The sequence below is a fragment of the Kiloniella sp. genome, assembly GCF_048259265.1.
In the GTDB taxonomy this organism is placed as follows: Bacteria; Pseudomonadota; Alphaproteobacteria; order Kiloniellales; family Kiloniellaceae; genus Kiloniella.
On record NZ_JBLXHT010000010.1, the window covers coordinates 1 to 57,671 of the forward strand.

The following is a 57,671-nucleotide window of genomic DNA, read 5'->3' on the forward strand; positions in this document are numbered from 1 at the left end:
TCTTTCAAGAGATGCACCACCCTTAATTCACTCTGGTGAAAAGAGGGTGGTGTCAGATTAAGTCGGAACTAATTCACATTATGACTGTTAATAAGCGATAATCGAAGCTTGTTACAATTATTCCAGCTTAACAGGACTAAATTGCAGAGCTGATATGGTTATCCCAGGCAATTTCTGGGTCATGATAGATGGTCTTGTTATCTTGCCAAAGGTTTCCTTGGCCGTCGGAGATTGTGAAACCACGATCATTAGGGGCAACGCCGCCTGCATCTACGTGTGATAATGTTTTTACAAGTTCGCGTGTTTCGCTGTTCCATATGGCCACTTTATTGCCTTTTGGGGCGGTGGTAGCTACGAGGCTGCCGTCAATATTTACGCTGACAGACCCAATATATTGTTTCATCCCAAGGTAGGTTTTCCCGCCAGATACTGGTTTGATTTCTTCACCAATTCGGTGTGTCGCGACAAGACTGACGCTATTGCTCGGATCGCCTTCGTATTGCCCGCCGATCCAAATATGATCTTTGGCAGCACTCATATGCCGTAAAGAGAGCTGATTGTACTCATAGGGTAATTTACTTTGTGCAATCAGCTTTCCATCGCGTCGATCTACATAGCTTATTTGTGGCTCCATAGAGGCAAGATTCAATTTCTGCCGGGGGTAATCCGGATGGGTAATAATGCCACCATTCGAAATCGCAATGGTAATCCCATCAGAAAGCAGGATAGCCTCGTGCGGGCCTATGCCGTAACTTTCATATTGACCGATGCGTGCAAAAGAATTCGTCGTATCGTATATGCCGATAATACCACGTTCATTTTCATAATCATTTTCCGTTGCATAGAGTAATTTTCCGTCAGGAGAAAAAAAACCATGCCCATAAAAGTGATGATCCAGAGGAGGAGAGAAAGCTAAATGGCGCTGGTTATTAAAGAGGTCCAAAACTAATGCAAAGCGCCCCGGACGTCTGGCAAATACAACGGCGAACTTTTTATTGGGTGCGATAGCTGTTGCATGTCCCCGGTCATCAAGATGCTCTTGGAAAATTAAATTACCAGAACGATCAATAACAGCGGCGGCGTATTGACCGTCTACTTTTCTCAGCGTTGAAACATAGGCCGCTTGCAACGAGGAAGCTTCGGCCTGTGCAAACGAAGCAAAAGGAAGTTGCCCTGTCGCCAGAATGCCGCTGGCGGCAATTCTGTTTAAGAATTCTCTCCGGGATAAAGACATTGTTAATCACCATCTAGAGAATTGAAGCCGAGACTTAGACCAAGTTTTTCTGGGATGAGGTCGTTAACAATGTAGTGTGCACCTTCTAACGGAATAAGGGTGAAGGACAAAGTTTCATGGGATTTTGTTTGTTTTACCTGCTTTTCCCAAGCGATGTTCTCTTTTTCAAGTTTCATTAAGAACGTGTTTGTTTGCCCTAGCTCGAAAGAAAGGGATTGCGTGTAACGTGAGGTGAGATTTCCAAGCCCCCCCTGTGTGAAGAGGGTCTCAACAGCTTTGAGATTGCTTTGATACGCGTGGAGGGTTTGGTTGGATCTCCAAAAAGGGGCACGCTTTGGTTTTGATTTCTCAGGGCTTTCCTTGATAGTGTTCAGTATCTTGAGATCCCTTGTGCTTTGAATCATTTCACTGCTGATACGCAAAAGATCCTGCATGACTTCTGTATCTGATCGGTATATTGGGTTCGAGGGGCCTGTATCAAGCATCATCGTCGTATAGCCGGAAGGGGACGCCCAATCGTCAATAATTTCTTGCCCTGTCGTCTGAATTGCTTTGGCGATGTTTACCCCATAATCACAACGGTAAGATCTGGGTTTGGCTGTCGCGAGTGCTTCTGCATTTTTTCCAAAGAGAACATATTCAAGTGCTAGCATTCCCTGAACAGCAACGCTTTTCTTTTGTAGAGTTTCTGTTGCAAGGGCTGTTTCGTCTTGGGTATCAATTAATTTCCGGACTTGGCGTAGTCCGATAGATTTGCGGTCGGGCCAAAAGAACAGCTTTTCTTGTCGGTTATTTTTTATGGCAGGGCCAATGCGATACATCTCGACGCCAGACCATGCGGCAACAAGAGGTCGAAAAGCTTGTTGAGCTTTCGTCAAGTTTTCCTTATTTGGCTGCTCACATAACTTGGTCAAATTGCTTTCCTGCGCCTTGGCGGCACGGGTTAAATTTTTATATCCCGGGAGGATCGCCTTCTCGATAGTCTGTTTGATGATTGGTTTGAAGTTTGTTTCTGGGGGTTGTCCCCATGCGTTTACGGCTGTCCCTATGATTACAATTCCGGCGAGCACAGGACTAACCAGTTTAGAGACACGACGTCTCGTATTCGGCTTGGATTTGAAAGAAAAAGTTATCATTACAGAGATTCCAGAAAAGTAATCAGGGATTTTCGTTCTTCAGGTGTCATTGCGACAACATTGTCTCGGGCTTGTGTCGCTTCACCACCATGCCAGATAATAGCTTCTAACAAGTTACGTGCCCGCCCATCATGTAGAAAGTAAGTGTGCCCATTCACTTTCTCGGTAAGCCCAATCCCCCATAATGGCGGTGTACGCCATTCACGCCCAGATGCATTGCCAACCGGGCGATTATCGGTCAACCCTTCGCCCATATCGTGAAGAAGAAGATCGCTGTAGGGCCATATCAACTGAAAGGCTAATTCTTTTTGTGCTGCATTTCTACGGGTAACAAATTTTGGTTTATGACAAGAAATACATCCATTGGTGTAGAAGAGCTCTTTGCCTTTTAGGACCTTTGGATCGTTGACGTTACGGCGTGCTGGAACAGCTAAATTTTTCGAATAAAAAACAACAAGGTCTAAAACTTTTTTCGGTGCCTCACCCTCGCCAAGATTATTCTGTGATCCGTGAGGTTGGGAAAGGCATGTTGGCTGATTACTTGTACAATCACCCCAATGTGCCGCCATATCTGGTGTTGATAAACCGATATCCCCTGCAAAGGCATGTACAGATTGGGTGTGAACGGTTCTGTTCGATGCTTTCCACCCGAAACGACCAATCTCTTTTTGTCCAGTTTCAGGGTTGAGAACCATGCTGGCTTTTCCCGATATGCCATCACCGTCGCTGTCTTCTGGATCTACGAGATCAAGAAGGTCCTGCTCGTGGATTTCTTCCAAAAGTCCCAAACCTATCATCGGTGAGGCGACCCGAGGCGACAGCATGACGTCAGGATCCATGTCTCCATAGGCGAGCTGGGTAACGCTGTAGCTTGGTTTGCGTAGCGAGACACTCTCGCCTCCGTTCAAGGCTATAACTTCCTCTTCATAGGAAATATGCATCTTACCTTCGGCTGGCAGGCCCGTGACAGCTTGGTCTTGCAATTGTCCGCCATAAGTTGGTTCTGGAATACGAAGTTGGATGCCTGTGTTGATTGCTTGTTTTTCTGCATCTGTTCTGGGCGGAACAGAGAGGCGTAAAAACATAGAGGTTGCCAAGTCGTCGTTGCTTTCGGGGGGGTGTCCTCGGCCGTCTTGTAAATGGCAGCGTTGGCAGGAACGGGCATTGAATAGAGGCCCTAACCCGTCAGAAGCCTTGGTCGATGACGGGGATGAAACCCAGATTTTTTTAAAGAGGCTGTTACCTAGTTTGAAGTCACGCTCTCCCTTGAAGGATAAATTTGCCGAAAAATGGGAGAAGGATTTTGATGTGACTGATTTTTTAGATGTCGGTGCCCCCGCAGATTTGTTTTCATAAGGCTCTGCTTTGGTGAAATCACTTGTTACTTGAGTAATTTTTTCGACACGCAAAAGGTCCTCTGGGGTAAGGTCATCACGGGGCAGTGGTGCCGCTGTTACGGTAGAAGCAAGCGACATTCCAAAGAGAAGAGCGCAATAAAAAGGCAGGCGTTTTCCAAATGACGTGGGCATTTTTTGTTTTAATCAATGTTGAGATAAATGAAATGGGCAGTTCTGAGTTCAGAACTGCCCACAAGCTAGCATAACTAAGTATTTTGAATAAATAGACACGTGGTCGCAGTGATCATGTGTCTAATATTATATCCGTTCTTAGTTGAAAACGGCATTTGGATTATCGAGACTATCTGAGCCTTCAACTTCAATAGCTGAAAGGCCAAGTGACACCACTGCACGTTCGATTGAACGGGTTTGATTGATCAAACCGTCGATTGCTTTTTGCACAACGGCATTACCAACAACATTGCCTTCACCAATCATCTGGTCATAAGCTTCGATGCTTTCTGCGCGTGCTTTCATTACAGCCATGGATGTTACTGTTGCATCCAGTTTCTCTGTAAGCTCGCTATCAATGGCAGCATCTTTGGCTTTTACAAGATCGGAAATGGAGGGACCGCTTACGACAGAGCCGTCTAAACGGCGATAGTGTCCTGTGTACACATTACGAATGCCGATCTGGTCAAAATAGTGTGAGTTATGCGTATTGTCAGAGAAGCAGTCGTGCTCTTCTTCTGGATCGTTCAACAACAGACCTAGTTTCATGCGCTCCCCAGCAAGCTCACCGTATGAAAGAGATCCCATTCCGGTCAGAATTGTGGTCAGACCTGCTGATGTATCTTTGAGAAGGTTTGTTCTGGCTTCACCTTTTTCTTCCCAGTTTGCTTTCATTTCTTCAAGATCAGCAATCAGAAGAGTTGAAGCAGATTGTAGGTATTGAGCGCGTCGGTCACAATTGCCACCGGTGCAATTTTTCACATCAAAATCAGTTGCCGGGCGGCTTCCTGCACCTGCACCGTTCCCGTTTAGATCCTGTCCCCAAAGAAGGAACTCGATCGCGTGGTAACCAGTGGCAACATTTGATTCAACTTCTTCTGCTTCGTGAAGCGTTGCGGAAATCAATTCAGGAGTAATTTTAGAAGCATCAACTTCTTTGCCGTTTACGGATAGTGTGGAATTGGCGATAACGTTCACTGTATAAAGTGCGTTTTCGTCTGATTCATCACCGTATGATGTATCGACATAATCGATAAGGCCTTCATCAAGCGGCCAAGCATTTACACGGCCTTCCCAATCATCAACGATGGCGTTACCAAAACGGTAAACTTCGGTTTGCTGATAAGGAGCACGGGCTGAAACCCAAGCAGCACGAGCTGCGTTCAGCGATGCCGAAGTCGGCGAGGTTATAAGTTGATTAATTGCACTGTCCAAAGCTTTTGCAGATATCAAAGAATCTTCGAATCCTGCCTGAGCAATGTTCGCGTAATTGTTCAAGACACTTTTCGCGTCAACAGTATCTGCAAATGCAGCACCTGTACCGAGAACAGTTAAAACTGTGACTGTGCTTGCTACGCGCGCAGCTTTCTTGAGAGCGTGACTCATTTTCATTCCAGTTTAGTTTGGCCAATTCATTTTTGGCTATTTCGGACTTTAATAGCCAGACGATAAAACGTGTTGCCTTTATAGATAGCAAAAGCAGATGAGTATTATTCGCAAGTAATTAGCACGTTTGAGAATGAGTTGCAATTTCGTATTTTCTTTTTTTGAGAGAAAATAACTCACTGAAATGGTCGGATATGAAGGGGAGATGCTTGTGTATATTGGCTTAGACAGGAAGATATTATTGTAATTTTAATTGGGCGATCTGATCAAATGCAAAAAAGCCAGTGAAAATCACTGGCTTTTCTTGGTTGGCATTGTGAGTGCTTGGCGTCGTCAAAGAAACTTAGTCGCCTTCGACTTTGCACTGTGATTGGATGTAATTCTGAATGCCAATACGTTTGATCAACTCAAACTGAGTTTCGAGATGATCCACATGCTCTTCTTCGTCAACCAGAATTTCGCGAAGCAATTCGCGGCTGCCATAATCTTGTACAGAGTCGCAATAGGCGATTCCTTCTTTATAAACCTCAACGGCTTCTAGTTCACCTGCGAGGTCACACTTAAGAATTTCTTCTACGTCTTCGCCGATTTTAAGTTTATTGAGGTTTTGAAGATTTGGGAAGCCATCAAGAAGTAAAATACGATCCATAAGCTTATCAGCATGTTGCATTTCTTCGATGGATTCTTTGTATTCGTGCTTGGCAAGGCCTTCAACGCCCCAGTCTTGTAGGAGTTTGTAGTGAAGGTAATACTGGTTAATTGCCGTCAACTCGTGCGTTAATGCAGTGTTTAGTAGTTCGATAACTTTTTTGTCGCCTTTCATGGGGTCCTCGCTTTTAATTCGTTCGGGGTGAAATTTATTATCTTATCACAGGTTGTAATCTACTTTAGAATCTTTCCAATAATGTAAATTGTTTATTGAAAGTTTCAAGTATTTTATCAAAAATAATTAAAAGTGATAATGATTATTAATCACCTTTGTTCTTTATTTTGAGTATATTTGTTTGTTTTCGATTTTTATGTGGTGCGATTTTATTTTTTTATTGGCGTCTTGTAGTAAATTTTCCATGATTTATGCTTAATATAAATTATAGCTTTATTTTATATTTAAATTTTTTTTCTTTTACTTTGTTAAAAGAAATCGCATGAGTTTTCATTGGGGTTTGATAAGACTGCTTTGAGTTTTATTAACGCTTTTTCTAGCTTGTGAGTCGTATCGGGTGCCATGATCGAGAGTCTGACGTTATGCTTTCCGGCTGTTGTATTGTTGGCGAAGCGACTGCCGTCAAGGATGTGGACTCCAGCTTCGGCAGCACGCCGTACGAGTTGCGGAACTTGGATGTCTTTGGGAAAACCTATCCATGCATGTGATTGACAAGCTTTTAAATCGGTTGCGTGGGGCGAAAGAAAACGCGTTGTGAGCTCATGGCGTTTTCTTGCTTCGGATCTTATTTGGCGCGTAAAGGAATTGAGATCGTCCCCGCGTCCTGCGATTTCTATTGCTGTGTTGATAAGGATAGGAGAGACCATCCAGGTTTGCGCTGTGATGCCCTGTGCCATAAGCATAGTGATATGGGGTGGGGCAACTGCAAAACCTATCCTCAACGAGGGGGAAATTCTTTTTGCCAAGCCGCTGAGGTAAACGGTTTGGTCGGGAAAAAGATGCGCGTAAGGGGGCGGGGCATCTGGGTATAGAAAGCCATAGATATCATCTTCTATAATGAGAACATCATATTTTTGCGCGATGAGGCCGATCTCTTTACGCCGAGAAAGAGGTGTTGTGATGCAGGTTGGGTTGTGACCTGTGGCTGTTGTTACGAGAATACGAATGCGACCTTTTTTGCATTGCTGCTCAAAAGAAATTGGACAGATGCCCCGTTCATCGGTCTCCACGGTTATGCTGGATAACCCCAATTGGGATATCGCAGCACCGACACCCGGATAGCTCAGGGGTTCAAGACATATTGTATCCCCAGGGGATGCCAGACGCCCAAGGGCCGTATATACACCGTTTTGGGCGCCATGATTTATAAGTATTCTATCTTCGGACACATCCTGTAATAAGGGGGGCAAAAAAGCACGTAATGCTAGTTTTTGCTGGGTATCACCAAAACCGTCTCGATAGGTCATAAGGTTATAGCTGGAGGCTTTTGTCGATGTACGTTGTAGCGCCCAGCGAATTATTTCTTCCCCCCAGTCGTTAGCAATCGCGTTCATTCCCAGATCAATGACCGGGCCAGCGGTTATGGTTTGTTCGCCTTTTCCTTGATGGGATTTAGGCAGAATAACATCTGCCCCGATGTTTGCTGCCTCTTGTACGAAAGTTCCTTGGCCAACCCTAGCATTTACCAATCCCTTGCGTTCTAGGGAACTGTATACACGTGACATCGTACCAAGGCTGCACTTGGCTTCCCACGCGGCAGTTCGCAACGGGGGTAATTTCTCACCTGGTTTCAGAATGCCATCCCGGATGGCACCTTTGAACAGCTGTTCCAGATGGGCGTACTTCTGCCCGGTGTTGGATTGGTTTTCTGCGATGAGCGTTAAAATTGTCATAGGAACAATATAATAATTGTTCAATGAACATTTCAATATAAATATTTGAATTATGAAAAATGAGACTAGACATCTTGTCTGGGGTTAGAGGAAGGGGCATTTGCGATGCCGGTTGAAAATATTATACCTGCTTTGATTTTTGCAGCGGTCATGTCTGGCACACCGGGGCCAGCAAACATGATATTGATGGCGACAGGTGCAAAGCTAGGTTTCCGTGGCGCTTTTCCTTTTACGATGGGGGTGCAGAGTGGCTTCTTCTTGGTTCTTGCTGTTGCAGCTTTTGGGGTGACAACCCTTATGAAGGGGGTGCCCGGACTGGCACCAGTTATAACCGTGGTTAGTAGTGGTTATTTACTGTATCTGGCTTGGAAAATAGCGCGTTCTGACCCGGGAAGCCTATCTGGAGAACGCAGTGTAGATGCTGTTGGGTATTTAAACGGTTTGATTGTGCACCCTATGAATCCTAAGGCTTGGTTGATGGCAACAACGGTGTTTACGCAGTTTACAAATCAATCCAGCCCAGCTTGGGAGCAGTGGGCGGTGATGTGTGTTGTTTTTATAATTGGTGGCTTCCCGACAAACTGTATGTGGTCCTGGGGTGGTGCTAAAATAATATCTGCGATCCAGAGTCGGCAAAAGCGCTTGCTTGTAAATGGTGTACTAGCTGTTTTGACCGTTGCTATTGTGGCCTATATGGGAATTAGCCAAGTCATGACCTGATACTCCCATAACCTGATACAAGTGGTAATCAGATAAAAGATATCATCTTTTGAGCAAAAAAAGACGAGAGGGGCATTGCCTCTCTCGCTCAGTAAGGTCGATAGAGCTTCACTGATTACAAAGTTGGCGGTAATCAGCTTGCCTATATCTCTAAAGTCTTTTTCGATCCGGGCGAAAACACAAAACGCCTGAACAAACCTCAGAGATTAAATCTCTGCCTTAGTCTGCGCTCCATATATTCCATTAAGGAATGAAAGGCATCGCAGGGCAGAAGCACGATGGCTCATGCACAAAAGCCATAACCAACAAAATCAAGCACAGGGACTGACTTGTTCGTGAAAACTAAAATAGAATTCACAGCGAGATCTGGCAATAAAACGTTGTGTTGTTTTGAAAATTTTGTAAAATTATTTAGGAGAATTATCTAAATTTGTGAAAGCTGTAAATGTTATGGCAAGACAAGTCTTTGTAGGGCGAAAAATTCGCCATTTAAGAAGCCAGATTGGCCTTACGCAAATTGCTATGGCAAAGAAAATTGACATTTCAGCCGCCTATTTAAATCTTGTTGAACACAATCAACGCCCTTTATCACGGAAGCTACAAAAAAAACTGGAAGTGGCTTTTAATGTTAAGGAAGGTGAGCTCACCGGGGGAGAGGAAGCAAGATTACTTTCCGCGATGAATGAGCTTTTTGCGGATCCTCTGTTTGAACGGTCCAGGCTTGATAGCACAGTACTTGGTGATTTTGTCGCCATGCACCCTGAAATTAGTCGTGCCCTTTTAAAGCTTTACCGTGCGTTTCGAAATGCACGCGAAGATACCCTCAAAGCACGGGAGTCAATTTCCGCTGATCCCTATTTCACTGAAACAAGCCATCAACTTTTAACGCAGCTAACATCTATTCGGTCGTTTGCCGAGATTTTGCAGGACAATGATGATCTTTCAGAGCATCAGCGCGAACGCTTTACCAATGTTTTGGTCGATGAAAGTCAGAAATTGACCTCAATGGTTGGAGAGCTGTTTGATTTTATTAATGGTGAATCCAAAAAAGGGACTTTGTTGAGCGAGACGCCTACTGATGAAGTGGTGGATATGCTTTCGGCCAACGATCACTACTTTCCTGTTCTTGAAGCCGCAGCCGAAGAGCTCAGAGACAGATTGGGAGAGCCTAAACCCTATGGACTGTTTGATGCCTTGGCAAATTATCTAGATCAGCAACTCGGCATAAAGGTCGAGATTGTTCCTGTATCTTCACAGGGTACTCTGCAGCGTGGTATGTGGGAATTGGAAGGTGAAGACGGTGGAACGCTCAGGCTTATGGAAACACTGGCGACTAGCTCTTTAAACTTCAGGATGGCACGGATAATAGCGGAAGTTGCTTATGCGGATGTGCTGGAAAAGGTTCTTGCTGATGTGCCTCTTGGAAGTGATGAAGCTCAAAACTTATGTTTGAAGGCTCTGGGAAGTTATTTTGCCGGCGCTGTGATGATGCCCTACAGCGTATTTCGGATCGCAGCTTATGATCTTCGTCATGATATTGACCTGCTCCGTCGGCGTTTTCGGGCTGGTTTTGAGCAGGTCTGCCATCGACTGACAACCTTGCAGAAGCCTGAAGAAGAAGGTGTTCCTTTTCACTTTATTCGTGTTGATCTTGCTGGGCAGATATCAAAACGTTTTAGTGCGTCAGGTTTGCGTATTCCGCGCTATGGTGTTTTGTCTCCAGATTGGGGTGTTCAGGATGCATTTCTAAAACCCGGGCGTATTAACCTTCATTCTTTACGCGATGAAGATCAAAGTATCTACTTTTCGATTTCAAAGACAGTGACGAAGCCTGGGGTTATGGTGGGCCAGGCGGGGAATACCTATGCCATTAGTCTGGGGTGTGAGGCGTCATTTGCCCGTCATGTGGTTTATGCTGACGGCGTTGATTTTTCCCATCCGGATAGTGTTTTAATGGGGAACTAAATCCTACAACAAGGGTGACTGAAAAACACAGCTTGGCAAAACACCCGGCCAGACTGTAATGTAGGACCTACAGGGAATAAAAAAGAGAAAACCGGATAACGCGGAGAAAGGCAGAAAATGCCTCAAACGGTTCTCGTGGTCGAGGACGAGCCTCATATTGTCGACTCATTAAGCTTTTTGATGAAGAAAGCTGGCTTTGAAGTCTTTATTGCGCGTGATGGCGATGCAGCATTGCGGATGGTGAAAAGCCGTCCACCAGATCTGATGCTGCTTGATATCATGTTGCCAAGAAAAGACGGTTTTGAAGTCTTGAAATCTGTGCGTTCAAATGATTCGTGGAAAGAAATACGTGTTATTCTGCTTACGGCAAAGGGACGCGATGTTGATCGATTGAAGGGGATGGAACTCGGTGCTGATGACTTTGTGACAAAGCCTTTTTCAACAAAGGATGTTGTTCAACTGGTCAAGCAGCATTTGGGTGTTGAAGATAAATTGGCGTAGATCTTATAGAATCAAACGCTGATTTTGTGATACGAGTTCGCATTCCCCAGAAGGAGTATGAGTGAGCCGTCCAGGTGATAAAGGCGATCGTAGTATTGCGTTTTTTTTATTGGCATTACTGCTTTTTAGCCCCCTTTTTCTATCCATTTTCAGTAGTGAAAAGCTAATATGGGGCTTTCCGCCTTTGTTTTTGTATCTTTTTACAGTATGGGGTGGAATTATTCTTGCCGTTGCGTGGTCTGCATCAAAAGACGCTGATGATGCGACGGGTGCTGTTGATCCCTATTCTTCTCCGGTAATTGATACGCTGGGGGCGGAGACTAGAAGTCTGCCGGATAAAGAACTGGAAAAGCAGCAAGGGAAGGACCCGTTGTCAAAGGATCATGACCATGTTGGTTGACTGGATCATTATCCTTTCTTCTATTGCTTACCTGCTTGTTCTTTTTGCGATTGCCTATGTGGCAGATAAACGTGCTGAAAGAGGGGTGGGCATAACGTCTGATCCCTATGTTTATGCGCTTTCTCTTGGAGTGTATTGTACATCTTGGACGTTCTATGGGTCTGTTGGCCTTGCTGCATCCAGTGGATTGAATTTTTTACCAATTTATCTAGGGCCGACACTTGTTTTTGTGCTTTGGTGGTTGGTTGTTAAAAAGATCATCAGAATTACGAAAGCGCACAGAATAACCTCAATTGCTGATTTTATATCATCACGTTACGGTAAAAGTACGCCTTTGAGTGCATTGGTTACTATTATCGCGGTTGTGGGCATTGTCCCCTATATATCTCTTCAGCTCAAAGCTGTGGCAATTAGCTTTAATGTTTTAAAGCAATACCCCGAAGTCGTCGCGCCGCTTAATTCGCCACCGACTGCCACTGTTGCTGATACTGCATTCTGGGTTGCATTGGTTCTGGCAATTTTTGCGATTTTATTTGGTACTAGGAATATTGATAATAGCGAACATCACGATGGTGTTGTGGTCGCTATTGCCTTTGAATCGGTTGTAAAGCTTCTGGCTTTTCTTGCGGTAGGTATTTTTGTGACCTTTGGGCTTTATGATGGGTTTGGCGACTTATTTAAGCAGGCATCCCAGGTCCCGGAACTTGTTCAATTAATGACATTTGAAAAAGAGGGAGCCTATGTTACTTGGGTAACATTAACAACATTGTCGATGGTTGCCGCAGTTTGTTTGCCCAGACAGTTTCAGGTTATTGCTGTCGAAAATGTTAATGAACCCGGGCTTAGGAAAGGTGTCTGGCTTTTCCCGCTCTATCTGTTGGCAATTAATGTGTTTGTATTGCCGATTGCTTTGGGGGGGATGCTTCAGTTTCCCAAGGGGGGGATGAATGCGGATACTTTTATTCTCACGCTTCCTATGGCTCATGGGCAGGAGATGTTGGCTCTTTTGGTCTTTTTGGGCGGGTTGTCCGCAGCGACATCGATGGTCATTGTTGCAACGATAGCTTTAAGTACGATGGTGTGTAACGATTTGGTAATGCCGATACTTTTACGCTGGAATTGGCTGGGACTAAAGCAGAAGAGTGATTTTACTGGGGTTCTGCTTTTTGTCCGACGTAGCAGTATTATCCTGATTCTTTTGTTCGGATATGCCTATTTCCGCTTTTTGGGTGAAAGCGATGCGTTGGTTACCATTGGCCTGATTTCATTCGCTGCGGTCTTCCAATTCGCACCGGCTATGATCGGGGGAATGTTCTGGAAAGGTGGTAATCGCAAAGGGGCTTTGGTTGGGCTTTCTTGCGGAATTATTGTGTGGGCTTATACGCTTCTTTTGCCTTCGTTTGCCAAGTCAGGTGTGTTGCCAATTACTTTCATTGCGGCTGGCCCTTGGGGGATCGAGTTACTCAGACCCTATGAACTGTTTGGTTTGCAAGGGATTGACCACTTAACTCATTCTCTTTTCTGGACAACGGTTTTTAATGTGGGGGGGTATGTCTTTGTCTCACTCTATACGCGGCATTCTGCTATTGAGAGGGTACAAGGAGCCTTGTTTGTTGATGTTTACCGCTACGCTGATCAGGGGCCACGGTCTCAATTATGGCAAGGGTCTGCATCAGTTGAAGACTTGTTTAATCTTCTGGTCCGTTTTTTGGGGCGCGCAAGGGCAGACAGAGCCTTTAGCGGATATTTCAGGGATAGAGGACTGGAACGCAGACGTGTCATTGCGGCGGATGCGGATCTCGTTCATCTGACGGAGCGATTACTTTCTGGTGCTATTGGTGCGGCTTCGGCCCGTGTGATGATATCTTCTGTTGTGAAGGGAGAAGTTGTTCGGCTCGAAGAGGTGATGACGATTTTAGATGAAACATCGCAAGTCATTGAGTACAGCCAAAATCTGGAGCAAAAATCGAAGGAGTTGGAGAGCACCACATCTCAGTTGCGTGCGGCAAATGAGCGACTTCAGGAGCTTGATCGTCTGAAAGATGAATTTCTGTCTACTGTTAGTCATGAATTGAGAACACCCCTTACCTCTATTCGCTCATTTAGTGAAATTCTGAGTGACCATCCTGATTTGGAAGACGAAGAAAAAAGCAGGTTCCTGGGAATTATTGTAAAGGAAAGCGTTCGCCTAACCCGTCTTATTAATCAGGTGCTTGATCTGGCGAAAATTGAAGCTGGGCAAATGGAATGGATTCTGGAAGATTTAGACATTCCACAGGTTGTTGAAAACGCTATGGATACAATGTCTGCAACATTAAGCGAAAAAGATATTGCGCTTGATGTTGATTTTGAGCCAAGTTTGCCCGAAATCAGGGGGGATAGAGATCGACTGATGCAGGTCTTTGTGAACCTACTTTCCAATGCGGTGAAATTTTGTGACGAAGATCAAGGGTGGGTCAAGGTATCGGTTTTTTTACAGGGGCAAGAAATAGCAGTCACAGTGTCAGATAATGGCCGAGGCGTTTCGTGGCAAGCTCGGGAGTATATTTTTGAGAAATTCCATCAATCCCGGGAAGGTCTTGCAGATAAACCTCATGGAACTGGATTGGGCTTGAGCATTTCTCGTCAGATTGTTGAATATTTCGGGGGACGTCTGGAGCTGGTTCAAACGGGGAGTAAGGGATCTATTTTTGGGGTCTTTTTACCTTTGCCAGCAGCACGGGTAATCGCTAAGGCTGGGCAATAGAACGATAGTTCGTTACAGATTAATCTTTGGGTTGGTGATGATTGCGTCAAGCTGTTCAATAGGGTAAAACCGCATCAACGCAGGCTTACTGCAAAATTACACATACCATTAATTGGAGCGCCGAATGGCATCATATCAGTACATCTATCAAATGGATGGGGTTTCTAAAACCTTTCCTGGTGGAAAACAGGTTCTAAAGAACATTCATTTGAACTTTCTTCCTGGCGCAAAAATCGGCGTTTTGGGGCTGAATGGTTCAGGTAAGTCGACCCTGATGAAAGTCATGGCGGGTCTGGATAACGAAATCAACGGCGAGGCACGTGCTGCCGATGGTGTGAAAGTTGGTTACCTGCCTCAGGAACCGCAGCTTGATCCTGAAAAGGATGTTGCGGGAAATGTTTTCGAAGGCGTAGCAGAAACAAAAGCGCTGTTGGAAAATTTCGAAGCATTGAGTGCCAAGTTTGCCGAAGTTGATCCGGATGAAATGGATGATTTGATCGCGCAACAAGGCGAGCTACAGGAAAAGATTGATGCCTTGGATGCCTGGGACCTTGATCGTCAGGTTGAAATTGCTATGGATGCCCTGCGCTGCCCACCCGGTGATGCCGATGTGACAAAGCTGTCAGGTGGTGAGCGCCGCCGCGTTGCTTTGTGCCAGTTGCTTCTATCCACACCTGATATGCTACTTCTCGATGAGCCGACCAACCACCTTGATGCTGAATCAGTATCATGGCTAGAGCGCTTCTTGGAAGATTATAAAGGGACTGTTGTGTGTGTGACGCACGATAGATACTTCTTGGATAATGTTGCGGGCTGGATTTTGGAACTCGACCGCGGAGAAGGTATTCCCTACGAAGGAAACTATTCAAGCTGGCTGGAGCAAAAGCAGAAGCGTCTTTCTATTGAAGAGAAGCAGGAAAGCGCGAAGCAGAAATTCCTTAAAGACGAATTGCAATGGGTACGTCAGGGGGCGAAAGCGCGTCAGACAAAATCTAAAGCACGTCTACAGGCTTATGAAACATTGGTACAAGAAGAAAGCTCTCGTGCGCCGGACCCGGGCCGTATTGTTATCCCGCCCGCTCCACGTTTGGGAGATCTTGTTATTGAAGCGAATAACCTTTCAAAAGCTTTTGGCGATAAGCTTCTGATCGAAGATCTGAACTTCAAAATTCCGAAAGGTGCCATTGTTGGTATTATCGGTCCTAACGGGGCTGGTAAAACGACATTGTTCAGAATGATCACTGGTCAAGAAGAGCCAAGCGAAGGTTCTATGAGTGTTGGTGAGACTGTCGAAATCGGATACGTAGATCAAAGCCGTGATGCGCTTTCTGCTGAAAAGAATGTTTGGGAAGAAATTTCGGACGGGCTTGATGTCATTGAGATTGGTAAGCACACCTATCAGTCCCGTTCTTATGTGGGCGCGTTTAACTTCAAAGGTGGTGACCAGCAAAAGAAAGTTGGTCAGCTTTCTGGTGGTGAGCGAAATCGTGTGCATCTTGCAAAGATGTTACGTAAAAGCGCGAACGTTATTCTTCTCGATGAGCCGACGAATGATCTGGACGTGGATACACTGCGTTCCCTCGAAGAATCAATTCTTGATTATAGTGGTTGTGTTTTGGTGACATCGCATGATCGCTGGTTCCTTGATCGTATCGCAACCCACATACTTGCTTTTGAGGGCGACAGTCAGGTCGTATGGTTCGAAGGAAACTACGAAGATTATGAAGCTGATCGCAAGCGCCGCTTGGGTGCAGAGGCTGATCAACCACATCGTATCAAATACAAACCTTTGAAGCGGTAGTATTATTTTCTCGTTCTTTAAGGGCGAATGATTACAAGGCGCTGGAACATAAAGTGGTTCCAGCGCTTTTTTTATGGATAAAATCTGTTTATAAAATTTTGCACTGTATTTTTGTGCATAAAAAAAGCCTCGGCTGTTTCAACCGAGGCTCTTTATTTTTTGGTGTTGATTTTGCCTAGCTTTTTTCTTTAGGAGCAAAATCACCTGATTGTACTTTTTCGCGAAGCTTGCTGTTCAGTGCAGAAAGATCACCACCAAGACCTTTCAAAGCCGACGTGTAATCTGATCTGTAGGTGGATCGCAGGCTAATGCCTTCGGCAGCAATATCGGTAATGATATAAGACGAGGATTCGTCTTTCTTTTCTACGCGCCACAAAATCTGTGCGGGTTCCCCGTTTTCTGTTTTCACTGTGCTGAAGACAATGAAAAAAGATTTTTTCGGGACAACCTTGGTAACTTTAAACTCTGAGCCTGCATATTGATTAAAAGTCGGCAAAAAGCGTTGAACCATGACATCTTCAAATATTACCGTGAATTCATCACGATGTCCTGTTTCAGCTTTGCGCCAATACTTGCCAATTACAAAGCGTGCGATACCTTCAACATCGAAATTTTCCTTTAGAAGAATGCGGAATTGTTTTTCTCGATCTTCTAAGGAAACATCTTCGTTTGATAGTTGGGTAATGGCTTTTTCTTGCAGGGCTTTTAGGAAGAGACCTGCGTCATCGTCTGCATGTACCGTGCCATTAAAGGCGGTCAAACAGAAAGCAGCCCCCACAAGGAGGGCTGCGATGTTTTTTATAAAGCAAGTAATGTGCTTCATGGCTTATTCCACAAGAGAAACTTGATCATCATCTTCAGGGAAGATGTCTGTTAATCCTGGCGCTAATGTTGGTTCTACGTCACCATCATTAATTTCGTTTTCGCGTTTCTGATGGTACAGCGAACGAACCCGGGCATAGAAATCAACTGAATCACGCTCTAGTTCATCAAGTGTTTCAATGTTACGTGATCTTTTGTCGATGCCATCTGTTACCTTACGTGCAATCAGAACTTCTGTTTTTGCAACATAAGTCAATGGGTCAAGAAGCGCGTCACCGATTAGGCCAACACCATCACGAACGTTGGATGGACCAAGAATTGGAAGAACCAGATAAGGACCTTCAGGAACACCCCAAGTACCCATGGTCTGACCAAAATCTTCAGAATGATATTCTAGACCGGTTTGACCCGCAACGTCTGCCAAGCCACCGGCACCAGCAATTGTATTCACCAAGAATCTTGCAAAAGTATTTTCTGCCTTCTCGATATCACCTTGAAGAAGATCATTCGCAAGAATTACAGGTGAGTATGTGTTTCTGATGAAGTTTCGAACAGAATCACGAATAGGTGATGGGACAATGAAACGGTAGCCTTCTGCAACTGGGCGGAAGATTAGCGTATCTGCTGCATCGTTAAACGCAAAAATAAAGCGGTTAACCGTTTCAATTGGATCGTTGTCACCTTCTTCAACTGCAGCAGAGCTTTCAGTCTGCGCCCACTGGTCATCAGTGGTGGCATTCGCTTCATCCTGCAGCGTTGAATTTGGCTTGCTTGCACAGCCTGTCACAAAAATAGCAACAGCTGTAAAAGCCACCAAACGTTTAATTAGTCGAGAATTAATCTCGGACAAAATACCTAACCCCACGACATTTCGCCTATCATTTGTTTCTACGGTCATAACACTTGTCCACCAGAGACCCCCCTGACACTCGCTCGATATACGTTGGTATCTCAAAGCAAATGCATATGAACAAAACAAAAATACTTAATGCTCTTAAAAGGTAAAAAACAATACGTTCTTTTAAAGAGTACAAAACTTAGTATGGTTGAGTATCACAGGCTTGATAGCAAAACCAGTCATAAGAGTAATAAAATGCGGGAGAAGAAATGTACTGTTGCATTTTTGCATCATCATCCTTTGATTTGTTTTAAATTTTAGAAAAACAAGGCTTGCGAATCTTTGTTAGCGTAATGTTTTATTAATCTTTTTTCGCAATGTGGTTTTTAATGGATTCGTTACGCATTGTGTTGTTTTCTTATTTATCGATTAGAGGAATATAGGCGTGATTAATTCGAACGAGGTAATGCCCCTGATTACTTTTGAAGGGCGCGTTCCGTCCGAATGGCTTGATTATAACGGGCATATGAATGTTGCTTATTATATGCATGTTTTTTGTGATGCGACGGATGCTTTTCTAGAGTTTTTCGGTGTGACTGAAGGCTATCGACAGGAAAAAAGATATTCGACCTTCGTGGTTGAAAATCATGTGAACTATGTAAAAGAACTACACCATGGTTCGAATATGAGAGTTGAAACAAGGTTGCTGGGGTTTGATCGTAAAAAGATGAGCTACCATCATTCACTTTATAGTGTTGATGCGGGGTATTTAGCCGCGACGTCTGAATGGATCTCTCTTCATGTGGATCTGGAAAAACGGGCCTCTTGTGAAATGCCGGATACATTGGTTTGTAACCTGAGTGATATATACGAAGCTCAAAAGGACATGCCCTTGCCTGTTAATATCGGGCGATCAATAATGTCATGGGATAATAAATCCTGATCCGTTTATCCTAGTCTGTATCTTGCGTCTAAATTGCGAAAGGGGAGCAAGTGAAATTGAATTTACTTGAAGTTAGGCCTTTGATTTCTAACATTAAGGTTATGAAAAAAAGTCTTTGTCTCGCGATTCTCGTTTTTACCTATTTTCAATCTTCCTCTGTTGTTCTCGCAGCCTGTACAGATCCGGCAGGGGCTGATGTGGATTGGCAACGGTGTAATATGGACGGCTTGAACTTGGATAATGTCGATCTTTCCGGTTCTCATTTACGAGGCGCGAGCTTTTTGCGTGGCTCGCTTGATCGCGCTGATCTTAATAATATTTCTGCCTTTAGGGCCAAATTTGTCAGTGCTTCATTGGTTGAGGTCGATTTTTCAAAAGCTTCGTTGCCCGAAGCTGACTTTACCAAAGCAGATCTACAATCTGCTAATTTCACCAAAGCAAATTTGAAACGTGCCCGGCTTTTTAAAACAAATTTAAGAGGTGCCAATCTGACCAAGGCAAAAATAGAGGGTGCCGATTTAACAAAGGCTGATTTGTCCGGTGCAACGTGGGTCGATGGAAAAAGAATTTGCGCTGAGGGATCGATAGGACGCTGTAAATAGTATTTTTGCGAATACATTTAGCCAGTCTGTTTTAATGCTACTCATTTTTTATGCGAGCCAGTTTTAATTAAAGTGTTTCATGTGCTGTTTTAGGTGATTTTATAAAAAAATACATTGTTCTGGTGGAACTATAATTTCCATAGCGTTATAACGGTTATTAGAACGACTAAATACTTTAGCTGTGGTGGCGGTCCTGCTTAACTCAATTTGCACTTCTTTTTTACCTCTGGGGATAGGTAAAGGCATAATCTGTATGATTGGTTTGTGCCCAAACATTATCTTTAGCTTTCTCGCGAAACGGGGCCAGTATGTCCAAAGATAAAGCCCCCCGATTGTCTCCGATACTACAGATCAAGCAATTCATACAAAATGAACAGGTCATTCTATCGTCTTTGGCTGTCATCATTGGTGTGGCTGCCGGGCTTGCTGCAATGGCATTTCGCCATTTTATTGATCTTGTTCAAATGCTTTTTTACGGCTTTCAAGGCGAAAAGGTATCTACTGGGATCGCAGGGTTACCATGGTGGCAGATTGTTCTGGTGCCTGTTATTGGGGGAGGGATAGTTGGGTTATTCATTCGATACTTTTTGCCAGATGGTAAACCGCAAAGTGTCCCCCATGTAATCGAAGCAACTGCGCTTAAGGGGGGACGTATGTCCTTGAGCATAGGTATTCGAGCTGCGATTGCATCTGCCTTTTCAATCGGTGTTGGTGCCTCAGTGGGACGTGAAGGGCCTGTTGTTCATCTTGGTGCATCAATTGGTGCTTGGCTTTCCAAAAGATTACATCTTGGTTATTCCCTTTTTCGCACACTTTTGGGGTGTGGTGTTGCGGCTGCTATCGCGACGTCCTTTAATGCGCCTATTGCGGGGGTGTTTTTTGCTCTTGAAGTTGTCGTTGGTCACTATGCGCTTTCCGCTTTTGCACCAATTGTGATCGCGTCTGTTGTGGGTACGATCATTAGTCGTATTTACTATGGCGATTTTCCCGCCTTCATTTTGCCCAAGGCACTGTCATTGTCGTCGTTTTGGGAATTTCCTGCCTTTGCTCTTTTAGGGATTATTTCGGCGTTAGCAGCGATCGCTTTTATGTGGGCAATTATTTTTGCGGAAGACACATTTAAAAAGTTAAACGTTCCTGTTTGGGTGAGGCCAATGGTCGGGGGACTGGCTTTGGGGGTTCTGGCGCTTGTCTTCCCTCAAGTCCTTGGGGTTGGTTACGAGGCGACAGATGCAGCTTTGTCCGAGCTTTATCCCTTGTGGCTGTTGTTGGCCTTGATTGTGATTAAAACTATAGCCACAGCTATCTCGCTAGGATCTGGGTTTTCTGGTGGGGTCTTTTCGCCATCAATTTTTCTGGGGGCTATGGTCGGTGGCGCATATGGAATTATTGCCACCAGTATTTTCCCTGAACTCTCGTCCGGAACCGGGGCTTATACAGTAATCGGAATGGGTGCGGTTGCCGGGGCGGTTCTTGGTGCGCCGGTTTCGACTATTTTGATGATCTTCGAACTGACAAACGACTATGCCTTAACCATTGCGGTGATGATCGCGACTTCTCTTGCGAGTGTAATTACGCAACAAGTTCATGGGCGTTCATTTTTTATGTGGCAGCTTGAAAGAAGAGGGGTTGAGATTCGTGGAGGACGAGAAGCAAGCCTGATGCGCTCGATAACCATATCGCATATGGTGCATAACGAAGTTTCAACCGTCGAAACGACTGCCAATTTGAATCATGTCAGGGAAAAAATTAGGAAAACAAGGCTTGGGCAGGTCTTTGTCGTGGATGAAGATGCGCACTTCAAGGGATCGATTAGCTTTATTGAATTGGCGGACGGTCTGGATCTTCAAGAGGAAAAAGGCGTTGCCCTAACTGCATTGGATATTGCGAGAACCAAGGCTGTGCAGCTAGAAGAGAATTCGAACATCGAACAGGCACTCCAGGCTCATGGCGCAAGCGGTGAAGTCTATATTCCTGTCATTGATGAAGAGGGTATTCTTAAGGGCGTTCTACACGAACACGACGTTGCGCTTGCTTATAAAAAAGCGATGGAACAGGCGCGCGCAGAAGAGCGTGGTGACATGTAATTGATTCTGCCTAAAAATGATTTTTCTACAAATAAGGGCTGAGAACGATATGTCGTCTCAGTCCTTATTTATTTATCTGAATACTCCCGGAAATTAGTCTTCCAAAAGATATCCTGCTTTGAGAGGTTCTTTGCCGGCAACTTTCCCGACCACAAGACCGGGTTTCACGGCTTTATGCTGGCGGCGCGTAAAGAATATACCGTCGGTTCCTGCATATATTGGAGTACGCGATTGGGTTGGATCTTCTGCGGCAGGATCAATCAAGGTAGCAATTTGATCACCCTTTTTCACAATGTCACCCAATTCGCGACAATAGGTCACAAAGCCTGCGCCCGGAGAGGGAATGATCTCGCATGCGTCTGTACCTGTTGCTTCACACAATGGTGCGAGTATCGGACCTGCGTCGCCTTCGATCAGGCCGCGGCGAATGAAAAACTTAAAGAGAGCCTCAGCATCTTTTGCCCCGATCTCGTCTGATACATCTGGGCGTCCGCGATGTTCGACAGTCATTGACATTGTGGCCTGTGGGATGGCTGCATCCGGGAAGAGGCGGGAAAGTTCAGCCCACGGGCGTGTGTATACTTCATCAAAGCTACCACCGCCGGAATTTTCGGCCATCATGACGGCTGTTGCGCCAAAATCAGCAGCAAAATCCTGACAGTCTGGCCAGTTGAGGTCAGAAATATAAAGATAGGGAAGAGATTCGTCGTCACAGTGCAGGTCAAAGACATAATCAGCGCGAGCGGCTTCTTTCGTCAGTATTTTGCGAAGGCTGGAAAATTCACTTGTCGGCGTAACCTGGTCCAAAACATCCTGCATGGTTGCGCGGATAAGTTTTACATTCGCGTCTTCATTTTTACCAAGTTTACCAACAAGGCGATCTTGTATCATTGCTGTCAGGTCGTACCAACCACGGTTAAAGTTACCTTCACCGCCACGGTGAACGCGCCCTAAAAGAATGTCGTCTTCAAATTGATCCAGGCCGATCGGATTGGCAAAGGGAACAATAACGATCTCACCTTTTAATAATCCCTGTTGGTCCGCTTCTTCCAGACGTTGCAGAAGGTGATGAGTACAAGCCATCGCCGGAGTTTCATCGGCATGTAGGCAAGCCTGTACATAGGCAATCTTGCCATTAGTACCTGCACCGTAACGATGCATGGTTACAACCCGTTGTGTACTTGGTGTTTCAGAAAGTAGCGCGTGGCGCTCTGTAATACGGGCCATGTTTTTTTCCTGTATATTCTTGTGATCCGGACTTTTGCATAACATAAAGAGTTGTTTGATCTTTAGGTCAAGAGCTAAAAGTGGATGAGCTTGTTGAGAAGCTGCGCTATAAACCAATCATGATAGACGAATCGCAAATGCAAAACGACGGGCTACCGCCCTATCTTACTGGTCTAAATGAATCGCAGATGGATGCCGTTCAGACCACGGATGGACCTGTTCTTGTCCTGGCTGGAGCCGGGACGGGGAAGACGCGGGTTCTAACAACACGCCTTGCTCATATTCTGGCGACGGGAAAAGCTTTCCCCGGCCAGGTTCTTGCCGTGACCTTTACCAATAAAGCAGCGCAAGAGATGAAAGAGCGTGTTGCTTCGATTCTGAATGAACCAACCGTAGAGCGTTGGTGGCTAGGTACCTTCCATGCCATCGCGGTTCGTATGTTGCGGGCCCATGCAGAAAAGGTTGGGCTTGGATCTGATTTTACGATTATTGATACGGATGATCAATTGCGCTTGGTGAAGCAGCTTTTGAAAGAGAGCAACCTCGACGACAAAAAATGGCCACCGAAATCGGTTCTCGGCGTTATTCAGCGCTGGAAAGATCGAGGGCAAACGCCAGATCATGTTTCCGCAAGTGAAGCCAAAGAGTTTGCGGGCGGGCGTATTCACAAGATTTACCAGAACTATCAGCAGCGTATGAAAGAACTTAACGCCTGTGATTTTGGGGATCTGCTGTTACACACTCTGGTGATTTTTCAGACCTATAAGGATGTGTTGGCGGATTATCATCGACGTTTTCATTATATTCTGGTCGATGAGTATCAGGATACCAACGTGGCGCAGTATCTTTGGTTGCGTCTTTTGGCACAGGGGCACCAAAATGTCTGTTGTGTCGGGGATGATGATCAATCCATCTATGGGTGGCGCGGTGCTGAGGTTGGTAATATCCTTCGTTTTGAAAAAGATTTTCCCGGTGCAAAGGTTGTTCGTCTGGAACGGAATTATCGTTCGACCGGGCGTATTCTTGCCGCGGCTTCCTCTGTCATTAGCCATAATGAAGGGCGTCTAGGCAAGACGCTTTGGACGGATGATGACGAAGGGGAAATGCTTCGCGTCCGGGGGCTTTGGGATGGCGAAGCCGAAGCCCGGTTTGTCGGTGAAGAGACAGAAAGCTTGCAACGCCAAGGACAGTCGCTGGATCAGATAGCGGTTCTTGTGCGCACAGGCGCAATGACCCGCGAATTTGAAGAACGCTTTTTGACCCTAGGCATTCCCTATCGAGTTATCGGTGGTGCGCGTTTCTACGAACGTATGGAGATCCGTGATGCCCTGGCTTACCTGCGCCTTGTGAATTCAGCGGATGATAGCCTGGCTTTCGAACGAGTTATTAACACACCGAAAAGAGGTCTTGGCCCAGCAGCGGTCAGTGTGGTTCATCAACTGGCCCGCCAGATTGAGACATCGCTGTTTAAAGCAGCGCAGGAAATTGTTGAAACGGACGAGCTACGTCCGGCTGCGCGTAAGTCCATGGCCGGGTTTGTTGCGCAGGTCGACCGCTGGCAGAGCTTGAAAGGTGATATGCCGCATCCAGAGTTGGCTGATCTAATACTGGAAGAAAGCGGCTATCTGGAATTCTGGCAGAATGATAAATCAGTTGAAGCCAAAGGGCGTGTTGAGAATTTACGCGAGCTAGTAAATGCTTTGGGGGAATTCGAAAGTCTTCCTGATTTTCTTGAGCACGTCAGTCTTGTGATGGATACCAATAGTAAACAAAATCAGGAAATGGTTTCAATCATGACCTTGCATGGGGCCAAGGGGCTTGAGTTCGAAACAGTTTTCCTTCCGGGCTGGGAAGAGGGGTTATTTCCGAACCAACGTGCAATGGATGAGCAAGGCCTTAAGGGGTTGGAAGAAGAAAGGCGTCTGGCCTATGTCGGGTTAACCCGTGCCAGAGAACGCGCCATTATTTCCTTTGCTGCCAACCGACGTATGCATGGGTCTTGGGCTTCGGCGATTCCGTCAAGATTTGTTGATGAGCTGCCCCATGAACATATTGAGCGGGAAAGTGATCGCGGTATCTATTCTGCGCCGTTAGAGCCATCTTATGGTGGTTTTGGTTCCGGAAACAAAGGTTGGCAGGATAATGATCGCACAAGCCCAGGGATGCAACGTGCGCGAAGCTATTCAGGGGGCGAATCAAAGCTTGTCCGACAAGCAGCGCAAAAAGTTTCGGAAAGTAAAAGCGGTTTTGGACGCGGAGAACGGGTTTTCCATCAAAAATTCGGCTATGGGATGGTCACTTCGGTTGAAGGTGAACGTCTAACAATTTCTTTTGAGAAGGCTGGAAGCAAAAAAGTTCTGAGCAACTTTGTGGTTCCCGCCGAACAGGCAGGTATGTAATGAGAGAAGATAATTCCGCAGTTTGGGTTGTTGCCCTTGACATAAAAGAGGTCAACTTACCTATCTATGAGCTTGCTCTGGAGCCTCTTGATGGTGCAATCGTTACAACAAACCCTAATGAATCTGGGATTGTTTCCGTTAAAGTATATGTCGATGGCAAGCCATCTGATGAGCAGGTTAACCGCATCCTGAACAGCACGGCCGAAATTATTGGTGGTGATGTTCCGACTGCTATTATTGAGCAACTTCCTGATGTCGACTGGGTTGCAGAAAGTCAAAAGGCTTTGCCGCCAATTGTGGCAGGCAAGTTTTTTGTGCACGGATCTCATGTAACAGAGCAGCCACCGGAAGGTTCTGTTCCTTTATTGATTGAGGCTAATGTTGCGTTTGGTACTGGGCAACACGACACCACCAAGGGTTGTCTAGTTGCCCTTACTGATTTGGCCGAAGATAAAAAAGTCGTTAATGCGCTGGATATGGGGTGTGGGTCTGGAATTCTATCCATGGGAATTAAAATCCTTTGGAACTGTCCAGTGCTCGGCGTGGATATTGATGCTGATTCTGTGCGCGTGGCATTGGAGAATGCTGAGCTGAATAATATATCCGATATCACAGGTGTTTGCGGTGACGGGTATAATGCACCGGAAGTTGATGCACGTGGTCCTTATGACTTGATTGCGGCGAATATTCTTGCGGAGCCGCTCTGTCAGATGGCGCCTTTATTGGAAAAGAACTTGGCAGAAGGAGGTGTTGCCGTGCTCTCTGGATTACTTATTACGCAACAGGATAAAGTTGTGAAAGCGCATGAGGATCTGGGGCTGAAGGTTATCCGAGAGCTTCACTTGGGTGAATGGTCGACACTGGTTTTATCAAGGTAATCCTTGATGTAATAATCCAAAATAAAAGGAAAGGCCGATGTTTATCTAACATCGGCCTTTCCCTTTTATGGGTATTAAATTTTTCAGGGTATTAAAAAACGCGCCGGAGCTTCCGGCGCGTTTCAACAAGTAGAGCTGCAAGCAAAAGGGGGATTATGCTGCGCGATCTACTTTGCTGTTGTTTTCAGCTTTTGTTTCCTGTGTTGAAACAAAATCAGAAGAAGAAAGGAAAGAGAAACCTGGCTCAAAAGTTTTGGTTTCTTTTTCTGCTGCTTCTGCATAAAGGCTGTTTACAGTTGCTTCGATGTTACCGCGGCTTAGGCCAATGTCTTTTAGTTCGCGATCATTTAGATCCCAAAGCTGACTGACAGTTGCACGGCGTTCCATGTAGTTTTTGAAGCCCTGCACAAGTCCAGAGATCGCAGCATAGATGCGGTATGTTTTTGTATAACGGTGTGGCGCTACAGTTACGAATACAGGCTGGTTAGCAATTTCGTTGGCCGCGAATACGAATTTATCTTCTCTCATGATCATTTCTCCTAGATCAGTTAATGCGGCCGACTATGTCTTTCTATTGCCGCTGTGTTGTTGCAGTATATCTAGCTCATAAAATTTTTTTCGGTAGCGGTTATTCTGCACCACAGCCATGCATTTTGAGCATAATTTAATTTTTTTCGATTTAACTTATTGAAATTAAATTATTTTAAGTTATGCAAAAGCAAGTGTTGTTATGCTTCTGTTGCTCGGTTAATCTGCTGAAAATCAAATTGTATATTGTATAAGGATTAAAAAATGCCTGAAACGGCTACTCTTGATCATGAATTTCGTCTTAAAGCTTTGCGTATCCAGTTGGCTAATGAAGGTGTGGACGGCTTTATCGTTCCGAGAACTGACGAACATCAGGGGGAATACGTTCCACCCCAAGCTCAGAGACTTGGATGGTTAAGTGGGTTTACGGGGTCGGCAGGGCTGGCGACCGTTCTTATGGATAAGGCAGCGATCTTTGTGGATGGTCGTTATACAATTCAGGTGCGCCAAGAAGTTAGTGAACACCTTTTTGACTATCAGCATTTGGTTGAAGAGCCTGCCCATAAATGGCTGGAAGAGAATGTATCTGCAGGTATGCGTATTGCCTATGATCCTTGGTTGCAAAGTGAAAACCAGATCAAAGCCTTACGAAAAGGTGTTGAAAAAGCGGGGGGAGAACTTGTTCCTCTTTTAGAAAATCCGCTTGATAAGGTTTGGCTGGATCAACCTTCTCGTCCCTGCACTAAATCCATGCCTTATGATTTGAAGCATGCGGGGAAATCTTCGCGGGATAAGAGAGAAGAGATAGGTAAGCTGCTTACTAAATCAGAAGCCGATTGTGCCGTTCTCAGTCTGCCAGACTCTGTTGCGTGGCTCTTGAACGTGCGCGGTGAAGATGTGGACCATACGCCATTGGTGCTTTCCTTTGCTGTTGTCCATGCCGATGGAAATGTGCAGTGGTTTGTGGATTCTCAAAAAGTAACAAGCGAAACCCTTGCGGCATTGGACAATCAGGTTGAAGTTGCCGAGCCGGGAACTTTGGAAACGCGTCTTGAAGCTTTTGCGCGCGAAGGTAAAAGAGTTCTGGTTGATCCTGCTACTTGCCCGGAACGTATTACAGCATTGCTAGAAAAAAGTGGTGCAAATCTTGTGCGCGCTATGGACCCGGTGAGCTTGCCAAAGGCCAGAAAGAATACATCCGAACTGGATGGTATTCGTGCTGCCCATATTCGTGATGGTGCTGCGATGGTGCGCTTTTTAAAGTGGGTAACTGAAAGTGCAACGGAACGTGCCGATACCGATAATCCCGTCACCGAAATGGAGGCTGTTCATAAGCTTCTGTCTTTCAGGGAAGAGGTACCACTGTTCAAAGACTCTTCGTTTGATACTATTTCCGGTGCGGGACCAAACGGTGCCCTCTGTCATTATAAAGTGAGTGATGAAAGCTCTTTGCCGCTTAAAAGGGATGAGATTTTTCTGATTGATTCTGGCGGGCAATATCTGGATGGAACAACCGATATTACCCGTACGGTTATTATCGGCACGCCGAATGCAGAAATGAAAGATCGTTTCACGCGCGTTCTTATGGGGCACATTGCGCTATCTACGGCGAAGTTCCCCAAGGGAACAAACGGTATTCAGCTGGATAGCCTCGCGAGACGTCCGCTTTGGGATGCTGGTCTCGATTATGACCATGGAACGGGGCATGGCGTGGGGTGTTTCCTTGGTGTTCATGAGGGACCTCAGCGTATTGCCAAGGCTTCGTCGCCAGTCGCTTTAGAGCCGGGTATGTTCTTGTCTAATGAACCCGGCTATTACAAAGTGGGTGAGTACGGTATTCGTATCGAAAACCTTATTATCGTTCGCGATGCCGGAAAAGTGGTTGGTTTAGACATTCCACTGTATGATTTTGAGACAGTAACGTTGTGTCCGATTGATTTATGTTTGATAGAGCCAGCCTTAATGAGTGCGGGTGATATCAAATGGTTGAATGACTATCATGCCTGGGTCCGTAAAGAGTTGACACCTTTGTTGGATGCTGAGCACGTTGCCTGGTTAGAGATGGCAACGAAAGCGATTTAAAAGCATGTAAATGATGCCCGTTCTCTAACCTGTATCAGGCGAGGACGGGCACTGCTGACGGAATTTCACCATCATTGTTCTTATGTAAATTGTTATATTGGTGTGGCTTTATTCTGTTTGCGTATCCATGTCAGGAATTTTTTTAAGTGCGATGGAATTACTCCCAGTTTGTAAACAAGATGGTATCCGGTGTTTTCGTTACTTGTCAGCGAGAATAATTCAACAAGCTGCCCACTTTTAATGTCGTCCTGTACCCAGTTTGACGGAAGTACACCCAATCCTTGCCCGTCGCGAATGGCATCTTTTGTCAGATATCCTGATAGATGAATTTTCGCATGGTGTGCGTGGAAATCAATTTCATGTTGTTTTAGCCAAAAATGCCATTCTGAATGGCGATCATCTATGTCGCAAACCCAAGGTAATTTGGTTAGATCCTTGGGTGATTTTATTTGAATATTCTCTATGAGCTCAGGTGATACAACGATGCTGGTGTAACTGGGCATCAGTTTTTCCACTTGAAAGCTTGGCCAATTTCCTGTGCCATACCGTATGGCAAGGTCATAATCATCCCGTCGGAGATCGACAACGTCACTGTTAGCATTTAACAATATTTCGACATCGGGATGCCGTTTGCGAAAGTCTCCGAGCCTTGGCATCAGCCAAAAGTTTACAAAGGTTGGTGTCATGGTAATGCGAAGGGGGCGGTCAGTCATGCTGTCTTTGAGGTCTTTGACGGCATCGTCGATAATATCAAAGCTTTTGCTAAGCTCTGCGCCAAGACGAAAGCCCGCCTCTGTCGGCACAACACCACGTCCTTCGCGCTGGGTTAAGGTTGCTCCAAACCATTCTTCCAGCCGTTTTATTTGTTGAGCGACGGCCGCATGGGTCACGTTCAGTTCTTTGGCGGCATGACTAAGATTATGGTGTCGCACAACCGCTTCGAAAGCGCGAAGGCTGGAAAGGGATGGAAAATCACGCATGAAATGTAATAAAAACTAACATAATGAGATTTTTCCTGATTTGAATTTAAACTCGTTTCGCCTGATATTGAAGATAATAGTTATCTGGAAGGAATGGATCAATGATAAATGTTCTAGGAAAAACTTACATTTTAGCTGCGCGGTTAGAAAGTCGTAGCGTGCGTTATGAAAGCAAAAGCTCTGGGCTGGCAAAGGTAAACTTTAAAGCAGAGAAGCTAAGAGCGCAGAAAAAGGTGAACTGGAAGTTCAAGTCGAGAAGCCTTATGAAGTTTTTTGGCGTTTCTTCTGAATGCCCTTGTCATTAAGGGCGGATAGTTTTCTTGGTATCGGGGGAAAACAGTATGTTGAGTTTAGATCACCGATTTGATTTTCATGGTCAGTCGGTCGCATGGGGTGTGATTGGTGATGGGGAGCCACTTGTTCTTATACATGGCACCCCATTCTCTTCACAGGTTTGGCGACGGATTGCGCCCGCACTTGCGGGTAAGTGGCGTGTTTTTTATTTCGATCTGCTGGGGTATGGCGAGTCAGAGAAAAGAGAGGGACAAGATGTTTCCTTGGCGGTTCAAAATGAACTTCTGGCTGCCCTGTTTGGTTATTGGAAATTGAAGGCCCCAGCGGTTCTTGCCCATGATTTCGGTGGGGCGACAGCTTTGCGGGCGCATTATCTTAATGAACTGATGTATTCGCAATTAACGCTGGTTGATCCTGTGGCCTTGGCGCCTTGGGGTTCTCCGTTTGTTCAGCATGTTCGCAAATTTGAAGAGGCTTTTGCTAAGATGCCGGGCTATATGCACGACGCCTTATTAGAAGTTTATTTACAGGGAGCTGCTTTCAATAAACTTAATTGTGATTCTCTTAGAATCTATATGGAGCCGTGGCAGGGAAAAATCGGGCAGCCTGCGTTTTACCGGCAAATTGCACAAATGAATGAGATCTATACTGATGAAGCTTCCCAGTACTATGGGGGCATGGACTTCGATGTGAAATTATTGTGGGGGCAAGAGGATCAATGGATTCCAGTCTCTCAGGGCAAGAAATTGGCAGATAAAATTACGGGTGGACAGATGATAATTGTCCCCAATTCAGGTCATTTAATGCAAGAAGACCATCCGGAAGCAATCCTTGCGGCGATGCTTTGAATGGTAAGTCGTCGTCGTTATTGCCGATGCTATTCATCTTGGGCGAATACCATTAATTAGGTACAGCCTGTACCTAATTAATGGTTATATTTTTCTAAAGTATTATTAATCTACCTTTTTAATGTAGTATTGACTTAATTAAGTTATTAGTTAATTGTTGTGTATGGATAGATTCTCTGCTCTTGCCGAACCAAACCGTAGACGCATGATTGAGTTGATTGCAAGTAATGGTGAAATGGCATCAACCGACATTAGTAATAGATTTGAGATCAGTGCTTCGGCTGTTTCCCAGCACTTAAAAGTGTTGCGTGAGGCCGACCTCGTGCGCATGGAAAAACGAGCACAGCAACGAATTTATCGTATCAATCCAGATGGCATTGATGAAATGTGGGAATGGCTCAACGGAATGCGACAATATTGGAATGATCGTTTCGATGCTCTGGATACGCTCTTGCATAAAGAAAAGGACACTTAATATGACTTATGTTGATGGATTTGTTGCTGCTGTACCAAATAAGAATAAAGAGGCTTACCTTAAACATGCGCAAATAGCCTCAAAAGTTTTTAAAGAATATGGAGCCTTAAAGGTGGTGGATTGTTGGGGGGAAGATGTCCCTGATGGAAAGCACACTTCTTTTCCGCTTGCCGTCAAAAAAGAAGTAGATGAGACGGTACTTTTTGGTTGGATTATTTGGCCGGATAAAACGACACGCGATACGGCTATGCAAAAAGCAATGGAAGACCCTCGTATGCAAGAAAAAGAAAACCCAATGCCTTTTGATGGAAAACGCCTGATTTATGGCGGGTTCGAAATGATGTTTGAGGTATAATGTGAGCCAAAAAGACATAGCTGCTGGTGTCGTGCACGAGCTTCCTGAAGATTTAAAACAGGCTTTATTGGCAGATTCCAAGGCTTTGGACACTTGGGAAGATATCACACCTCTTGCGCGAAATGAGTGGATTTGCTGGATAGAAGATGCAAAGAAACCGGAAACTCGTAATAAACGTATAAGTTGGGGGACCTCTGATTTGTATAAGGGCAAACGCCATCCTTGTTGTTGGGCAGGCTGTCCACATAGAAAAAAGGGTGAGTGATATGTCGCAAACACAAACACAGGCATTCGAACAGGCCGAATTCACCCTCGTTATTGAGCGAATATTTGATGTACCAAGAGAAAAAATTTGGATGGCTTGGACAGATCATGACATCAGAATGCAATGGCTGTCACCCAAAGATTTTTCTGTTGTTCAGGATGAAGGCTGCATTCAGACAGACAAAGCTTATAAGGCGTGTATGATCAATTCTGAAGGCAAAGAAAGCCGTTATGCGGGGGAGTACCGGGAGGTTAAAGAACCGGAAAAGCTTGTATTTACACATGTATGGCAAAATGACACCTGTGGTATTCCTGATATTGAAACGGTATGCACTGTCCTTCTTGAAGAGATAGAAGTCGGCAAAACCAAAATGACATTCATTCAAACAGGGCTTCGTTCTGAAGACGCACGCATCAGCCACAAAGGTGGCTGGAATGAATGCTTTGATAAGCTACAGATTTTGGGGAAATAGCAGTAAATACCTAATCTGGGTGCAGATTGCTGTGTTGATGTGAAATGTAACTCATTGTAAAGGGCAAAGAACTTAATGGATCGGGAATTGATCACAATGATCATTCCCGCTTTCTTTCAGCCTTGATTGTGTTTTTACGAGGTTGCTTTTCTTCGTATGTTTTTGGGCTTGTGGCTTCGCAATATGTCGAGCGAAGCCAATAGTGCTCCCCCGACAATTAGCAGGCAAGCAATAGCAATGGTCCAGCTTGCTTGGGCCAAGCCGACAGCAACCAATAATAAGGTGCTGAGAAGTGGTGCGCCATAAGATAGAGCGCCCAGCACTTGGATCTCACCATGTTTTGTGCCGTAATCCCAGACAAAAAAGGCAAGTCCAACGGGGCCTAAGCCAAGGGCCAGGATTGCGAGCCATTGTGTTTCTGTCGGCGGTACCCAAGTTTCCGTGCCTAGATGGAAAACAAGACCTAGCAAAGCCGTCGCACCGCAAAACCCCGTGACAGCATCACTTGGAACTTCTTTGAATTTTCGGTTAAGAACAGAATAGCCTGACCAAGTCAGTGCACATGCTATAGCTGCCAGATATCCCATGTAGTGATCTGTATTCCACGACAGGTTTTGTCCTTTGGCGACAATCAGGACAGCACCGGCCAGCCCGATAAGAGTACCGGCTACATGAAACCAGTATAGCTTCTCTCCTGGTAACAGGGCAGAGAAAAAAACGATGAGTAGGGGCCAGAGATAGGCGATCAAACTGGCTTCAACGGCTGGGGCATTGTGCAAGGCGATGAAGTAAAACAGGTGATAGCCAAAGAGGCCACCGACAGAAACAATCCATACAATGGGTTTTTGCTTTAAACTTTTAAAAGAACTCCTTCCTTTACAGGCCAAAAGTATAAACCCAGATACAAAAGCAATAAAGAATGTGAGGGCTAAGAGCTGGAAGGGGGGGATACCTTTTGCCCATGTGGTGAAAAGTGCCAGAAGAGCCCACAAAAGAATAGCAATCGTACCAATAATAGTGGCGCGTATATGATGACTTGGTGTGGTTGTCATTTCTGCCTGTTCCTAAGTGGTGGGTCAAAGATAAGGCTAGGAATGTAAAGATCTTCACGGAAATGTCTTGTTCTAGATTCTGTTTGTTTGGACCGAAAGTCTGATTCAGAGCACGTTATGGTGTGTGCGGTCATTTCCGGGTGTTATGCCAAAGTTGTTCCGGTAAGAGCGGCTAAAGCTACTTTGGTCTGAATAGCCAACATCTTGGGCGATCTGCACAAGAGGCAGTTTTGTATTTAGAACGAGCTGTCGGGCGTGTTCCAGTTTCAGGTTGGTTTGAAATTTTTGCGGTGAATAACCCAGGTAATTACTAAAAAGAGCGTGCAAATGGCTAACTGAAAGACAGGCTTTGTTAGCGATATCTTGTGATGACAGCTTTCTGGTGTGGTTCTGTTTGATAAATTTCAAAGCGGTTTGTAGCTTTTGGGGTAATTTGTCCTCAGCAGAATTATTGCGGTCGGCCAAGGCTAGCAAAAATAGTTTTATGCTCTGTTCGCCGATTGAACTCAGTGTTTGGTTATTGAGCTCAGTCGTTGTAAATTTGCTAAGATTTAAAAGCCCGTCATCCAAGGGAAAGAGAATTTGATTGTGAGCGCGATCCCAGAGTGAATTCAATTCGGGCATGTAATTGGCGTCGTTGAAGTCAAAGTCAACAACGGTGAAGCTATTGGGATTTACCCCCCGAAATGCATGAGTGTCATTGGCCGTGACTATCGCGACTTGATCTATTCTTGCCACTCCCGAGGATTGTTCAGCCTCCAGCTCCAATTCTCCCTTATGTGGGATAATCAGCTGGTGAAAAGCACTGTGGCTATGACTTTTAAAGTCACTTGTATAGGTTCGACGGTTTGCTCTCATCACTATATTTTATCAGGGTGAACAGCAAAGCCAAGCTATGTTGTTCAAAGCGTTGTGTACTCTTTTGTGCGCTACTTTAACAAAGATGTTCTGGACGAGGTGTTGATAAAACTGATTATCTTCTTAATCACAAGTTAAAACAATTTCGTATAATATATGTTATTCTCGTTGATCATATTGCTAAAGAGCAAAGGTGAGATTTGATTGTTTCGTGATCTGTAATCAAAGTGTGCGATTACTATGAACTGGTTGGTGTCTATGAGAGTGTGTGGATATGGGGCTGTATTTTACCTGCTGTTAAGCTTGCTCTTTGTTCCTGCACAGGCGCAAAATATATATACAGAAAATTTTCCACCTTATAACTATCAGGTTGATGGAAAATTATCGGGATTATCCAGTAAAATTATCCAGCAAATGGCCCGTGAAATAGGGGCTGAGCCTGCCATCACCTTCTTGCCTTGGTCAAGAGCCTATAAATATGCAAAAGAGAGGGCGAATACCGGTATTTTCTCTATTGTCCGTGTTCCCCCAAGAGAAGCTGACTTTCAATGGGTTGGACCTATTGAGACTGTAAATATGGGGATATATACATCTGAACTTAACGATAATGAATACTTTGGAGAAAATGAAGAACGATTAGAGCAGGCCAAGGAGGCTGTTAGTGTCGGGGTGCAACGAGGAGGCGCAGCGGAAAAAATTCTCACGTCAATGGGATTCAAAAATTTGTATCATTCAGCAACGACGCGCAAAGCTATCCTTAGGTTGATTGATCATCGATACGAACTGTTGGCACTTGATGGCAATTATTTAAAGTTTATATTAGAAGCTGAAAATATTCCGCTATCGCGTATTCGAAGGGTTGCGGATATCGGCGAGTTTGATCTCTATCTGGCTTTTTCAAACAGTACGCCAACGGAAGACGTTGAAAAATGGCAACAGGCATTGGATATAATTAGAAGTCGCTCTCTTGATGAGAAACAAGATCTAATGAATTAATGCCTTACCATTTTAAATTGATCATAGGCGCAAGCCGAAACCTTACCTTTGTACAAATAATGTGGTGGCGATATTACGGCAACAACTGTGATTTCTGCGTTATAAAAACAATGAGTTTTTTAACTTACAAGAGCGTGCCACTCTTGCTCAGTCAGGGTTTTGACACCCAAATCAGCAGCTTTTTTCAGTTTGGAACCTGCGTCTGCACCAGCTACAACGTAATCAGTTTTTTTCGATACAGATCCTGACACTTTTGCACCAAGGCTTTCTGCCTTTGCTTTGGCTTCGTCTCGGGACATTGTTTGAAGCTTGCCTGTGAAAACAACTGTTTTTCCTGTTACAGGTGAATCAGAGCTGATTTCGAGGATAAATTCTTCAACGCTTATTTGCGCTTTCAGGTCTGTAATGACTTCCTGATTATGAGGCTCATTAAAGAAGGCAATCAGGTCGCCAGCCATGGACGCGCCGATGCCGTCAATAGACAGTAATTCTTGTAGAGCATCACTTTCCGGATCATGGGAAAGTCGTGTAATTTCTTCTATTCGTTCCAAGGTACCGTAGGTTTTTGCCAATAATTTGGCAGTGGCCTGACCGATTTGCGGAATACCGAGAGCAAAGATAAAGCGGTCAAGACCGATCGTTCTTTTGCTTTCTATGGCGTTATACAGTTTTTCTACTGATTGCCGCCCCCAACCGGGTTGGTTACGCAGAGGAGTCAAGCTTCTGCGGTCATTTTCAGCCAGTCGGAACAGGTCTGCTGGTGACTTAATGGTGCCTTGTTCAAAGAAGAATTTTATCTGTTTGTCACCAAGGCCCTCAATATCAAAGGCGTTCCGGCTGACAAAATGTTTCAGCCGTTCGACGGCCTGTGCGGGGCATATCAACCCCCCTGTGCAACGGGTGACAACCTCGCCTTCTTCTTGTGTGGCCTGTGATCCACATTCTGGGCAGTGATCAGGAAAGGGGTAGGGGACAGAGTCAGCGGGGCGTTTATCAAGTATTACTTCAACGACCTGTGGAATAACATCACCAGCACGCTGGATAACGATGCTATCGCCTTCTCGCACATCCTTCCGTTCTATTTCGTCTCGGTTGTGTAGGGTTGCGCGCGAGACAACAACACCCCCAACAGTAATTGGTTCGAGGTTTGCAACAGGGGTCAGAGCGCCTGTGCGGCCAACTTGGATGGTAATTTCGTTTAGTCGGGTAATGGCCCGTTCAGCCGGAAACTTGTGAGCAATTGCCCATCGTGGTGCGCGACTGACAAAGCCCAAGCGGTCTTGCCAATCAAGGCGGTTAACTTTGTAGACGATACCATCAATCTCATGATTGAGATCGGGGCGGTCGGTCATAATTTGGCGGTAATAATCTAGAACGTCTTCTAATGAAGAACAGATCTGACCGGGATTAACGGGCAGCCCCCAAGCTTCCATTTTCGCCCGGACATCTGTGAGACTTTCACCTAAGGCTTCAGAGGTTTCGCCCCATGCATAGGCGTAGAAATCAAGTGGTCTTGCGGCTGTAATTGCGGGATTAAGCTGCCTGAGTGATCCTGCTGCGGCATTGCGTGGATTGGCAAAAGTTTTTCCACCAGTTGATGCCTGATTTGCATTAAGTTCCAGAAAACGGTCCCGACGCATATAGACTTCACCGCGAACTTCAACAACATCAGGATAGGAGGAACCTGAAAGTTTGTGCGGGATACAGGCAATGGTTTTGACGTTTTCTGTGATATTTTCTCCAACAGCACCATCACCACGGGTTGCAGCCTGTACAAGGATACCCTTTTCATAGCGGATAGAACAGGAAAGCCCGTCAATCTTGGGTTCCGCAAATATATTTACATTCTCGTCTTTGCTGAGACCAAGGAAGCGTCTGATGCGGGCGAGAAATTCAGAAACATCTTCGTCAGCAAAGGCATTTCCAAGAGATAGCATGGGGACGCTGTGTTTTACCTTTCCAAAACCGGAAGAGGGCGCAGAACCTACTTTGTGGGTTGGGCTGTCTTCGCGGACAAGATTTGGAAATGCTTTTTCAATAGCTTCGTTCCGACGCCTTAGAATGTCGTATTCGGCGTCAGTCAGTTCAGGCTCATCATTTTGATAATAAAGCGCATCGTGATGTGCTATTTCCTTGGCAAGATATGCCAGCTCTTTCGTGGCTTCTTCAGCGCTTAACCTTTCCGTCTCTGGATCAAAGAGAGAGAATGTAGAGATGTCTTTGGTCAAGGTATTTATCCTAAAAGGCTATCAGCTGCTGAACGTGCTTCATTTGTTATTTCTGCACCAGAGAGCATGCGGGCGACTTCTTCACGACGTTCTTCGTTGCTTAAATGGAAAACGGTAGTGGTGGTCTGATCCGCTTTTGATGACTTCGCGACTTTGAGGTGTTGTACACCTTTTGCCGCGACTTGGGGGCTGTGTGTAATAACCAGAATCTGTCGCTCATCAGCAAGGCGGGATAAACGTTCCCCAACTGCGTGGGCTGTGGCACCGCCGATCCCTGCATCCACTTCGTCAAAGACAAGACAGTCAACCGGGCTGACCTTTGCCATAACTACTTTCAAGGCAAGTAGGAACCGCGCGAGTTCACCGCCGGATGCTATTTTACCTAAGGGTCCGGGTGTCGAGCCAGAGTTCGTGGCAACCAAGAAAGCAACCTGATCCCATCCGTGTTGGCCCCAGTTTTCTTCTGGCTGGATAATGAGTGATGTCTGAAAAATAGCACGTTCTAGCTTTAATGGAGGTAATTCATTGTTGATTGCTAAATCAAGCTCGGTCGCTTTTTTGTGTCGGGATTTACTTAAATTTTCAGCTGCTTTGACGTACTTACTTCTGGCTTCTTCACACAAGCGATCAAGTTCCTGCAAATGTTCATTGCCAGTGTCGATCAGCTTTAACTGTTCTGCGATGGTATCTCTTACGGTGGCCAGTTCTTCGGGTTCTACGCGGTGTTTGCGCGCGAGATCTTGGTAGAGAAAGTAACGTTCTTCTGTTTCTTGAAGGCGTGTTGGATCAAGATCTAAATCGTTTGAGATATCTTGCAGAGAACCGAGAGCATCCTGTACTTCAAATGTTGCACGGTCCAGCGCTTCTATAACAGGTTGCAGCTTTTCGCCTACATTTTCTGGCGTTGTTGTCAGATACCGCTGGGCTTCAGCAAGAGAGTTTTCAGCGCCACCGATGCCATTGTCACCGCTAAGTTCCAGAGTACAGGCATTCATAGCCTCTATAAGTTTTTCACTGTGGATCAGTAACTGTCTTTGTGATGATAGCGAGGCTAATTCGTCCTCTATCGGAGAGAGTGTATCTAGTTCTTCCAGGGAGTGACGAAGGAATGTTTCTTCCCGTTGAGCCTGAGCCAGCTTTTCATCAGCTTCAGATCGTTCTTTTACAAAGCGTTGCCACTTTTGCCAAAGTGCTGCTGTTTCAGAAGCTAGGTGATCGTTGTCACTTGCGGCATCGAGTAGGTTTCTGTGGTTGCTTTGATCTAAAAGGCCACGTTGTTCAAACTGGCCCTGTATTTCGATCAGTAAATCGCCTGCTTGCCTGAGAAGATTGGCTGAAACAGGTGTATCATTAATATAGGCGCGGCTTCTGCCATCAGCGTTTAGGACCCGTCTAAAAACAAGTAGGTCATCCTCTACGGAGACATCTTTTTCCTTGAGAAAATCAAAAACGGGGTGTGTTTGGGCCGGATCAAAAACTGCAGATACGGTTGCTTTGTCTGTTCCTTGACGGACCAGTCGTGATTCTGCTCGGGCGCCAAGTGCGAGCCCCAGTGAATCCAGTAAAATTGATTTACCCGCTCCGGTCTCACCTGTCAGGACACAAAGACCATTTTCAAAGGAGAGTTCAAGGCGGTCAATCAAGACGACATTGCTGATAGAAAGATTCAGCAGCATGGAGCATCTACCCCTAGAGAATGGAATCCCAAACTTCAGAAATCCAAGAACCATCTTTTTCTTCAGGTTCCAGATCTTGCCCTGTCAAGAGCGCGTAGCTGTCTTGGTACCAGCGTTCACCGGGGAAGTTATGCCCCAGGACCGAAGCGGTCGCTTGTGCCTCATCAATAATACCAAGCGCAAGATAGGCTTCCACAAGACGGTGTAATGCCTCTGGCACATGCGTGGTTGTCTGGTATTGACCAATCACCATTCTGAAACGGTTAATAGCAGCGAGGTATTCTTTACGATTGAGATAAAAACGACCAATGGTCATTTGCTTTCCGGCTAAGTGGTCGTTTGCCAGATCAACTTTTAACTGGGCATCGCGCGCATATTTACTATCAGGGAACCTGCGGACAACATCTCTTAGTGAGGTGAGGGCATCGCGAGTCATCTTTTGGTCGCGGCCAACATCTGAGATTTGCTCGTAATAACAAAGAGCTTTCAGGTAATAGGCGTAGGGTGTATCGCGGTTTCCCGGATGCAGATCAATAAAGCGGTCCAGTGCACTGATTGCGTCGTCGTATTTATTTTCGGAATAGAGAGCAAAAGCGGCCATAAGTTGTGCTTTTGATGCCCAGACTGAATAGGGATGTTGGCGTTCTACTTCGTCAAACAGTCTGGCAGCATCTTCATTTTCACCCGCTTTCAGGGCATTGTTGGCGCTATTATATAGCTCCTCAACGGGACGCTCCTCATAGACTGGCTTTTCGTCCGAGCTACAGGCAGCTAAAGACGCCACCAGGGATGCCGCTAGAAAAACTTGTTTACAGGATTTATCAATTTGTTGTCCGAAGAGACGGAAATTCATTTTAGGTAACTCTTTATCCAAAACCAAATTACGCATTCCCAAATTACTCATTCGGGCTTAATCCACTGGCAAACTACACGGTAAATCATGCCAATGGTAGGGGTATAACCACAGCACTATAAGGCTTCAAACTCTTGTCCTCAAGCATCCTAAAGATAACTTGATAGCAAAGTCGTGAAAAAAATTATTTTAAGGGTGTAAGAAATGAAAAAAGCCCAGAAATTCCGGGCTTTAACGATGGTGCTGTAAAAGATGAATTAAACCGAAGCAGCGACTGCACGTTCTGGTGCAACATAGCTGGAATTTACAGGAATGTTACTTTCGTTGGTCGGCAAAGTGGCCCATTCCCAAGCGCTGTTGTCAGAAAGAAGCTGTTTTACCAAGCGATATGTCTGGGCATGCCCACTTTTGATGCCGTGGTAGTGACCGATAATCGGTGCACCGGCAAGGAACAGATCCCCGATAGAATCCAGAATTTTATGACGGACAAACTCGTTGCCATACCGAAGGCCGCCTTCGTTCATAATCGTATCACCATCAATAACGATGGCATTGTCTAGGGAACCGCCGCGGGCAAGGCCCATTTTCCGAAGTTGATCTGCTTCATGCAGGAAGCCAAAAGTGCGTGCACGGCTAACTTCCTGTTTGTAGTGGTCAGGACGAACTTCCATAAAGAGTTCTTGGTGACCGATTGCTTGTGTATCAAAGTCAATTTCGAAACTGACGGAGAAACCTTCAGCAGGGCTAAGGATACCTGAACGCGTTTCTTCGTCGTCACGTACTTCTTTAAGAATGCGTATGGCACGCTTTGGTGCGTTTTGTTCAACAACACCTGCGCATTCAATTAAAAAGACAAACGGGGATGAACTGCCGTCCATTACAGGCACTTCACAGGCATTAATGTCTATGCGACAGTTATCGATACCAAAGCCGGCAAGTGCTGACATAAGGTGTTCGATGGTGCCAATTTTTACATCGTCTTTCACGAGAGTTGTGCAAAGAGGAGATTCAATGGCGTATTCCCAAGTTGCTGGGATGATAGCGCCTTTTCCGGCTACGTCGGTGCGGTGGAAAACAATGCCACTACCCGGCTCAGCAGGATGAAGCGTCATAACAACATTGTCGCCAGAGTGTAGCCCGACACCAGAGCAATTAATTGCACTTTTGAGTGTCTTTTGTTTCTGTACACGATTAGCAGATGTGTTGGTTTTCATGAGTACGCTTCGTTTGTTAGTTAATCCCCCCGGAGCAGCCGAACTGTTCATCCGATAAAATGCAACAAGGGAACGATAGCTCGTCCCCCTGTTTCTAACAAATCACTGTTTGTTTCAGTATGTTACGAAATGTAACGTACTCTGAAATATTTGCTCTTAATTCGCCTGACGCCGCAGAAATGCTGGGATATCCAAAAGGTCTTCTTCGGCAGAAGGTGTCTGAAGTCGATCTTGAGGGTCTAAGCCAGTCAGTCTTGGCTGCTGGCTTGGCTTTTGGGCGTTGCCAGATGCTGGCGATTCGGATGGTGCTGCCGCTGGTGCCACAGCTGTCGCTGTTTGTGCGTTTACAGTTGCTTTCCCCATCTGAAGTTCGTCTTGTTCTTCTGACTGTGTCGCAGCTTGAAGAGCACGGGCCGCACCGCCAGTGATACGTCCAAACAAGCCGCGACCTTTTTTGGACGCGTCTTCGTGTTTATCAGTTCCGTTAGCTAGGGCAGCAGCTGCAAAAGGATCAGCTTTCTGACCTGTAACCTGTGGGGCCGCCGGCTTTTGGTTTGCAACAGTGGTTGGTGTCGGGGCAACAAAGGTGTCGTTCTTGATTTCAGCTTGTGGTGCTGTCGCGGAAACTGGCTGAGTATCTGCTTCACTGCGTGTGATTGCTGATTCGATGCTCGTCTGTGACGGGCCTGTTTCAATAACAGGTTGAGCCGCAGGTTCTACACTTGCCGCAGCGGGTGGTGCCAAAGGTGCGGCTGGCTGAGGTGTTTCAGCCAGAGCAGCCACAGCTTGTTCTTGTTGTGGCTCCGCGGGTGCTTCTGGTGTTACATCCAATGGCGCGGGCGGTGCTTTGAATTCTTTTGTTGCAGCAGGGCGAATATTTTTCATTGATTCTGCATCAATACCTGTCGCAACAACGGATACCCGCATGGTGCCTTCCATATTCGGATCGTAGGTAGAGCCAAAGATGATGTTTGCTTCTGGATCAACTTCGTCACGGATACGATTTGCAGCTTCATCCACCTCAAACAATGTGAGGTCGGGTCCACCAGTGATGTTGATCAGAACGCCACGTGCGCCTTTCATGGACACTTCGTCGAGAAGCGGGTTGGAAATAGCAGCTTCGGCGGCATCCATTGCACGGCTTTCGCCATCGGCTTCGCCCGTTCCCATCATGGCTTTGCCCATTTCGGTCATTACAGCGCGAATATCAGCAAAGTCGAGGTTGATTAGGCCTGGCATAACCATAAGGTCGGTGACGCCACTTACACCAGAGCGCAAAACATCATCCGCCATTTTAAAGGCATCAGCGAAAGTTGTTTTTTCGTTGGCAATTCTGAACAGGTTCTGGTTTGGAATGATGATCAGCGTATCAACATATTGCGCTAGTTCTTCGATGCCTTTTTCGGCAAGGCGCATGCGGTGTACGCCTTCGAAATGAAAAGGTTTGGTCACAACGCCGACAGTCAAAATACCCGCATCACGGGCTGATTTTGCAATTACTGGTGCTGCACCTGTCCCGGTGCCGCCACCCATGCCAGCGGTGATGAAGACCATGTTCGAGCCTTCGAGGTGACCAAGGATTTCATCCATGGCTTCTTCTGCGGCAGCTTGCCCAATGTCTGGGCGTGACCCGGCGCCAAGGCCCTGGGTAATGTTTCTGCCGAGCTGGATCGTGCGCTCACATGATGACTGCGCGATTGCTTGCGCGTCGGTATTTGCTATCAAAAACTCGACACCCTCCAGATTACTCTGGATCATGTTGTTTACAGCATTACCGCCTGCACCACCGACCCCTATAACAGTAATCTGAGGGGTCAGTTCGGAATCAACTGGTGGTACATCTAAATTTAAAGCCATCACTAACCTCCGTTGCACGCCGACTCGGCGCATTCGTTTGTCAAGTTGTACTATAAAGTAGTGGAATCAGTCGAGCTAATTCCTAACTTTTTATTAAAAATTTTCACTAAACCACTTCCCAAACTTGTTTATGAAGTTCTGAGGCTGAGTCTCCTCGGGGGTTTTCTCGGTCTGAACATCATTGTGGGCAATGGTTGCGTAGGTCAAAAGACCTGCGCAGGTAGAGAAGCTTGGGCCGCCAGTAGCGTCGGCCAAACCGTTTATGCGTATTGGTCTACCGATCCGAACCTGCTTGTCGAGAATTAAGCTGGCGAGATCTGGAAGACCTGGAAGCTGGCTGGCGCCCCCGGTTAAAACAACCCGTCGTCCGCCGATTTTGTCAAAACCACTCATTTCCAGTTTTGAACGGACGATTTCAAAGGTTTCTTCTAGTCTTGGCTGTATAATGCCGACCAGAAGAGATCTTGGAACTTGCTGTGGTTGGCTACCAGCTTCTTCACCAACCTGTGGAACATCAATCATTTCTCGTTCGTCTGTCACTGTCGCAACAGCATGACCGTACAAGGTCTTCATGCGTTCAGCTTCAGCAACAGGTGTGGAAAGCCCGCGTGCAACATCATTTGTTACATGGTGACCTCCAACAGGAATCACGTCACTAAAGACCAGCTTTCCTTCGCTGAAGACCGCGATGGATGTTGTGGTGCCCCCCATATCAACCAAGGTGACACCGAGTTCCATTTCATCGTCGACCAGACAGGCAAGGCCGGATGCATATGGGGTAAGGACAAAGCTCAGGGGATCTAGGTGACAGCGTTTGACACAGGTGGTTAGGTTTCGCAAAGAATTTGCCGCTGCTGTAATAAGGTGCATTGTCACGCCCAGCATCTCGCCGTGCATTCCCCGTGGGTCTTTGACACCTCGGTTCCCGTCGAGGGTAAAACCCGTCGGCAGAGAGTGAATGAGTTGACGCCCTTGTTCCGGGTTGCCTTCCGGGCCTTGAATTTTACTGGCATGGTCAAGGGCCTGCTTTAAATCTGTCTCGGTAACTTCATGACCATTAATAGCAACTTCCAGATTGATGTTGTGGGATGTTGGCGACCCGCCAGAAAGATTTACGAGTACAGTATTGACCGTTTCACTTGCCATTTGTTCAGCAGAATGTACCGCATTGAGTATGGAATCTTCCAAAGCTTCCATATCAACAATGTTGCCGCTTTTCATGCCATGGCTGGCCTGTTGCCCAATACCGATCACTTTTGGCGGGTTATCGCCATCCATTTGGGCTATGAAGCAGCAGATCTTGCTGCTGCCAACATCAATGGCCGCAATTGTTCCATGTTTAATGGCCCCGGGGCTCCGCTTCATGATTGGCGGTTTCCTTGGGTAGAAGGTAGCGTCGTTATGTTTGTCCGAAAACGTGGGGACAGTGCCATTAAGTTTTCTTTCCTTTTACTTTCTTGGTTTTGTTTTTCTCTGACCCGCCAGATGTTCTGACGATGAGACGGTCTCTCAGGCGTAAATCAACGACGATAACGTCGCGTTCCAAAACGCCTTCGTCCCGTTCAATGCGGGCAAAGAATGACCAGGCGTCACTTGCGTCTTCTTCAGGAAGTTGGACGTCAACACCATTGTTAAGGCGGATGTTCCAACGGCGACCGCTAACACGAACGGCCGCTTTTACACGGTTGCCGAGTTCGGGCTCACTTTCGATAAGGGCGAGAACTTCGCGGGCGTGATCAGGTGCGTCCGGTCCAACGATAAGAGGGAGCTTTGCAAATTTATTGGCCTTGGCAGATGTGATCACTTCGCCGCTTTGATCGATGACGTGAAGAACACCTTCTTCTTGCCATAGCGCAAGAGGTTCTCTTTCCTCTAGGCTAACGTAAATAACATCGGGAAGGCGACGTTCAACGATAGCTCTCTTCACCCAAGGTAATTCCTCAAGATCCGCTTTTGCCTGTTCGGGAGAAAAGGATAAAATCGGGGTGCCGCGCTCGACGTCCAGCTTGCTTAGAATAGCCGCAGCGTTACTTCTTTTGCGACCTTCGACGAGGACATCTTCAACGGATAACCCGGCGTCTGCTGTCATGCCGTGAAAATCTTCAATGCTTTGATCAATTTTTTCCGGGATCCAGCCGTTTGTCCACAGGACAGTGACGAGACCAACAGTTGCAACAAGGCTTCCTGCCGCTGTGCCCCAGAAAACTTTCCGCCAATTAGTGTCACGAAAAGGAATTTTACTCCTTTTCTGAGGTCTTTTACGTCTGCGGGTGGTTTTTTTATTACTACTCATAGCTCCTCCTTGTTCCCCAAGGCTTCTTGGACCATCCAGGAACAGAGTTCAGAGAAAGAAATACCGATATGTTTGGCCTGTTCGGGAACCAGACTGAGATCGGTCATTCCGGGCTGAGTGTTGGTTTCCAGATAATAGAGTTTGCCATCACCATTGGCTGTGTCGTCGTATCTGAAATCGCTTCGGCTTACCCCGGCACAGCCAAGGATTTGGTGTGATTTGAGTGCAGCATCCATTGCTTCTTGATAAATCGTCTCGGGAATAGGTGCGGGAACTATATGATCCGTTTTGCCCTCGGTATATTTGGCTTCGTAATCATAAAAGCCTTCTTTGGGGGAAAGCTCTGTAACTGCAAGGGGTTTGTTACCCATGACAGCAACAGTCAATTCGCGTCCGGGAATATAACGTTCAACCATTATGTCGCCGGCAAATCCGAGATCTTCGCGCGTCGTTGCAATGTGATTATCGCCTTCGAAGACAATGTGAACGCCGACGGACGAGCCTTCGCTTAAAGGTTTAATCACATAAGGTCGGGGCAGAGGATCGCCCGCGACCAGATCTTTTGCTTGAATGCTTTTGCTTTCGGGGACACGGACACCAACTTGTTCGACCATAGCCTTAGCGCGTTCTTTGTGCATGGCAAGGGCAGAACTTAAAACTTTGGAATGAGTATAGGGAATAGATAAGAGTTCAAGAAGACCCTGGACACAACCGTCTTCACCCCATTGCCCGTGGAGTGCGTTGAAAACGACAGTCGCGTTGCTTTCCTGTAGTTGGGCGATCAATGCCGGGATGTCTTGGGAAACATCTATCTCGGATACTGTGTAACCAGCCTCGCGTAATGCCTCAGCACAGGCAGCACCACTGGCAAGAGATACGTCTCGCTCAGCTGAAAAACCACCTTTTAGTAATGCGACATGACACGTCATAAATGTTTCTTCCTTTATATCTTTCTAGTGTTCGCCAGTTTTATGATTTGGTGCTTTGTGCCCAAGGCGCTTAATTTCCCAGTGCAGTTCAATACCAGAAGTTTCCTTAACTCGTTTTCTGACTTCTTCGCCGAGATTTTCAAGATCGCTCGCGGATGCTTTGTCATTGTTAATTAGAAAATTACAATGCTGTTCAGATACTTGAGCGTCACCAATCTTAAGGCCTCGGCAGCCTGCTTTGTCGATTAGCTGCCATGCTTTGTTATCTACCGGATTTTTGAACGTACTTCCGCCTGTGCGAGACTTGATGGGTTGCGTGCTGCCCCGTGCATCCTGAATTTCCTTCATTCTGGCGGCAATCTCATCCAGATTGCCTGCTGTTCCAGCAAAACAAGCGCGAACAAAAATCCACTCTTCTCCTAAGCCGCAATGACGGTACGCATAATCCAACTGATCTGGTGTAAAGCGTTTCAAGTTTCCTGAAAGGTCGATTGCTTCGGCCCAAACCAGAATGTCTTTTGTCTCACGTCCATAAGCCCCGGCATTCATGCGTAACGCACCGCCAATTGTGCCGGGAACGCCACAGAGGAATTCCAGTCCAGCAATGGCAGCTTTCATTGCTGTTTTCGAGACCTTCACATCTAAAGCCGCGGCACCTGTAATAATCTTATTTTCTGTTTCGTCAGATGTTTCTACCTTGGCAAAAGCTGGCCCTAGACGAATAACAACACCGGGAATACCGCCGTCGCGGATCAATAAGTTTGACCCGACCCCGATGACAAGTACTGGTGTTTCTGCGGGTTTTTTCTTTAGAAAGTGAATCAGATCGTCCTGATCTGCTGGTGTATAGAGCACATCTGTTGGTCCCCCGACCTTAAACCAGGTGACCTTTGCTAATTGCGCATCAGTCTTATAGCTGCCCCTGACTTGGGGCAGGCTATGTATAAGATGGTTTTCTGAGGGGACTTGTTGAGACATGCTTATTTACGGCCTCCGGAAAGTGCTGTTTCTAGCTGATCTGGTAAGGCGTGGGCCCAGGCGGAAATAGATCCGGCCCCAAGGCAAACCACAACGTCACCTGTGTTTGCCGTTTTTGCGATTAATTCAGCTAGGTTTTCAGGCCCTGATAGAGCAACGGCATTTCTGTGCCCACGGGTGATAAGACCCTTTACGAGGCTATCACGGTCTGCGCCTTCTATCGGTTCTTCCCCAGCGGTGTAAACGTCGGAAACGATAACCTGATCCGCATCGTTAAAGCAGGAACAGAAGCCTTCGAAGTGATCTGAAAGGCGGGAGTAGCGATGGGGTTGTACGACGGCTATCACTTTGGAATTTTCGTCGATGGCCTGTCTGGCTGCTTGTAAAACGGCAGCAATTTCGACTGGATGGTGACCGTAATCATCGATAATGGTGATGCCGTTGACTTCACCTGTTTTGGTGAAACGACGTTTTACGCCCTTGAAATCTAAAAGTGATGCCCGGATTTCGTCGTCATTCATGCCCAATTCACTGGCGACAGAAATCGCCGCAAGTGCGTTGAGGATATTGTGGTTCCCCAGCATTGGCAAACGGCAGTCAGTAATCGTTCTGCTGTCCGCTTCGTTTCTTTTGGAAATAACCACATCAAAAACATTACCCGTTATTTCAGTGCGAACATTAACGGCACGGAATTTTGCCTGTGGACTAAAGCCATATGTGACAATTCTGCGGTCTTCTATGCGCCCAATCAGTGATTGAACGACGGGGTGATCAATACAGAGAACGGAAAACCCATAGAAGGGAATGTTTTTAACAAAAGTGGCAAAGGCATCATGGAGTGCTTCGATTGAGCCGTAAAATTCCATGTGTTCTGGGTCAATATTTGTAATGACCGAGATCGTGGCGGGTAGCTTGATAAAGGTGCCATCACTTTCATCGGCTTCAACAACCATCCAGTCACCATCGCCCAAGCGTGCGTTGGTGCCATAGGCATTGATAATGCCGCCATTGATAACCGTCGGATCAAAACGTCCGCCATCAAGCAAGGCAGCAATCATAGATGTCGTTGTTGTTTTGCCATGCGTCCCGCCCACGGCAACGCAGGATTTGAAACGCATCAGCTCAGCAAGCATTTCTGCACGTCGAACAATCGGGGTTAGATTATTGCGTGCTTCTTCTATCTCTGGGTTATCAAGTTTGATCGCAGATGATACCACAACAACACGGGCGTCTTTCACATTCTCGGCCTTATGGCCGATCATAACTTTGATACCCATGTCACGCAGACGGAGAACGTTGGCTGATTCAGCGATATCGCTGCCTTGAATTTGATACCCAAGATTGTGGAGGATTTCGGCAATGCCACTCATCCCGATACCGCCAATGCCGACAAAATGCAGAGGACCTATGTCTAGTGGCATGCCTTTCATGCGACCGCCCCCGTTGAAACGTTCTCGCTTGTTAATTTTTCGTCTCCGTTACTTTCTTTTATGCCGCACACAACATCTGCGAGATTACTCGCGGCGCCAGTAATGGCGCTGTTGCGGGCACAAGATGCTGATCTTTCCAGCAGTTGTGTGTGTGAAAAAAGTGAAATTAATCTATCAGCCAAATTTTGCGGCTCTAAGCAGCCTTGCGCCATAAGCCATCCAGCCCCTGCATCGGTAAAATCACGGGCATTTTCAGTCTGATGATCGTCCGTCGCATGGGGGTAGGGAACAAGAATGGCCGGGCGCCCGGCTGCGGTCAGTTCTGTTACCGTTGAAGCACCCGAGCGACAAATAGCAATATGTGCGGCTGCAAGCCTTGCGGGCATGTCATCAAAAAAGGCTTTGAGATCTGCTTTGATGCTGCTTTTTTTATAAAGGGCTTCGATTGCCTCAGCCCCTTCGCCACGTACCTGTTGTGAAATATGAAGGCGTGTTCTTATTTCTTCGGGTAATAGAACAAGGGCTTCAGGAACGACTGTATTAAATACAGTTGCGCCTTGGCTGCCACCCGTGACAAGGATGTTTAGCACGGACTGATCAGTTGGTGCCTGATAATCCACTTCTCGTAGGGCTAAAATTTCAGGACGAACCGGATTTCCCGTCAGGGTGACTTTTTCCTCTAACCCTTGTGGAATATGGCTAACGCTTTTGAACGAGGTACAAATGCCCAGAGCTTTACCAGCCATTAATCGATTGGCACGACCAAGCACTGCGTTTTGTTCGTGCAGGTAAAGAGGAATACCGAATTGTCCCGCGGCTAAGCCTGCAGGCACAGAGGCATAGCCGCCAAAAGCTACGACAACATCGGCTTTGATGGATTTTAGAAGTTTTCGGGCTTTCAGGGTGCCGATGAAAATTTTACCCAAACTCAGAATTTTACGCACAATGCCGCCACCAGCAACACCACCAGCAGACACGCGATAGACTGTTACGTCTTTCAGGTCTTCGCCAAATCCGGCACCCCTAAGATCTGTCACAAGGCTGACTTTGTTGCCACGTGCGAGTAATTCTTCGGCAAGGGCGCGTGCCGGGAACATATGTCCACCAGTTCCACCGGCAGTAAGTACAATATGCATTGGGCTCTTTGTCATTATATACCCCCGTCATAATCGCCATGGGGGCGACGTCTGGTGAAGGCCAATACCATTCCCATACCGACAGCCAGTGCGAGTAGCGATGATCCGCCATAACTGATGAAGGGGAGTGTCATTCCTTTTGTTGGGATCAGGTGAATTGCGGATGCCATGTTGATAATCGCCTGCAGGCCAAATTGGACGAGTAAGCCAGTGCAAGCGAGCAGCACAAAAAGATTGTTTTCTTGTAATAATCTGCTGAAGCCACGCAAAACAACAAAAGCAAATAGGCTGACAATAATCAGGCAGGCAATCAAACCGAGCTCTTCGCCAGCAACAGAAAAGATAAAATCAGAATGTGCATCTGGTAGCTGTGATTTCACCGTACCTTCGCCGGGACCCTGCCCAAGTAGGCCACCATTTTTGAACGCTTCCATAGAACGGTTGACTTGATAACGACTTCCGGCAGCTGGATCGAGAAAACCGTCAATACGAGCGGTAACATGAGGCAAAGTGAAATAGGCGGTAATTAAGCCTAGAGCCGCAAAAAGAATAAGACCGCCGACCAAAATCATCGGAAGTCCTGCTAAAAATAACTGAACACCACCGATGGCAGTTACAACAACGGTTTGCCCCAAGTCTGGCTGCATAAGCAAAAGGCTGATGACAACGAGCCAGATACCAATCGCTATCCATGTGCCGGGAATGCCTTCGTCACTTTTTGCACTGGCAAGCATCCAGGCGATAGTGACGGCAAAAAAAGGTTTTACAAATTCAGACGGTTGTAGAGAGAAGCCTAGGATGTTGATCCAGCGTGTCGCACCTTTAATTTCAACCCCTAATAGGAGTGTTGCTAATAATGCAAGAACTGTCAGTCCCATGCCGATAACGGCAAAACGGCGCACTTTTTTTACTGGCATCAGGGAGATGCCGATCATGAAAGCAGCAGCAGCCGGGAGCAACAGGAAATGACGTTTCGCGAGCTGGAATGTACCAACACCACTGATTCGATCCGCCGCGGCGGGAGAGGCGGCGAGAACTAAAAGCGCACCAAATCCCATAAGAGCCAATAATGCGGCGAGATTCCAACGATCTACCGTCCACCACCAACGACCTAGAACAGATGTGTCTGTACGAGAAAATGTGCTCATGAGGCAATTTCCTTTACAGGCTGGCGTTTAATCTTGTTCACACACTCTTTGAAGTGGTCGCCCCTTAGCTCAAAGCTGCGGTATTGGTCCCAAGAAGCGCAAGCGGGGGAGAGGAGCACGACAGGATCTTTTTGGGGAGATTGTGTAGCATCATTTGCTGCTTTTGTGACGGCGACATCCAATGTTCCGCACATTTCATAGGGTAGAGAATTACCAATTTGTTTTGCAAAGGCATCTGCACTTTCGCCAATCAGATAAGCTTTGCGAATACGAGGATAATAAGAAGACAAACTTTCTATGCCACCTTCTTTTGCCCGGCCACCTGCGATCCAGTAAATGTTGTCATAACTGCCGAGTGCGCGTGCCGCTGCATCTGCGTTTGTCGCCTTTGAATCATTGATATAACGAATATGGTTGTCTGTCGTTACAAGCTCTTGGCGGTGTGCCAAGCCAGGAAATGATTTCATCCCGACGATAATTTCTCTATCCGTCAGTCCGATAGATCGGCAGGCAGTAAAGGCGGCTGCAGCATTTTGATGATTATGGTTGCCCGGTAAACATTCGATAGCGTTTAAATCTGCAATCTCGTTTTCGGCGGCAAAGGCATCGTCAATCAATTGGCCTGCAACGACAAAAACACCTTCAGCCAGTCGGGTAGATCCTGAAATCGGTATTGTTTTAACTGTTCCGGTTTGGTTTATCTTGTCAAACACCTCGCGAGAATAGTCATCATCCATGCCAATGATGGCTGTATCGTTTTTTGTCTGGCGCTCAAAAATATGTTTTTTTGCTTTGATATAGCCATCTATATCGCCATGGCGATCCAAATGGTCGGGGCTTATGTTCATGAAAAGCGCAATATTAAAAGCGAGCTGGGATAACAGATCAAGCTGATAGGACGACATTTCCAGAACGTAAACACCCGTAGCGTCAAGTTGTGGTAATTCTAGCGCCGGGGTGCCAAGATTTCCCCCGACGGCCACATTACGTCCGGCGGATGTCAAAATGTGTGCGATAAGGCTTGTTGTTGTTGATTTCCCGTTGGTGCCAGTAATACCAATGAAAATCGCTTCAGGTGCTGCTCGGTAAAGAAGCTCGACTTCGCAGATGATTTCAATGCCATTCTTTTTTGCGTCTGTAGCAACAGGGTGCGGTGTTGGGTGTGTCAGGGGAATGCCTGGTGACATCACCAAGGTTTGCACAGCTTCCCAATCACAGTTATTTAGATCGACAAGCTTTAGGCCTGCTTCTTCAGCTTTTTCTCGACCCGCGGGGTTATCATCCCATGCCCAGACTTTTGCGCCTGATTGCGCAAGAGCACATGCGGCAGTCAACCCGGAACGCCCCAGACCTAAAATGGCAAAGGCTTTCCCATTGGTTGAACTGATATATGTGCTTAGGTCGATCATCTTTTCTTATCTAAGTTTCAATGTGGCTAGGCCGATGAGGGCAAGGATCATGGAGATAATCCAGAAACGGATAACCACAGTTGGTTCCGCCCAGCCCTTCTTTTCAAAGTGATGGTGCAGGGGCGCCATTCGGAAAACACGTTTACCCGTCGTTTTGTACGAAGCGACTTGGACAATCACTGAAATGGTTTCCAAGACAAAAAGGCCGCCGATAATTGAGAGAACGATTTCGTGTTTGGTGATAACAGCAATGGTTCCCAATGCGCCGCCCATACTTAGAGAGCCAGTATCGCCCATAAAGACCATAGCGGGCGGTGCATTAAACCAGAGGAAACCAAGGCATGCGCCAACTAGCGCACCGCAGAATACCGTCAACTCGCCTGTGCCGGGCACATAGGAAATCTGTAGGTATTCTGCAAAAATGGTATTGCCGACAAGGTAAGATATCAGGCCAAAACAGGCGCCTGCGATCATCACTGGCACAGTTGCCAGGCCATCAAGGCCATCGGTGAGGTTCACTGCATTCGACGCGCCGACCATGACAAAAACAGCAAAAGGAACATAGAAAAGGCCAAGGTTTACCATCAGTTCTTTGAAAAATGGGATCGCAAGATGGGTTCCCATTTCCGGCGGACTGACAGCCATGGTACCTGTTGCTGCAAGAACAGAGATCAGGACTTGTGCCAGTAATTTGGCTTTACCGGGAAGTCCCTTTGTATTGCGTTGTGTCAACTTGAGATAGTCATCACCAAAACCAATCAGCCCAAAGCCAATGGTTACAAGAAGAATAATCCAGATAAAAGGGTTGCTTAGGTTTGCCCAAAGCAGCGTGGAAACAGAAAGGGCAAGCAGTATGAGTGCGCCCCCCATTGTCGGGGTTCCCTTTTTGGTCAACAGGTGGCTTTCAGGCCCATCATCCCTGATAGGTTGGCCTTCACCTTGTTTGACTTTAAGCCAGCGAATGATTTTGGGACCAAAGATAAAAGAAATAAGAAGGGCAGTCAGAACAGCCCCGCCACTTCTGAAGGTAATGTAACGAAAAACATTAAATAATGAATAGTCGTCAGCCAACGGCAGGAATATTTCATATAACATTACTCTTCTCCTCCATTGCTTTGTGCAGATAGAGATTTCAGAGCTTCTATAATCACGGACATCTTACTTCCCAATGATCCTTTGACTGATACAACGTCATCGGCCTGAAGTTCCGTGGCCAGAACGACGGCTAATTCCTGTGAATTTTCTGTGTGAGCACCGCGTAATTCCGAGGGCAGGGCCTCGTGTAAGGCTTTCATGTACTGTCCGCAAGTAAATACGAGGTCGATACCTGAATCATTAATGGGCCCAGTCAGATCGGCGTGTATTTTCTTTGCATTTTTACCAAGTTCCAGCATATCGCCGAGAACAGCGACTCTCCGCCCTGTGTTATCAGGAGCGGCATTTGCTAGAACATTTAAGCTGGCTCTTACTGATGCTGGGTTGGCATTGTAGCTGTCGTCGATAAGTTCGAAGTGTTTCCCATTGGCGAGTTTCTGGACAGATTTTTCTCCTCGCCCAGGGAGGCCGTGGACCGTACTTAAATCTGTCGCAGCTTTTTCAACATCAGCGCCAACGGCATCAACAGCTGCCAAGGCCGCCAAACTGTTTAATATCCAGTGAAAACCGGGGTTGGAAATTGTATAGTCTATAATCTTTCCACAGATATCAGCTTGGACCCGACTGTATTCAGCAAACAGCTCGTACCCGATCAACCTTGCCTGCGCTTTGGGGTGTTCTCCGAAACTGATAATCTTTGTGATGCCGTTTGCCTGTGCTCGTTCGGCCATTAGGTCAAAAAGCGCATGGTCACGGTTTAGTATTGCAACACCATCAGAAGTCATTGCTTCGAATATTTCGCACTTTGCTTCAGCAATTTCTTCGAGAGATTTAAAGAACTCAAAGTGTGCAGCTTCGATTGTACTGATAATTGCAACATCGGGACGAACCAATTTGGTTAGCTCCCGAATTTCACCGGTGCTGTTCATCCCCATTTCGTTGACGGCGTAAACAGCATTTCGTTGCATCCTCGCCAAACTGAGCGGCACACCCCAATGATTGTTGAAGCTTGCGGCGCTGGCAGCGGTTTCTGCTTGCTGGCTTAGGCAGTGTCGTAGAATTTCTTTGATAGTTGTTTTACCTACCGATCCTGTGACACCAATGAATTTAGCAGTGCTGTTTGCCCGAGCCGCAGCCCCAAATCTATTGAGGGCGCCAAGCGTATCATCAACAATTAAAAGAGGTGCGTCGTCGGATAGGCGTTCTGGTCGACGTTGCACAACCGCGGCAGAGGCACCTTCTTCAAAAGCCTTGGCGACATAATCATGTCCGTCAAAGTTAGGGCCTTGCAGGGCAAAAAACAGGTCTCCTTTATCCAGACTTCTGGTGTTTAGGGATAAACCTGTTGCCTGCCAGTCATGTGTATTTTCTCCACCCGTTGCACTTGCTGCATCTGCGGCTGTCCACAATACTTCACGCATGATCAGGACCTCCTGAATTCCGGGTTTCTAACGTATGATTTATTGCTTCTTGGGCAACAATGCGATCATCAAAGGGAAGAACTTTATCGCCGATAATTTGGCCGCTTTCATGACCCTTTCCGGCAATAATAAGGAGATCGCCGTTATTAAGAGCTGAAACAGCCTTGAAAATGGCTTTTCTGCGATCATCTACTTCAATGGCATTTGGGGCCGCAGCCATTGCTTGTGCACGAATGGTTGCGGGATCTTCTGTTCTAGGGTTGTCGTCTGTAATGTAAGCTTGATCAGCTAGCTTATCTGCAATCCCGCCCATCAGGGGACGTTTTCCGGGATCGCGATCACCACCACAGCCAACAATAATGGAAAGCTTGCCTGTTGTGTGTGGGCGCAGCGCTTGAATGATGGTTTCGACAGCATCCGGGGTATGGGCAAAATCTACGTAAACCGTTCCGCCCTTGGCCGTTTTTCCAATTTTCTCGGCGCGTCCGGGAACACCCTTTAGATTTGGTAAGATTTTCAGTACCTGTTGCAGGTCCGCGCCACAGGCAAGGGTTAGGCCAACCGCGGCCATGATGTTAGCTGCCTGAAAGCTACCCGTTAAAGGCAAGGTGATCTGGTAAATTTCACCAAAAAGAGACAGGGTTAAATCCTGACCGTCTGTTGTAGGGCTTTGTTTTACGACTTGCAGGTCACTAGGTTTATGTCCATAGCTGATAATCGTATGATTTCTGTCGGCACAAACTTTTGCAATGCGCTCGTATTCCGGCATGTCTTTGTTGAGAACAGCAGTTGCCCCGTTCGGCAATAGGTCGCTGAACAACCTTAGTTTGGCATCCAGATAGCTGGCCATATCCGGATGATAATCCAGATGATCCTGTGAGAGATTACTAAAAGCTGCTGCTTTCAAGCGCAGGCCATCAAGACGGTATTGGTCCAAGCCGTGGCTGGATGCTTCCAAAGCCAGATGGTTGTAGCCAAGATCACCAAGATCTTTGAGGCTATTGAAAAGACCAATAGAGTCAGGTGTTGTTAAGGCTGCTGGCGCGTTTGGAATAGGGGGGTAAATACCAAGGGTGCCAAGGCTGGCTGCCTTTTTGTCAAGTGCTTCCCAAATCTGGCGGGTAAAAGTGGCAATGGATGTCTTGCCATTGGTGCCGGTAATTGCAACCTGGGTTTCAGGCTGTTTTTCACTAAATGCAGCGGCCAACAATGAAATTGCTTGTCGTGGATTTTTGCTTTTCAGTACGGCTATTTTTGTTTCATAAGCAGCAGTATCTTTTTCAACAGAAACAAGAATTGCTGTTGCCCCAGACGCTATAGCCTGAGGGATGAAATCAAAACCGTCGGGGCCGTTCTCTACAGAAGAAGGAAGAGCCGCAAAAAGAGAACTCTCTTTTATTTTTCTACTATCAAGACAAAGTCCTGTTATTTCCCTGTTGTCATCACTGCATGAGGGACGAAATTCTTCCGGTATTTTCGACAACAGTTCATCTAGCCGCAATCTTACGTCCTTCCATGCGGGCCTTGGCCTTTTTCAAAATTGTATTACCTACGTTATCTGCGTCTTCAATATACGCTGGCTCTATACCCATAAGGGGAGCCATTCTTTCAATAACGCGTTTAACAACAGGCGCTGCGACCCAGCCACCCGTTGCAAATCCATATGTTTTTTTTGTGCCTTTGGGCTCATCGACCATGACATAAACAACATAGCGGGGATTGTTCATCGGAAATGCTGCAACAAAAGAGGACACGCGTGAATTTTTCACATAACGTCCACCTCTTAATTTGTCTGCGGTACCGGTCTTTCCACCGACAAGGTATCCCTTGGCGTTGGCGTTTTTACCTGAACCATGCAAAACAACAAGGCGCATTAAATCCCGCATATAATCAGACGTTTTTTCACTCAGGATACGACGCCCGAGGGGGGCATCATCCTTGGCGCGCTTGATGAAGGTTGCAGGTTTTAATGTTCCACCATTGACCAGACTGGAAATTGCCGAGCTTAGCTGTAGGGGGCTTACCGCAATACCATGCCCATAAGAGATGGTCATGGTGTTGATTTCACGCCAAGGTGACGGAACCAATGGTGTACCAACTTCGCTGATTTCGACGGATGCTGGACGCAAAAGGCCAAAGTTCGACAGATATTTACGTTGTCCCTCTGTTCCAACTTCCATCGCCATTTGGACTGTGCCGATGTTACTGGAATAGATAAGAATTTCGGGTACAGACAACCAACGCTTCAAGGGCTTGTAATCGTTAATGGTAAAACGAGATACGCGGATGGGTTTGCTGACATCATAGCCGTCATAGACAGAGGCAACACCTTCATCCAGAGCCATTGCAGAGGTCAGTAATTTAAACGTTGACCCCATTTCATAGATACCCAAAGTGGCGCGGTTAAAACGTGCGTCATCCGACGCCGTTCCCGGATTACTAGGGTCAAAGCTGGGGAGTGATACAGAAGAGACTATTTCGCCAGTGTTTGCATCCATGACGATACCTGCGGCACCAATGGCACTGAACTCTTTCATAGAGCGGGCCATTTCTTCGCGCAGTATATGTTGAACGCGTAGATCTAGGCTCAATTGAATTGGCTCTGGGTGTTCGCGTAACACCCGGTCAAATGAGCGTTCAATGCCGGCGAGGCCTTTGTTGTCGACGTTTGTAAAGCCAATAACATGAGCGCCAAGGCTGCCATGGGGATAAAAACGGCGCTGTTCCTGTTCGAACTCTAGTCCGGGAATGCCAAGGTTGTTAATGGCATATTGTTGGCGTGGCGTGAGATTTCGTTTGATCCAGATAAAGCCACGATTTGATGATAGCTTTTTTAGCAGTTTGTCTTGGGAAAGTTCTGGGAGTATATCTGCTAGAACTCTTGTTGCGGCTTCTGGGTTTGGAATTTTTCTTGGCTCAGCATACAGTGATGCCGTTGGAAGCGTTGTTGCCAAAACAATGCCGTTACGATCGACAATATCTGCACGGGT

General features: G+C 46.3%; 49 protein-coding genes (1 of these 49 running past the window's edge). 19 read left to right on the forward strand and 30 right to left on the reverse strand.

Annotation, left to right across the window (positions count from 1 at the left end):
- Positions 1 to 136: 136 nt before the first annotated feature.
- The 6 genes from ACN0QW_RS15155 to ACN0QW_RS15180 form a co-directional block, all read right to left on the reverse strand.
- Entirely contained in the window at positions 137 to 1,234 is a 1,098-nt protein-coding gene (locus ACN0QW_RS15155; RefSeq protein WP_417432474.1) for a DUF1513 domain-containing protein, read from the reverse strand.
- A gap of 2 nt (positions 1,235 to 1,236) precedes the next feature.
- On the reverse strand, positions 1,237 to 2,370 hold the full coding sequence (locus ACN0QW_RS15160; RefSeq protein ID WP_417432476.1) for an imelysin family protein: 1,134 nt from the start codon (positions 2,368 to 2,370) through the stop codon (positions 1,237 to 1,239).
- Entirely contained in the window at positions 2,370 to 3,899 is a 1,530-nt protein-coding gene (locus tag ACN0QW_RS15165) for a di-heme oxidoredictase family protein (RefSeq protein ID WP_299376055.1), read from the reverse strand. The genes ACN0QW_RS15160 and ACN0QW_RS15165 overlap by 1 nt, the downstream gene beginning before the upstream one ends.
- Before the next feature lie 138 nt (positions 3,900 to 4,037).
- Positions 4,038 to 5,324 carry an imelysin family protein gene (locus tag ACN0QW_RS15170; protein WP_417432478.1) on the reverse strand — a complete coding sequence of 429 codons (1,287 nt, stop codon included), beginning with the start codon at positions 5,322 to 5,324 and terminating at the stop codon, positions 4,038 to 4,040.
- A 343-nt stretch (positions 5,325 to 5,667) separates the two neighbouring features.
- On the reverse strand, positions 5,668 to 6,147 hold the full coding sequence (bfr, locus tag ACN0QW_RS15175) for a bacterioferritin (RefSeq protein WP_417432480.1): 480 nt from the start codon (positions 6,145 to 6,147) through the stop codon (positions 5,668 to 5,670).
- Positions 6,148 to 6,455: 308 nt separating this feature from the next.
- Positions 6,456 to 7,880 carry a PLP-dependent aminotransferase family protein gene (locus ACN0QW_RS15180; protein WP_417432482.1) on the reverse strand — a complete coding sequence of 475 codons (1,425 nt, stop codon included), beginning with the start codon at positions 7,878 to 7,880 and terminating at the stop codon, positions 6,456 to 6,458.
- Between the two features lie 105 nt (positions 7,881 to 7,985).
- Between ACN0QW_RS15180 and ACN0QW_RS15185 the strand changes: the two genes are divergently transcribed.
- The 6 genes from ACN0QW_RS15185 (at position 7,986) to ettA (ending at position 16,013) form a co-directional block, all read left to right on the forward strand.
- The gene (locus ACN0QW_RS15185) at positions 7,986 to 8,600 is read left to right on the forward strand and encodes a LysE family translocator (protein WP_417432484.1); all 615 of its coding nucleotides are present in this window, start codon (positions 7,986 to 7,988) and stop codon (positions 8,598 to 8,600) included.
- A gap of 432 nt (positions 8,601 to 9,032) precedes the next feature.
- Positions 9,033 to 10,565, forward strand: a complete 1,533-nt coding sequence (locus ACN0QW_RS15190; RefSeq protein WP_417432486.1) for a helix-turn-helix domain-containing protein — start codon at positions 9,033 to 9,035, stop codon at positions 10,563 to 10,565.
- Between the two features lie 117 nt (positions 10,566 to 10,682).
- A complete protein-coding gene (locus tag ACN0QW_RS15195; RefSeq protein ID WP_417432488.1) occupies positions 10,683 to 11,066 on the forward strand; it encodes a response regulator in 384 nt (127 codons plus the stop codon).
- A gap of 61 nt (positions 11,067 to 11,127) precedes the next feature.
- Entirely contained in the window at positions 11,128 to 11,466 is a 339-nt protein-coding gene (locus tag ACN0QW_RS15200; RefSeq protein ID WP_417432490.1) for a hypothetical protein, read from the forward strand.
- Positions 11,456 to 14,212 carry an ATP-binding protein gene (locus tag ACN0QW_RS15205; RefSeq protein ID WP_417432492.1) on the forward strand — a complete coding sequence of 919 codons (2,757 nt, stop codon included), beginning with the start codon at positions 11,456 to 11,458 and terminating at the stop codon, positions 14,210 to 14,212. The genes ACN0QW_RS15200 and ACN0QW_RS15205 overlap by 11 nt, the downstream gene beginning before the upstream one ends.
- A gap of 124 nt (positions 14,213 to 14,336) precedes the next feature.
- Positions 14,337 to 16,013, forward strand: a complete 1,677-nt coding sequence (gene ettA, locus ACN0QW_RS15210) for an energy-dependent translational throttle protein EttA (RefSeq protein ID WP_417432494.1) — start codon at positions 14,337 to 14,339, stop codon at positions 16,011 to 16,013.
- 175 nt (positions 16,014 to 16,188) lie between these two features.
- Here ettA and ACN0QW_RS15215 read toward each other — a convergent pair whose 3' ends face one another.
- Both ACN0QW_RS15215 and ACN0QW_RS15220 read right to left on the reverse strand, forming a co-directional pair.
- Entirely contained in the window at positions 16,189 to 16,836 is a 648-nt protein-coding gene (locus ACN0QW_RS15215) for an MlaC/ttg2D family ABC transporter substrate-binding protein (protein WP_417432496.1), read from the reverse strand.
- Positions 16,837 to 16,839: 3 nt separating this feature from the next.
- Entirely contained in the window at positions 16,840 to 17,733 is an 894-nt protein-coding gene (locus tag ACN0QW_RS15220; RefSeq protein ID WP_299380826.1) for a VacJ family lipoprotein, read from the reverse strand.
- Positions 17,734 to 18,118: 385 nt separating this feature from the next.
- On the opposite strand from ACN0QW_RS15220, the gene ACN0QW_RS15225 reads away from it, so the two are divergent.
- The 3 genes from ACN0QW_RS15225 to ACN0QW_RS15235 all read left to right on the forward strand — a co-directional run bounded on the left by ACN0QW_RS15225 (position 18,119) and on the right by ACN0QW_RS15235 (position 21,305).
- Positions 18,119 to 18,616, forward strand: a complete 498-nt coding sequence (locus ACN0QW_RS15225) for a thioesterase family protein (protein ID WP_417432499.1) — start codon at positions 18,119 to 18,121, stop codon at positions 18,614 to 18,616.
- A gap of 50 nt (positions 18,617 to 18,666) precedes the next feature.
- Positions 18,667 to 19,218, forward strand: a complete 552-nt coding sequence (locus ACN0QW_RS15230; RefSeq protein ID WP_299380828.1) for a pentapeptide repeat-containing protein — start codon at positions 18,667 to 18,669, stop codon at positions 19,216 to 19,218.
- 308 nt (positions 19,219 to 19,526) lie between these two features.
- A complete protein-coding gene (locus ACN0QW_RS15235) occupies positions 19,527 to 21,305 on the forward strand; it encodes a chloride channel protein (protein WP_417432501.1) in 1,779 nt (592 codons plus the stop codon).
- 93 nt (positions 21,306 to 21,398) lie between these two features.
- Here the strand turns inward: ACN0QW_RS15235 and ACN0QW_RS15240 are convergent, their stop codons facing one another.
- Positions 21,399 to 22,532 (reverse strand): succinylglutamate desuccinylase/aspartoacylase family protein, encoded by a 1,134-nt coding sequence (locus ACN0QW_RS15240; RefSeq protein WP_417432503.1) that lies wholly within the window; start codon positions 22,530 to 22,532, stop codon positions 21,399 to 21,401.
- A gap of 119 nt (positions 22,533 to 22,651) precedes the next feature.
- Here ACN0QW_RS15240 and ACN0QW_RS15245 point away from each other — a divergent pair, with 119 nt between their 5' ends.
- Positions 22,652 to 24,931, forward strand: coding sequence for an ATP-dependent helicase (locus tag ACN0QW_RS15245; RefSeq protein WP_417432765.1), 2,280 nt, complete (start codon positions 22,652 to 22,654; stop codon positions 24,929 to 24,931).
- Complete coding sequence (locus ACN0QW_RS15250; protein WP_417432505.1) at positions 24,931 to 25,809, forward strand: 50S ribosomal protein L11 methyltransferase; 879 nt, start codon at positions 24,931 to 24,933, stop codon at positions 25,807 to 25,809. The genes ACN0QW_RS15245 and ACN0QW_RS15250 overlap by 1 nt, the downstream gene beginning before the upstream one ends.
- 153 nt (positions 25,810 to 25,962) lie before the next feature.
- On the opposite strand, the gene ACN0QW_RS15255 is transcribed toward ACN0QW_RS15250, so the two are convergent.
- Positions 25,963 to 26,337, reverse strand: coding sequence for a DUF1127 domain-containing protein (locus tag ACN0QW_RS15255; RefSeq protein WP_417432507.1), 375 nt, complete (start codon positions 26,335 to 26,337; stop codon positions 25,963 to 25,965).
- A gap of 264 nt (positions 26,338 to 26,601) precedes the next feature.
- Here ACN0QW_RS15255 and ACN0QW_RS15260 point away from each other — a divergent pair, with 264 nt between their 5' ends.
- Complete coding sequence (locus ACN0QW_RS15260) at positions 26,602 to 28,419, forward strand: aminopeptidase P family protein (protein WP_417432509.1); 1,818 nt, start codon at positions 26,602 to 26,604, stop codon at positions 28,417 to 28,419.
- Between the two features lie 92 nt (positions 28,420 to 28,511).
- Here the strand turns inward: ACN0QW_RS15260 and ACN0QW_RS15265 are convergent, their stop codons facing one another.
- Positions 28,512 to 29,399: a LysR substrate-binding domain-containing protein gene (locus ACN0QW_RS15265; RefSeq protein ID WP_417432511.1), complete on the reverse strand. Its 888-nt coding sequence runs from the start codon at positions 29,397 to 29,399 to the stop codon at positions 28,512 to 28,514.
- Positions 29,400 to 29,500: 101 nt separating this feature from the next.
- Here ACN0QW_RS15265 and ACN0QW_RS15270 point away from each other — a divergent pair, with 101 nt between their 5' ends.
- The 6 genes from ACN0QW_RS15270 to ACN0QW_RS15295 all read left to right on the forward strand — a co-directional run bounded on the left by ACN0QW_RS15270 (position 29,501) and on the right by ACN0QW_RS15295 (position 32,108).
- On the forward strand, positions 29,501 to 29,704 hold the full coding sequence (locus ACN0QW_RS15270) for a hypothetical protein (protein ID WP_417432513.1): 204 nt from the start codon (positions 29,501 to 29,503) through the stop codon (positions 29,702 to 29,704).
- A gap of 36 nt (positions 29,705 to 29,740) precedes the next feature.
- On the forward strand, positions 29,741 to 30,541 hold the full coding sequence (locus tag ACN0QW_RS15275) for an alpha/beta fold hydrolase (protein WP_417432515.1): 801 nt from the start codon (positions 29,741 to 29,743) through the stop codon (positions 30,539 to 30,541).
- 163 nt (positions 30,542 to 30,704) lie between these two features.
- Complete coding sequence (locus tag ACN0QW_RS15280; protein WP_417432517.1) at positions 30,705 to 31,016, forward strand: ArsR/SmtB family transcription factor; 312 nt, start codon at positions 30,705 to 30,707, stop codon at positions 31,014 to 31,016.
- Position 31,017: 1 nt separating this feature from the next.
- Positions 31,018 to 31,371: a DUF1428 domain-containing protein gene (locus ACN0QW_RS15285; protein ID WP_417432519.1), complete on the forward strand. Its 354-nt coding sequence runs from the start codon at positions 31,018 to 31,020 to the stop codon at positions 31,369 to 31,371.
- Position 31,372: 1 nt separating this feature from the next.
- Positions 31,373 to 31,636 (forward strand): YdeI/OmpD-associated family protein, encoded by a 264-nt coding sequence (locus ACN0QW_RS15290; RefSeq protein WP_417432520.1) that lies wholly within the window; start codon positions 31,373 to 31,375, stop codon positions 31,634 to 31,636.
- 1 nt (position 31,637) lies between these two features.
- Positions 31,638 to 32,108, forward strand: coding sequence for an SRPBCC family protein (locus ACN0QW_RS15295; RefSeq protein WP_417432522.1), 471 nt, complete (start codon positions 31,638 to 31,640; stop codon positions 32,106 to 32,108).
- A 134-nt stretch (positions 32,109 to 32,242) separates the two neighbouring features.
- Here the strand turns inward: ACN0QW_RS15295 and ACN0QW_RS15300 are convergent, their stop codons facing one another.
- Both ACN0QW_RS15300 and ACN0QW_RS15305 read right to left on the reverse strand, forming a co-directional pair.
- On the reverse strand, positions 32,243 to 33,160 hold the full coding sequence (locus ACN0QW_RS15300; RefSeq protein WP_417432523.1) for a DMT family transporter: 918 nt from the start codon (positions 33,158 to 33,160) through the stop codon (positions 32,243 to 32,245).
- A 105-nt stretch (positions 33,161 to 33,265) separates the two neighbouring features.
- Positions 33,266 to 34,018 (reverse strand): AraC family transcriptional regulator, encoded by a 753-nt coding sequence (locus tag ACN0QW_RS15305; RefSeq protein WP_417432525.1) that lies wholly within the window; start codon positions 34,016 to 34,018, stop codon positions 33,266 to 33,268.
- 258 nt (positions 34,019 to 34,276) lie between these two features.
- Here ACN0QW_RS15305 and ACN0QW_RS15310 point away from each other — a divergent pair, with 258 nt between their 5' ends.
- A complete protein-coding gene (locus ACN0QW_RS15310) occupies positions 34,277 to 35,014 on the forward strand; it encodes a substrate-binding periplasmic protein (protein WP_417432527.1) in 738 nt (245 codons plus the stop codon).
- A 119-nt stretch (positions 35,015 to 35,133) separates the two neighbouring features.
- Here ACN0QW_RS15310 and ligA read toward each other — a convergent pair whose 3' ends face one another.
- The 17 genes from ligA to ACN0QW_RS15395 form a co-directional block, all read right to left on the reverse strand.
- A complete protein-coding gene (ligA, locus tag ACN0QW_RS15315) occupies positions 35,134 to 37,242 on the reverse strand; it encodes an NAD-dependent DNA ligase LigA (protein WP_417432529.1) in 2,109 nt (702 codons plus the stop codon).
- A gap of 5 nt (positions 37,243 to 37,247) precedes the next feature.
- Complete coding sequence (recN, locus tag ACN0QW_RS15320; protein ID WP_417432531.1) at positions 37,248 to 38,918, reverse strand: DNA repair protein RecN; 1,671 nt, start codon at positions 38,916 to 38,918, stop codon at positions 37,248 to 37,250.
- Positions 38,919 to 38,931: 13 nt separating this feature from the next.
- A complete protein-coding gene (locus ACN0QW_RS15325; protein WP_417432767.1) occupies positions 38,932 to 39,771 on the reverse strand; it encodes an outer membrane protein assembly factor BamD in 840 nt (279 codons plus the stop codon).
- 257 nt (positions 39,772 to 40,028) lie between these two features.
- Positions 40,029 to 40,985, reverse strand: coding sequence for a UDP-3-O-acyl-N-acetylglucosamine deacetylase (gene lpxC, locus ACN0QW_RS15330; protein WP_417432533.1), 957 nt, complete (start codon positions 40,983 to 40,985; stop codon positions 40,029 to 40,031).
- 156 nt (positions 40,986 to 41,141) lie between these two features.
- A complete protein-coding gene (gene ftsZ, locus ACN0QW_RS15335; protein ID WP_417432535.1) occupies positions 41,142 to 42,842 on the reverse strand; it encodes a cell division protein FtsZ in 1,701 nt (566 codons plus the stop codon).
- Positions 42,843 to 42,935: 93 nt separating this feature from the next.
- Complete coding sequence (gene ftsA / locus ACN0QW_RS15340; protein WP_417432537.1) at positions 42,936 to 44,207, reverse strand: cell division protein FtsA; 1,272 nt, start codon at positions 44,205 to 44,207, stop codon at positions 42,936 to 42,938.
- Between the two features lie 67 nt (positions 44,208 to 44,274).
- On the reverse strand, positions 44,275 to 45,135 hold the full coding sequence (locus ACN0QW_RS15345) for a cell division protein FtsQ/DivIB (RefSeq protein WP_299381490.1): 861 nt from the start codon (positions 45,133 to 45,135) through the stop codon (positions 44,275 to 44,277).
- Positions 45,132 to 46,064, reverse strand: a complete 933-nt coding sequence (locus tag ACN0QW_RS15350; RefSeq protein ID WP_417432539.1) for a D-alanine--D-alanine ligase — start codon at positions 46,062 to 46,064, stop codon at positions 45,132 to 45,134. The genes ACN0QW_RS15345 and ACN0QW_RS15350 overlap by 4 nt, the downstream gene beginning before the upstream one ends.
- A 24-nt stretch (positions 46,065 to 46,088) precedes the next feature.
- Complete coding sequence (gene murB, locus ACN0QW_RS15355; RefSeq protein WP_417432541.1) at positions 46,089 to 47,042, reverse strand: UDP-N-acetylmuramate dehydrogenase; 954 nt, start codon at positions 47,040 to 47,042, stop codon at positions 46,089 to 46,091.
- 2 nt (positions 47,043 to 47,044) lie between these two features.
- Positions 47,045 to 48,472: a UDP-N-acetylmuramate--L-alanine ligase gene (gene murC / locus ACN0QW_RS15360; protein ID WP_299381498.1), complete on the reverse strand. Its 1,428-nt coding sequence runs from the start codon at positions 48,470 to 48,472 to the stop codon at positions 47,045 to 47,047.
- Complete coding sequence (murG, locus tag ACN0QW_RS15365) at positions 48,469 to 49,623, reverse strand: undecaprenyldiphospho-muramoylpentapeptide beta-N-acetylglucosaminyltransferase (RefSeq protein ID WP_417432543.1); 1,155 nt, start codon at positions 49,621 to 49,623, stop codon at positions 48,469 to 48,471. The genes murC and murG overlap by 4 nt, the downstream gene beginning before the upstream one ends.
- Positions 49,623 to 50,756, reverse strand: coding sequence for an FtsW/RodA/SpoVE family cell cycle protein (locus ACN0QW_RS15370; RefSeq protein ID WP_417432545.1), 1,134 nt, complete (start codon positions 50,754 to 50,756; stop codon positions 49,623 to 49,625). Before ACN0QW_RS15370 ends, murG begins: the two co-directional genes overlap by 1 nt.
- Positions 50,753 to 52,165, reverse strand: a complete 1,413-nt coding sequence (gene murD, locus ACN0QW_RS15375) for a UDP-N-acetylmuramoyl-L-alanine--D-glutamate ligase (protein ID WP_417432547.1) — start codon at positions 52,163 to 52,165, stop codon at positions 50,753 to 50,755. Before murD ends, ACN0QW_RS15370 begins: the two co-directional genes overlap by 4 nt.
- Positions 52,166 to 52,171: 6 nt before the next feature.
- Complete coding sequence (mraY, locus tag ACN0QW_RS15380; protein ID WP_299381508.1) at positions 52,172 to 53,260, reverse strand: phospho-N-acetylmuramoyl-pentapeptide-transferase; 1,089 nt, start codon at positions 53,258 to 53,260, stop codon at positions 52,172 to 52,174.
- The gene (locus ACN0QW_RS15385) at positions 53,260 to 54,681 is read right to left on the reverse strand and encodes a UDP-N-acetylmuramoyl-tripeptide--D-alanyl-D-alanine ligase (RefSeq protein WP_417432549.1); all 1,422 of its coding nucleotides are present in this window, start codon (positions 54,679 to 54,681) and stop codon (positions 53,260 to 53,262) included. Before ACN0QW_RS15385 ends, mraY begins: the two co-directional genes overlap by 1 nt.
- Positions 54,674 to 56,182, reverse strand: a complete 1,509-nt coding sequence (locus ACN0QW_RS15390) for a UDP-N-acetylmuramoyl-L-alanyl-D-glutamate--2,6-diaminopimelate ligase (protein WP_417432551.1) — start codon at positions 56,180 to 56,182, stop codon at positions 54,674 to 54,676. The genes ACN0QW_RS15385 and ACN0QW_RS15390 overlap by 8 nt, the downstream gene beginning before the upstream one ends.
- Positions 56,169 to 57,671, reverse strand: partial view of a peptidoglycan D,D-transpeptidase FtsI family protein gene (locus ACN0QW_RS15395; protein WP_299376686.1) — the 3' portion only. It continues 264 nt past the right edge of the window; only the last 1,503 of its 1,767 coding nucleotides appear in the window; its start codon lies beyond the right edge, outside the window — the gene reads right to left on this strand; it ends in the stop codon at positions 56,169 to 56,171. The genes ACN0QW_RS15390 and ACN0QW_RS15395 overlap by 14 nt, the downstream gene beginning before the upstream one ends.

Coding starts and splice junctions, on each gene's coding strand:
- ACN0QW_RS15155 (WP_417432474.1), bottom strand. CDS start 1,234: ATGTCTTTATCCCGGAGAGAATTCTTAAACAGAATTGCCGCCAGCGGC.
- ACN0QW_RS15160 (WP_417432476.1), bottom strand. CDS start 2,370: ATGATAACTTTTTCTTTCAAATCCAAGCCGAATACGAGACGTCGTGTC.
- ACN0QW_RS15165 (WP_299376055.1), bottom strand. CDS start 3,899: ATGCCCACGTCATTTGGAAAACGCCTGCCTTTTTATTGCGCTCTTCTC.
- ACN0QW_RS15170 (WP_417432478.1), bottom strand. CDS start 5,324: ATGAGTCACGCTCTCAAGAAAGCTGCGCGCGTAGCAAGCACAGTCACA.
- bfr (WP_417432480.1), bottom strand. CDS start 6,147: ATGAAAGGCGACAAAAAAGTTATCGAACTACTAAACACTGCATTAACG.
- ACN0QW_RS15180 (WP_417432482.1), bottom strand. CDS start 7,880: ATGACAATTTTAACGCTCATCGCAGAAAACCAATCCAACACCGGGCAG.
- ACN0QW_RS15185 (WP_417432484.1), top strand. CDS start 7,986: ATGCCGGTTGAAAATATTATACCTGCTTTGATTTTTGCAGCGGTCATG.
- ACN0QW_RS15195 (WP_417432488.1), top strand. CDS start 10,683: ATGCCTCAAACGGTTCTCGTGGTCGAGGACGAGCCTCATATTGTCGAC.
- ACN0QW_RS15205 (WP_417432492.1), top strand. CDS start 11,456: ATGTTGGTTGACTGGATCATTATCCTTTCTTCTATTGCTTACCTGCTT.
- ettA (WP_417432494.1), top strand. CDS start 14,337: ATGGCATCATATCAGTACATCTATCAAATGGATGGGGTTTCTAAAACC.
- ACN0QW_RS15215 (WP_417432496.1), bottom strand. CDS start 16,836: ATGAAGCACATTACTTGCTTTATAAAAAACATCGCAGCCCTCCTTGTG.
- ACN0QW_RS15220 (WP_299380826.1), bottom strand. CDS start 17,733: ATGACCGTAGAAACAAATGATAGGCGAAATGTCGTGGGGTTAGGTATT.
- ACN0QW_RS15235 (WP_417432501.1), top strand. CDS start 19,527: ATGTCCAAAGATAAAGCCCCCCGATTGTCTCCGATACTACAGATCAAG.
- ACN0QW_RS15240 (WP_417432503.1), bottom strand. CDS start 22,532: ATGGCCCGTATTACAGAGCGCCACGCGCTACTTTCTGAAACACCAAGT.
- ACN0QW_RS15245 (WP_417432765.1), top strand. CDS start 22,652: ATGATAGACGAATCGCAAATGCAAAACGACGGGCTACCGCCCTATCTT.
- ACN0QW_RS15250 (WP_417432505.1), top strand. CDS start 24,931: ATGAGAGAAGATAATTCCGCAGTTTGGGTTGTTGCCCTTGACATAAAA.
- ACN0QW_RS15255 (WP_417432507.1), bottom strand. CDS start 26,337: ATGAGAGAAGATAAATTCGTATTCGCGGCCAACGAAATTGCTAACCAG.
- ACN0QW_RS15260 (WP_417432509.1), top strand. CDS start 26,602: ATGCCTGAAACGGCTACTCTTGATCATGAATTTCGTCTTAAAGCTTTG.
- ACN0QW_RS15265 (WP_417432511.1), bottom strand. CDS start 29,399: ATGCGTGATTTTCCATCCCTTTCCAGCCTTCGCGCTTTCGAAGCGGTT.
- ACN0QW_RS15270 (WP_417432513.1), top strand. CDS start 29,501: ATGATAAATGTTCTAGGAAAAACTTACATTTTAGCTGCGCGGTTAGAA.
- ACN0QW_RS15275 (WP_417432515.1), top strand. CDS start 29,741: ATGTTGAGTTTAGATCACCGATTTGATTTTCATGGTCAGTCGGTCGCA.
- ACN0QW_RS15280 (WP_417432517.1), top strand. CDS start 30,705: ATGGATAGATTCTCTGCTCTTGCCGAACCAAACCGTAGACGCATGATT.
- ACN0QW_RS15285 (WP_417432519.1), top strand. CDS start 31,018: ATGACTTATGTTGATGGATTTGTTGCTGCTGTACCAAATAAGAATAAA.
- ACN0QW_RS15295 (WP_417432522.1), top strand. CDS start 31,638: ATGTCGCAAACACAAACACAGGCATTCGAACAGGCCGAATTCACCCTC.
- ACN0QW_RS15300 (WP_417432523.1), bottom strand. CDS start 33,160: ATGACAACCACACCAAGTCATCATATACGCGCCACTATTATTGGTACG.
- ACN0QW_RS15305 (WP_417432525.1), bottom strand. CDS start 34,018: ATGAGAGCAAACCGTCGAACCTATACAAGTGACTTTAAAAGTCATAGC.
- ACN0QW_RS15310 (WP_417432527.1), top strand. CDS start 34,277: ATGAGAGTGTGTGGATATGGGGCTGTATTTTACCTGCTGTTAAGCTTG.
- recN (WP_417432531.1), bottom strand. CDS start 38,918: ATGCTGCTGAATCTTTCTATCAGCAATGTCGTCTTGATTGACCGCCTT.
- ACN0QW_RS15325 (WP_417432767.1), bottom strand. CDS start 39,771: ATGAATTTCCGTCTCTTCGGACAACAAATTGATAAATCCTGTAAACAA.
- lpxC (WP_417432533.1), bottom strand. CDS start 40,985: ATGAAAACCAACACATCTGCTAATCGTGTACAGAAACAAAAGACACTC.
- ftsZ (WP_417432535.1), bottom strand. CDS start 42,842: ATGGCTTTAAATTTAGATGTACCACCAGTTGATTCCGAACTGACCCCT.
- ftsA (WP_417432537.1), bottom strand. CDS start 44,207: ATGAAGCGGAGCCCCGGGGCCATTAAACATGGAACAATTGCGGCCATT.
- ACN0QW_RS15345 (WP_299381490.1), bottom strand. CDS start 45,135: ATGAGTAGTAATAAAAAAACCACCCGCAGACGTAAAAGACCTCAGAAA.
- ACN0QW_RS15350 (WP_417432539.1), bottom strand. CDS start 46,064: ATGACGTGTCATGTCGCATTACTAAAAGGTGGTTTTTCAGCTGAGCGA.
- murB (WP_417432541.1), bottom strand. CDS start 47,042: ATGTCTCAACAAGTCCCCTCAGAAAACCATCTTATACATAGCCTGCCC.
- murC (WP_299381498.1), bottom strand. CDS start 48,472: ATGAAAGGCATGCCACTAGACATAGGTCCTCTGCATTTTGTCGGCATT.
- murG (WP_417432543.1), bottom strand. CDS start 49,623: ATGACAAAGAGCCCAATGCATATTGTACTTACTGCCGGTGGAACTGGT.
- ACN0QW_RS15370 (WP_417432545.1), bottom strand. CDS start 50,756: ATGAGCACATTTTCTCGTACAGACACATCTGTTCTAGGTCGTTGGTGG.
- murD (WP_417432547.1), bottom strand. CDS start 52,165: ATGATCGACCTAAGCACATATATCAGTTCAACCAATGGGAAAGCCTTT.
- mraY (WP_299381508.1), bottom strand. CDS start 53,260: ATGTTATATGAAATATTCCTGCCGTTGGCTGACGACTATTCATTATTT.
- ACN0QW_RS15385 (WP_417432549.1), bottom strand. CDS start 54,681: ATGCGTGAAGTATTGTGGACAGCCGCAGATGCAGCAAGTGCAACGGGT.